This window comes from Arthrobacter sp. 10T44, from assembly GCF_056393885.1.
Genome location: NZ_JBFTGT010000005.1, coordinates 1 through 57,671 on the forward strand (window position 1 = coordinate 1; position 57,671 = coordinate 57,671).

Sequence of the window (57,671 nt, forward strand, 5' to 3'; positions counted from 1 at the left end):
TCCCGGTTCACCCGGAACACATACGACGGCGACGCGGACGCCTTCGGCACATCCACGCTCCTGTCATCGGCATCACTGCCGCAGTCCCGCACATACTTATTCGCCCCCGACCACGCCGCATGCACACAACCACCCAACTGCACCGGCGCCGCCGGAACCCCCTGCCCGCCAAAGGYCACCGTCTTCGCCGCCGAACCATCCAACGGCACCTCAAAAAGCGCCTTCGGCGTCGCCACCGCCACAGCACCCGCCCCGGGACCGGGCTGCTGCAGCTTCGCATCCTTCGCATCCGCCAACGCCAACTCACGCCCGCCCGGCAACAACAACTTCCCGCCGCCCGCGTCCAGCACCACCGGCTGATCCCCCACCACGCTCAACTGGATGCTGCCCGCACCCTTCAACCCCTCCCACGAACTCACCTGCGAATCCGTGACCCGRCCATCAGCATCCACCGCCGTCACCGTCACCTGACCCGACGTCGGATCCGCACTATAAATCCGGTCATCAGCCCCCACCGCCGACACCGTCCCCCGCGCCCCCGACAGCACCGGCTCCGAATTCTCCTCATCAAAACCATTCACCGTCGACGGCGACAACGCCCACACCCGGCCCCGCGCCGCATCCGTCACCGCAATCACCCGCGACCCGAAACTCACCTCCGCCGACCCCGGCAACTTCTTATCCCCGCCCAAACGCATCTGCGCCGCCGACACCTGGTTCAACGTCGAACCCGACGCATCATCAACAAACACCGTCCCGGCATCCTGCAACACATCAAACGTCGTCGACGCCGGCGTCACCGCACCATCCAACACCCGCGACGGATAATTCAACCGCCCCACCGCATTCTTCGCCTTCGACACCACCCACACACCACCATCGTTCAACTCCACCTCAGCAGTCTTAAACCCCGGATAGATGATGGCCCCCGTCACCAACACCGCAGCAGCAGCCACAATCCCCCAGTGTCACGCCCGCTGGACGCAGTGAAGTGCCTTGGCGTGGTCGGATATCCACGACTATGACATATTGACCATCGAATAGAGAAACCTGCGCGCCGCTATTGCGGGCGTTCAGGGTCTTTGCCTGGCCGCCTAATCCAGGACCAGGCCCCTCCCGCTGCCCCGTTGCAGCTCCACGGGGTGGATTTCGCCGAAGCCGCGCACGTTCTCGGCGTCGCGGGGAAGCAGTACGAAGCGTTCGTCGTGTTCCAGCGCCGCCGCGGTCATGGAGTCCACCAGCACGGTGCCCGGATCGGCCAGCGCCGTGAGGCGGGCGGCCAGGTTCACGGTGGGCCCGTAGATGTCACCCAGCCGGGAGAGGATGCGGCCCCACACCATGGCCACGCGCGCCTGCGGCAGGATCTCGTCCTCGTTGAAGGCCTGCGAGAGGGCCAGCGAGATCTCGGCCCCGGCAGCAGGGGTTTCGGCAATGTAGAGGACTTCATCGCCGACCGTCTTCACGAGGCGTCCGCCGCCGACGGAAATGATTTCCGCGCACTTGTTCTCAAAGCGCTGCACCAGCTGGGCAAGGGTCTTTTCGTTCATCCGGCGGGACAGGCTGGTATAGGAGACCAGGTCCGCGAAGCCGACGGCGCGGGCGAGCGGCAGCGGGGCGTCGTCCTCGTCCCCTTCGCGGCCTTCCTCGCTTGAGGCCAGGCCGGCCTCGGCGCGCACGGCCAGGCGCTGCACCCCGGCGTTGAGCTGGCGGCGCCAGGAGTAGACCAGCATTTCCTCGAGTGCGTCCACGAGCGAGGGCAGTTCGCTGACCAACCGCTTGCGGGCCACGGCGTCGGTGACCCCCTGCTGGTGGACCATGTCCTCCACCAGGGCCTCGATCTGCCAGACCACCATGCGGTCCGTCATCTGGCCGATGGCGCGGGTGACGGAGATGGCCGCTTCCTCGGTGAGCTTGCCGGCGCGGACCAGGTCCACAATTGTGCTCAGCGCGGACTGGTCCCGTTCCGTGAACGCCACGTCGTCGTCGCCGAGGTTGGGGAACCCGAGGGCACGCCAGAGTTTCCGGGCGGACAGCAGGGACAGCCCTGCACCCGCAGCCACCTCGCGGCGGCGCAGCTTGCGTTCGCCGCCCAGCAGCCGCTGCTCGAGGGCCTTGGTGGCGAGGCGTTCGGCGGACATGGTGCCGGTGGGAGGGGTGGCAGGCGGCTCTTCGGCGGCAGCCGGGCCGGAGGCGGCGTCGTCGTTGTCGTCGTCGGTATCAGCGTTGTCGTCGGTGGCGGCGTCAGCAGCACCGTCGGCGGGGTCAGCAGCACCGTCGGCGGGGTCAGTGGCGTCGGAGCTGGCGTCGGTGTCGAAGTCGGCCGGGTCATCGGAGTCGGAAGCTGCGAGGGAGTCCAGCACGGCGGCTTCGAGGGAGGACGCTTCGAGTACCGCTTCGGGCACGTCCGAGGGTTCGGCGGCCAGGAGTCCGGTGTCGGGGTGCACGTTCTCAGCGTTCATCTCTTCCACCTTCTCTCAAGTCCATGGGCCATTCGCCGGGATCGTGCATCGTGTCGTCGGCCTCAAGCAGTTCGTCCTCCGGAAGTTCGTCTAACGCGTCGAGAATGAAGTTCCGGAACGTCATGACTTCGGGGACGTCCGGAATCACCGTGCTGGAGGGGTACCCGGTATCCAAGGATATATTCCCCGAGCGCAGGGTCCGTTGGAGCAGCGTCTGTTCGATGAACACATTACGGACCGCGGCCAGCGGAACCTGCTGGTCGCGCCGCCGCAACATGCCGTATCGGGCAACCAGGCGCCGGCTGGTCAGGGTGTAGCGGCTGGCGTGCCAGGTCACCACCCTGGGGAGGCAGTAGCCCACCAGCACCCAGGCCACCAGCGCCAGGCAGCCGCCGATCAGCCACGGCGTCCAGTCGGGAGTGACGAGCGGGACGAGTTTGGCCGGCCCGCCCTTCACAATCCAGGCGCAGGCATAGGCGGTGAGGGCGGAGACCAGGATGAACAGCAGGCCCGGGACGATCAGTGTCCGCGGCTGGGGGCGGGTAACGACAATCACTTGCTCGCCCGGGAGGAGCTCCTTACGCATAGCCGCTTTCGCCGCCGGCCTCGCCGGGAGGGGTCCAGGGACGCAGGTGCACGACGTCGCCGGCGGTCACCACGTGCTCGTGCCCGGCCGCATCGACCACCAGCAGGGATCCGTAGTCGTCCAGCCTGGTGGCGTGGCCGATGATCTCGTGGTCGCCGGGAAGCTGGGCCCGGACCTGCTTGCCGAGGGTGGTCAGCACGTGCTCCACCCGCTTGTGCAGCGAAGGACCGCCAGCCATTCCCGCGGCGGGGTCGCCGTCGGCGTTGCAGAAGCTGCGGTAGAGCGTGGCGAAGCGGGAGAGGTAGCTTTTCAGCAGTGCCGTCCGGTCCACCGTCGTCGGGTGTTCCAACAGCACCGAGGTGGCCGTGGGCACCGGAAGTTCGGCCTCGGTGAGAGTGACGTTCAGCCCGGTCCCGAGCACCACGGGGGGAACGGCGCCGTCGCCCATGGGGCCCAGCTGTGCGAGGATGCCGGCGATCTTCTGGCCGCGGACCAGGACGTCGTTGGGCCATTTGAGTTGGGCCGGGATGCCGGCGGTTTCCAGCAGGGCCTCCCGCAGCGCGAGCGCGGCAAGCAGCGAAAGCCAGGAGTAGCTCTGGGTGGGCAGCGGGCGGCCCTCGGCGTTGACCGGCCGGAGCACGATCGAGACCGAAACGGAGCTGCGGGCCGGGGCTTCCCAGTGCCGGTCCAGGCGGCCGCGGGCGGCGCTCTGGTATTCAGCAGTGAGCACGGACAGGTCCGGCCAGGCACCGGGATCCACGCTCACGCCGCGCAGCAGGTCCGCGTTGGTGGAGCCGGTGGACTCCACTACGGTCAGTTGCGGGATGCCGTTGGCCGAGAGGAACGCGGCGTCGCTGAGGGCGCCCTGGTCCAGGGGTGGACGGTCCGGTGTCTCCTGCGCGGCTTGCATGCTTGAATCCTACCGAGTTACCGCTCCGCCGGCTCCGGCCCGGTCACCGCGGAACGTCCCCACGTTTGGACGCCGCCGCCGGCGCGTTGCACTGACACGCCGCGGCATTCCGGCGTCGAACCCGCAAAGGTGGGGAGTTTCGGCGGCCCGCACCGCCCCGGAACGGCGAAAAGCGGCCGGAAACTCAGAGGAAAATGTCAGGAACCAGCCGGTCTTCCGGCGCGCCCAGGCTGTACGGCGCGAAGTCCGTGACGCCGGCTGCGGCCAGCACCTCTTCGTCGGTGTAGAAATTTCCGCTCCAGCTGCCGGATGCCGGGATGGCATTGCTGGCGGTCAGCACGGCGTGGGCGGCGTCGGCCATGATCTGCGGGCCGCGCGCACCGCGGACGATCTGCTCGCCGCCGGGCATGTTGCGGATCGCGGCGGTGTCGATCAGGGTGCAGGGCCAGAGCGAGTTCACGCTGATGCCGTCCACCTTGAGTTCTTCGGCCAGGCCCAGCGTGGTCAGGCTCATGCCGTACTTGGCCATGGTGTAGGCAAGGTGCATGCCGGCCCACTTGGGGTCCAGGTTCAGCGGGGGCGAGAGCGTGAGGATCTGCCCGGCCGTGGATTCGCGGAGCGCCGGCAGGGCGAGCTTGCTGAGCAGGAAGGTGCCGCGGACGTTGATGTCCTGCATGAGGTCATAGCGCTTCATGTCCACGGCGTCGGTCTTGGAGAGGTCGATCGCCGAGGCATTGTTGACCACAATGTCGATCCCGCCGAAGCGTTCGACGGCGGCGGCAACCGCGCCGGCGACGTCGGCGTCGTTGCGCACATCGCCGACCAGCGGCAGCGCCTGTCCCCCGGCCTCCTCGATCTGCTCGGCGGCCGAGTAGACGGTGCCCTCGAGTTTGGCGTGCGGCTGGCCGGTCTTGGCCAGCAGCACGATATTGGCGCCGTCCCGGGCGGCACGGAGGGCGATCGCCAGGCCGATGCCGCGGCTGCCGCCGGACATCAGGATGGTGCGGCCCGCCAGGGTACCCGAGGCCTGGTACGGCTCCGGCTGGCGGGGTTCCGGGGAGACGGCCGAAGCGTCGTTGCTTGAAGTCATAGCCCCACCTTAGCCGATGTTACTCACCAGTAACATACCTTTTCGCGGGACGGTCAGGACGATCCCGCCCGGTTATTGCCCGCGCGGACGCGGAAATATGGCCCGCACCCGCGGAATTCCGGGGTCCAGCCCCGGTGCGGCCGCGGGCAACTGGGCTGGAGCGCAGCAGCCGGCGGTGAAGCTTGGGGTGAAAATTGTAGGTTTTCTACAGCGGCGCGGACGAATACCGTCACTAGACTTGCCAGCACGGCCATGTTTTTGTGTGGAATCCACTTAAGCGCCACCGCACAGGCCTGCGACAGCCGTAACGATGAACAGCAGCGAACAACAGAGCCGGAGACACTTGATGAGCCACGATCTGACCACGACCGCGGGAAAGATTGCCGATTTCCGCGACCGCCAGGCCCGTGCCGAGCAGCCCTCCGGCCCGGAAGCGATCGAGAAACAGCACGCGCGCGGCAAGAACACCGCCCGCGAGCGCATCGACCTGCTGCTCGACGCCGGGTCCTTCGTCGAGTTCGACGCCCTCGCCGTGCACCGCTCCACGGCGTTTGGCATGGAGAAGAAGAAGCCGCTGGGCGACGGCCTGGTCTCCGGCTACGGCACCGTGGACGGCCGTCCCGTGGCCGTGTACAGCCAGGACTTCTCCGTCTACGGCGGTTCACTGAGCCAGGTCAACGGCGAGAAGATCGTCAAGGTCCAGGAGTTCGCGCTGCGCAACGGCTGCCCCGTGGTCGGCATCCTCGACGGCGGCGGCGCCCGCATCCAGGAAGGCGTCGCCTCGCTGGCCATGTTCGCGGACATATTCCGCAACAACGTCCACGCCTCCGGCGTCGTGCCGCAGATTTCGCTCATCATGGGCCCCTCCGCCGGCGGCGCGGCCTACTCCCCCGCCCTGACCGACTACGTCGTCATGGTGGACAAGACCTCGCACATGTTCATCACCGGCCCGGACGTGATCAAGACCGTCACCGGCGAAGACGTCGACATGGAGACCCTCGGCGGGGCCCGGCAGCACAACGCCAACACCGGCACCTCCACCTACCTCGCCGCCGACGAGGCGGACGCCGTCGAGTTCGTCCGCGAACTCCTGGACTTCCTGCCCTCCAACAACCTCGCCGAAGCCCCGGTGCTGGAGCACAGCCAGCAGCCGGAGCTCGACGACGACGACCTGGCCCTCGATGTGCTCATCCCGGACTCGGCCAACCAGCCGTACGACATGCGCAAGGTGATCGAACAGATCGTCGACGACGCGCATTTCCTGGAGATGCAGTCGCTCTACGCGCCGAACGTGATCATCGGCTACGGCCGGGTCGAGGGCCACACCGTGGGCATCGTGGCCAACCAGCCGATGCAGTTCGCCGGCACCCTGGACATCGCAGCCTCGGAGAAGGCCGCCCGCTTTGTCCGGCACTGCGACGCCTTCAACATCCCCATCATCACGCTGGTGGACGTGCCGGGCTTCCTGCCGGGCAAGGACCAGGAGTTCCAGGGCATCATCCGCCGCGGCGCGAAACTGCTCTACGCCTACGCCGAGGCCACCGTGCCGAAGCTGACCGTGATCACCCGCAAGGCCTACGGCGGCGCGTACATCGTGATGGGCTCCAAGAAGCTCGGCGCCGACCTCAACCTGGCCTGGCCCACCGCGCAGATCGGCGTGATGGGCGCCCAGGGCGCGGTCAACATCCTGTACCGCCGCGAGCTCGCCGCGGTTGCGGAGGCCGGCGGCGACGTCGAGGCCAAGCGCGCCGAGGTCATCCGGCAGTACGAGGAGGAGCTGCTCAACCCGTACCAGGCCGCCCAGCTGGGCTACGTGGACGCGGTGATCGCCCCGTCCGAGACGCGGCTGCAGATCATCAAGGGCCTGCGCGCGCTGCGGGACAAGCGTGCCAGCCTGCCCGCCAAGAAGCACGGGAACATCCCGCTGTGACGCCCTCGATCGAACCGGGGACCGAGCCGGAAGCCACCCCGCCGGCGGCACAGCCGGCGCTCGCCGTCGTGAAGGGCGAGCCGACGGCCGAAGAACTCGCGGCACTGACCGCAGTCGTCCTTTCCCTGGGCAGCGGCGAGACGGCCGCTGCGGAGAAGCCGGGCGTGCGGCACTGGATCCGGCGGCAGCAGCTGCAACTGGCGCCGAAGCCGGGCCCGGGCTCGTGGAAGCGCAGCCGCGGCTAAGAAAAGTTCAGTAACCCTTTCATAACTGGCGCGGCCCGGCTAGTCTCGTTCGGGTGACTACCCAAACAACTCAGAACACCACGCCCGACAATCCGGTTCCGGCACGCCCGCAGACCGCGATCGACGTCGTCGCTGACGCCTTCACGGACACCCTGATCCGGCTCAACCCGAGCTTCGCCACCGAGCTGGGCCTGCCCGGCCACGAAACCGAGTACCCGGACTTCTCCCCCGCCGGCCATAAGGAGTTCGCTGCCGCGGCCCGCGAGGCCCTCGCCGCGCTGGACGGGCTGGAGCCCGCTGACGACGTCGACGCCGTCACCCTGGACGCGATGCGCGAGCGCCTCGGCCTGCAGCTTGAGATCCACGACTCCGGCTGGGACCTGGCCGAGCTGAACAACATCGCCTCCCCGGCCCAGGAGATCCGCGCGATCTTCGACCTGATGCCGATGGACACCGCCGCGCAGTGGGAGCACATCGCCGGCCGCGCGCACAATGTCCCCGCTGCCCTGGACGGTTACATCGTGTCGCTGCGCACGGCCCGGGACGCCGGCCGGGTCTCCGCCGCCCGCCAGGTCCGGATCGTGATCGAACAGACCACCAAGCACGCCGCGGACGACGGCTTCTTCGCCAAGCTGGCCGCCGAGGCAAAGACCGCCGAGGGTCCGCTGCCCGAAGACGTGCAGTCCAAGCTCGACGCCGGAGCTGCCGCCGCCCGCGCGGCCTATGCCCGGCTGGCCGGCTTCCTGGAATCCGAACTGCTGCCGGCCGCCCCGGAAAAGGACGCCGTGGGCCGCGAACGCTATGCCCTGGCCTCCCGCTCCTTCCTCGGCGCCACGGTGGACCTTGAGGAGACCTACGCCTGGGGTGTCCAGGAACTCGACCGCCTGATCGCCGAACAGGAGCGCGTGGCCAACGAGATCCGGCCCGGCGCCACGGTCGAAGAGGCCAAGGAAATCCTGAACAACGATCCGGCCCGCGAGCTCAAAGGCACCGAAGCCCTCCGGGCCTGGATGCAGGAGCTCTCCGACAAGGCTGTGGCCGACCTCGCTGGCGTGCACTTCGACATCCCGGACGCCATGAAGACGCTCGAGTGCAAGATTGCCGCCACCCAGGAAGGCGGCATCTACTACACCGGCCCCTCGGACGACTTCAGCCGGCCGGGCCGGATGTGGTGGTCTGTGCCGCCGGGCGAGGACACCTTCACCACCTGGGCCGAGACCACCACGGTCTACCACGAGGGCGTTCCGGGCCACCACCTGCAGGTCGCCACGGCCACTTACCGGCGGGAGCTGCTGAACAAGTGGCGCCGCAACGTCTGCTGGACCTCCGGGCACGGGGAAGGCTGGGCACTGTACGCCGAGAAGCTGATGCAGGAGCTCGGCTATTTGAAGGATCCGGGCGACCACATGGGCATGCTGGACATGCAGCGCATGCGGGCGGCCCGGGTGGTGTTCGACATTGGCGTGCACCTGGAGTTGGAGGTGCCCGAGCGTTGGGGGTCGGGCACCTGGACTCCGGACACGGGGTACGAGTTCCTGAAGCAGAACCTTGCGATCAGCGAGGGCCAGCTGAAGTTCGAGTTCACCCGTTACCTCGGCTGGCCGGGGCAGGCGCCGTCATACAAGGTGGGCCAGCGGCTCTGGGAGCAGATCCGCGCCGAGCTCGAATCCCGGCCGGGCTTCGACCTCAAGGCCTTCCACACCAAGGCGCTCAACATGGGCTCCGTGGGGTTGGACACGCTGAAGCGGGCGCTGCTGGGGTAGGCCGGGACTGTTGCAGGCACCCTGCCTGGTGTCCCGGGGGAGCAGCCATCCTCTGCGTGCTCGCTCGTTCCTCGCTTAGACGCACGCTGCCGGATGCCTGCTCCCCCGGGCCTATGGCGAGACAATCGCCACACTCTGGGGTGGAATAACTTCATAAACGGGTGGTCTTTCGGCGTCTTTGCGGGGATCTTGTGGGCGGGGGAATATCTGGGGCGCGTAACATTTCTCAACGTTTGTTCGCCGTGTTATGCAGCCCGGTCCTAGCGTATTCAGGTGACCACTCAGACAAGCACCCCCGCAACCGCAGGCAAGCCCGGTTTCCAGCTGCACAAATGGGCCGGCTCATTCGGCTTCCAAATCATCGCCGCCCTGATCGTGGGCCTGGGCCTTGGCCTGCTCGCGAAATACACAGGCAGCACCAAGGCCAACCCCAACGCCCTCGGCGCCACCCTGCAGACCATCGGCTCGAGCTACGTCTCGCTGCTGCAGACCGCCGTCGTGCCGCTCATCTTTACCGCGGTCGTCAGCTCCATCTCCAACCTGCGCGCCGTCTCCAACGCGGCCCGGCTGGCCTGGAACACGCTGCTCTGGTTCGCGATCACCTCGCTGATCGCGGTGCTGATCGGCATCGGCCTGGGCGTGCTGCTGCAGCCCGGCGCTGGCACCGGCATCACCAAGCAGGCCGAGTACGCCGGCAAGTCCGGTGACTGGTGGGCGTTCCTGACCGGGCTGTTCCCGAAGAACTTCCTGGGCCTCGGCGCGAGCACCACCGTCACGGACGGCGTCGCGACCACCGCCGTGAGCTTCAATGTCCTGCAGATCCTCGTGATCGCGATCGCCGTCGGCATCGCGGCCCTGAAGGTGGGCAAGGCCGCCGAGCCGTTCCTGAACCTCAACGCCTCCGCACTCGCCGTGATCCAGAAGGTCCTCTGGTGGATCATCCGGATCGCCCCGCTCGGCACCGTCGGCCTGATCGGCAACGCCGTGGCCGTCTACGGCTGGGACACCATCGGCTCGCTCGGCAAGTTCACCTTTGCCATCTACGTTGGCCTCGCCCTGGTGCTGTTCGTGGTGTACCCGGTCCTGGTCCGCAGCCACGGCCTGTCCATCAAGCAGTACTTCTCCGGTGTCTGGCCCGCGGTGCAGCTGGCCTTCGTTTCCCGCTCCTCCGTAGGGACCCTGCCGCTGACCCAGCGCGTGACCGAACGCTCCCTGGGCGTGCCCCGCGCCTATGCCTCCTTCGCCGTGCCGCTGGGCGCCACTACCAAGATGGACGGCTGCGCCGCGATCTACCCGGCTGTATCCGCGATCTTCGTGGCCCAGTTCTTCGGCATCCAGCTGGACTTCACCCAGTACCTGCTGATCGCCCTCGTCTCCGTGCTGGGCTCCGCCGCGACCGCCGGCACCACCGGCGCCGTCGTCATGCTGACCCTGACACTCTCCACGCTGGGACTGCCGCTGGCCGGCGTCGGCCTCCTGCTGGCGATCGACCCGATCCTGGACATGGGCCGCACCGCGGTCAACGTGGCAGGCCAGGCCCTGGTCCCCACCATCGTGGCCAAGCGCCAGGGCATCCTGGACGAGTCGCTCTACAACGCCCCGCGCAACGGTGACCCGTTCAGCGACGACGTCGTGGACGCCGATGTTGTGGACGCCTCCCGTGTGGACGCCGACGGCGGTGTCCCGGCTGCCGAGGGACGCGAACTGGCCGGCGCCAAGGCCTAAGCCCAGCGCCTGACGAAAGTAGTCCCCGGGGTTCTCCTCCCGGGGACTACTTTTTATGGTCCTGGTGCTGCTGCGCCCTAGTGGCCGCCTCCGCCGATAACGCCCTTCTCGACGGCCTTGGTGACCGCGTCGGCCTCGGCCTGGGTCAGGGTGCCGTCGCTGACAGCCTTGTCCAGCCTGGTCTTCAGCGCCGCGGCGCGTTCCGCCTGTTCGGCGGTGCGGAGCTCCGTCAGGGCCGCCGTCACCTTGGCCTCGTCAATGCCCAACGAGGACGAGAGGGACTTGGCCAGCTCCGCCTCCATGGCCGCCCTGTCCGGCCGGGTACCTTCAGCCGGCCGGGCGGTCGGTTTGTGGGCGTCGCGGAAGGCTTTCAGCGCGTCGGTGACCTTGGCTTCGTCCACGCCGAGCTTGGCCGCGAGTTCGGATGCCCGCGCACCGCCGAAGCCTCCGCGTTCGCCGCGTTCACCGCCAGGGCCGTGCCCGCCGCGCATTCCCATGCCGTCACCCTTTGTGCTGCTGCCGTCCGGGGAAGCGGTGGAGCTGGGGGTTGGGGTCGGCGTCGTGGTGGCGGAGGCCATCCCAGCGACTCCGACGCCGGCGCCCAGCGCCAGGGCGGCGGCCGAAATGCCGAGCGTGATTCTCTTGGTACGTGACATGTGCGCTCTCCTGGATCTGCCGTACAGCGACGGCTCTGCGGTCAGTGGTCTTTCGCAAGACGTGACTCCAGTGTGTGCCGCGGGCTTCGGCGGGAGCTGTCCAGAACCTTTCATCTTCCTGTGAATGCTTCCAGGCCGTGCCGTTCCCCGAAACCTTCCCTTGTCCCGGGGCGCAAAGTGGCTAGGCTCAGCTCATGCTGATCGTCACCTCAAACGACATCCCCGGCCACCGGATTGACGCCGTCTTCGGCGAAGTCATGGGACTGACCGTGCGGTCGCGGGACGTCGGCGCCCAGGTCGTGGCGGGATTACGTTCGCTGGCCGGCGGCGAGCTGCGCGAACTGACCCAGGTGCTTTACGAGAGCCGGCAGGAGGTCATGGCGCGGATGGTCGCGGAGGCCGCGCAGCGCGGTGCCAACGCGATCGTGGCGATGCGGTTCGACACGGCCCACATGGCCAACAACTGGACGGAGATCTGCGCCTACGGCACGGCGGTGTTTGCCATCCCGCTGGGCGCCGGCGAGCCCGGCGCAACGGGCCAGTCCGTCCAGCTGACGAGCTGAGCCCAGAAACTTGCCCTGAGTGCAAACATGCACATAGTGTAAGTGCATGCCCACTCCGCCCCTTTCCGACCCCGACGGCGGGGCGGCGCCGCCGTCGCGACGCGAACTCAACAAGGCCGCCACCCGGCAGGCCATTACGGATGCCGCGCTCGGCCTGCTCCGTTCCAGGGGCCCGGGCAACTTCACGGTGGAGGACATCGCCGAAACCGCCGGCATCTCCCGCCGGACCTTCTTCAACTACTTCAGCAGCACCGAAGTGGTCATCGCCTCCGTAACCCACGGGTTCCTGGACACCGCGCTCCAGCAGTTCCGGCTGCGCCCGGCCGACGAACCGATCCTGGAATCAGCGCAGGCGGCCCTGGTTGAACTCGCCGACCCGATGACCATTGCTCCGCTGGCTGAGCTCTACAGCCTGGGCCAGTCCAACCCGCAGCTCAACCGGTCCGAGCTCGAGGCCTGGGACCACTGCACCGCCGAGATCATCGACGCCGCCCGCGAACGCTTCGCCCGGGGCTCCGGCGTCGAAATCGACGAGCTGTACCTGCGCGCCCTCGCCGGCTCGGTCATCTACTGCGGCAAAGCCGCCATGGATGTTTGGTTCGCACGCTGCGGCGGCTCACTCACCCCCGAATCGCTCTCCACCCTGCGCCAACTCCTGATCGACTCCATGGGCCTGCTGGGCTCCGGATTTGCCTCCCCCGCAGCCGTCCCGGCCGCCACCCCACCCGCCGCCCCTTCCCCAGATCGGTCCTGACATGGCTCTTTTGCTCTATCGACTCGGCAAGTTCTCCTACCGCCACCGCTGGCTCGTCATCTCCCTCTGGCTTGCCGTCATGGTTGCCGTCGGCGGCGCCGCGGCGGCGCTTCACGGCACGCTGTCCAACAACTTCCAGATCCCGGGTACCGAAACCCAGCAGATGGCGGACAAGCTCAAAAAGGAACTCCCGTCCTCCTCGGGCGGCTCCGCGAGCATCGTTTTTGAAGCCAACGACGCGCAGTTCGGCCAGGCCGGCAAGGACGCGGTCTCCGCCGCGCTGACCAAGCTGAAGACCCTCCCCGACGTCCAGGGGACCGTGGATCCGTTCGCCACCCAGGCCCAGCTGGACAAGGCCGTCACGGACCTTGCTGCCGGAGAGCAGAAGGCCGCGGCGGGCAAGGCCCAGCTGGACAAGGCCGCTGCGGAGCTCGCCGCCGGCAAGGCCCAGCTGGCCGACGCCGAGCAGCAGATGGCCGCCGCCGGGCTGCCGCCCGCGGCCGTCGAGGCCCAGCTCGGCCAGCAGAAGGCCGCCCTCGCCGCCGGGCAGGCCAAGCTCGACGCCGGCACCAAGGAACTCGAGGCCGGCAACGCCAAGCTGGCGCTCGGCAAGCGCCAGCTTGAGGCCTCCAACGGCCTGCGCTTTGTCTCCGAGGACGGCAAGGCCGCCATCGCCCAGGTGCAGTTCAAGACCTCGATCAACGGCCTCAAGCCGGAGGTGCGGCAGGAAGTCCAGGACATCGTCAAGGAGGTCTCCGCCGCCAACGTGACCGCCCTGCCCAGCAAGGAAATCAGCGAGGACATCTCCGAGATCTTCGGCACCGCGGAGATCATCGGCATCGCCGTCGCCGCCTTGGTGCTCATCATCATGCTCGGCACCCTCGTCGCCGCCGGCCTCCCGCTGCTGATGGCAATCGTCGGCGTGGCCGTCGGCGTCGGCGGTACCTTCGCGCTCAGCGGCGCCGTCGACATGAGCTCCATTTCCCCGATGCTGGCGCTCATGCTCGGCCTGGCCGTCGGCATCGACTACTCCCTGTTCATCGTCAACCGGCACCGCGGCCAGCTGCTCAAGGGCATGGATCCCGAAGAGTCCGTGGCCCTGGCCACCGGTACCTCCGGCAACGCGGTGCTCTTCGCCGGCCTCACGGTGATCATTGCCCTCGCTGCCCTCGTGGTGCCGGGGCTGCCGTTCCTCGCCGTCATGGGTCTCTCCGCCGCCGCCACGGTGGCCGTCGCCGTCGTCGTCGCCCTGACTTTGACGCCGGCCGTCCTGTCCCTGGTGGGCCGCAAACTGATTTCCAAGCGGGCCTGGGCCAAGGCGGAGCGGCACAACGCCGCCCCGGGCCACGAGACCGAGGACCGTGCCAGGGATGAATACCGCAGCAGCCACGGCTGGGGCGGCGTCGTCACCAGGCACCCCTGGCTGGCCCTGGTGGCCGGCGTGCTCCTGCTGGGCGTGGTGGCCCTGCCCGCCAGCCAGCTCCGGCTCGCCCTGCCGGATGCCAGTTCGGAGCCGGTCGCCTCGCAGGCGTTCAAGGCCTATGACGTCACCAAGCGGAGCTTTGGCGAGGGCATGACCGGGCCGATCATCGTCGTCGGCGACTTCCCCGCGGGCCTCAGTGCCGCCGAGGCGCAGGCCAAGCAGTTCGACGTCGCAGACATCCTGCGCAAGACGGACAACGTTGCCGCCGCGGTGCCGCTGGCGCTGAGCGAGGACCGCCGCACCGCCGTCTTCCAGATCCTGCCAAAGGAGGGTCCGGCCAGCGCCAGCACCGTCGAGGTGGTCTCGGATCTGCGCGCCGAAAAGGGCCGGATCCAGGACGCCACCGGCGTCGGCATCGGCCTCACCGGCCAGACCGCCGGCAACGTCGACGTCTCCAGCAAGCTCGGCGCCGCGCTGCCGCCCTACCTGGCGATCGTCGTCGGGCTCTCGCTGATCCTGTTGCTGCTGGTGTTCCGTTCCATCGTGGTGCCGCTGCTGGCCACCGGCGGATTCCTGCTCTCGCTCGCGGCCGCGTTCGGCGGCGTCGTCGCGGTGTACCAGTGGGGCTGGCTGGGAACCGTGTTCGGCGTCGAGAACCCGGGCGCGGTGCTGAGCTTCCTGCCCATCATCCTGATCGGCGTGCTGTTCGGCCTGGCCATGGACTACCAGGTGTTCATCGCCTCCGGCATGCGCGAGTCCTACATGCACGGCGAAACGGCCAAGCACGCGGTCCGTTCCGGCTTCAGCCACGCGGCCGCCGTGGTTACCGCGGCCGCGATCATCATGGTCAGTGTGTTCTCCGGCTTCATCTTCTCGCACCTGAACATGGTGCGGCCGCTGGGCTTCGCGATGGCCTTCGGCGTGCTGGTGGACGCGTTCGTGGTGCGCATGACGATCGTCCCGGCCGTGATGTACCTGCTCGGCCGCAAGGCCTGGTGGCTCCCCCGTTGGCTGGACCGCATCCTGCCGGACGTCGACGTCGAGGGCGCCAAGCTGCACAAGCCGACGTCCGACGCCGATGCCGACGCCGACGCTGCCGGCGCCGGCGAGCCCGAGGAAGTCGCCGCACGCTAGCCGGCACCGACCAAAGCAACGCGGGGTCACTTCGCGCCCATAAATCCCCTTCGGATGGGCGCGAAGTGACCCCGCGTTGCTGTACCGCCCGTGAACTAGGCTGGAGCCGTGACCCGCCTCATTCTTGCCTCCCAGTCCCCCGCCCGCACCAAGCTGCTCAGCAACGCCGGCATCGCCCACGACGTCCTCGTCTCGGACGTCGACGAGGACGCCGTGCAGGCCCGCTACGGTGTGACCGACCCGCACGACACCGCCCTGCTGCTGGCGCGCGCCAAGGCCGAGGCCGTCGCCTCGCTGCCCGAGGCCGACGGCGCCCTGGTGATCGGCTGCGACTCGGTCTTCGAGTTCGAGGGCGAGGCCCACGGCAAGCCGTACACCGCCGACGTCGCCAGGGAGCGGATGCTCCGGATGAGCGGCAGCATGGGCGTGCTGCACACCGGCCACTGGCTGGTCGACTGCCGCGACACGGACCCGAAATCCTCGGACGACGACGACGACGACGCCGGCACCGGCACCGGCGCGACGCTGGGCGCTGTCTCCTCCGCGGAGGTGCACTTCATGGAGATGAGCGAGGACGAGATCGACACTTACATCGCCACCGGCGAGCCGCTGCAGTGCGCCGGGTCCTTCACGATCGACGGCTACGGCGGGGCCTTTATCCGCAAGGTCGACGGCGACCCGCACACCGTCGTCGGGCTCTCCATCTCCACCCTGCGCAGCCTGCTGGGCCAGGCCAAAGTGAATGTCACCGAACTCTGGACCGGCGGGGCCGCCGACCCCGCCGACATCCGCGCCGAGTGAACTCCGGGGCACCTCCGCGGTCCGTGCCGAGTGAGCCATTTCGCACCACCTTGTAGGAACCCCACAAAGGATCGGCCGTTTACGCGCGGGATCCGCAAGTAATATCGGCGGAACCCACAAAACCGCGCTAGGCTCCCTGAAGGAAAGAAGGAGACGCCTTGTCAGCAAATTCGGAGCAGTCCGCAACGCCAGTGCCCGCAGCCACCACGCCGGGCACCCACCGCCTGAGCAAGGTGCTGATCGCCAACCGCGGCGAAATCGCCGTGCGCATCATCCGCGCCGCACGCGATGAAGGCATCGCCTCCGTGGCCGTCTACGCGGATCCGGACCGCGATGCCCTGCACGTCAAGCTCGCCGACGAGGCTTACGCCCTGGGCGGCAACACCGCCGCCGAGTCCTACCTTGTGATGGACAAGCTGATCGAGGTGGCCCAGCGCTCCGGCGCCGACGCCATCCACCCCGGCTACGGCTTCCTCGCCGAGAACGCCGAGTTTGCCTCGAAGGTGATCGCCGCCGGCATCACCTGGATCGGGCCCTCCCCCGAGGCCATCTCCGCCCTCGGCGACAAGGTCCAAGCCCGCCACATCGCCGAGAAGGTCGGCGCCCCGCAGGTCCCCGGCACCGCCGATCCGGTGAATTCCGCCGAGGAAATCCTCGAATTCGTCGACAAGTTCGGCCTGCCGGTCGCCATCAAGGCAGCCTTCGGCGGCGGCGGACGCGGCATCAAGGTCGCCCGCACCCGCGAGGAGATCCCCGAGCTTTTCGAATCCGCCGTCCGCGAAGCCACCGCAGCGTTCGGCCGCGGCGAGTGCTTCATCGAGCGCTTCCTGGACGCCCCGCGCCACGTCGAGACCCAGTGCCTCGCCGACGCCCACGGCAACGTCGTCGTCGTGTCCACCCGCGACTGCTCTCTGCAGCGCCGCAACCAGAAACTGGTGGAAGAGGCACCCGCCCCGTTCCTCACCGAGGAGCAGAACCAGCGGCTCTACGACTCCTCCAAGGCCATCCTCAAGGAAGCCGGCTACCTCGGCGCCGGCACCTGCGAGTTCCTCGTCGGCCAGGACGGCACCATCTCCTTCCTCGAGGTCAACACCCGCCTCCAGGTGGAGCACTGCGTCTCCGAGGAGGTCACCGGGATCGACCTGGTCCGCGAGCAGTTCCGGCTGGCCCGCGGCGAGGAGCTCGGCTACGGTGACCCCGAGGTCCGCGGCCACTCGATCGAATTCCGCATCACCGGCGAGGACCCGGGCCGGAACTTCATGCCCGCCCCCGGCACCATCACCAAGCTGTTGAATCCCACCGGTCCCGGCGTTCGGATCGACTCCGGCGTGGAGCAGGGCGACGTCATCAGCGGCAACTTCGACTCGATGCTCTCCAAGCTGATCGTCACCGGTGCCACCCGTGCCCAGGCCCTGCAGCGCTCCCGCCGCGCCCTCGAGGAAATGGTGGTCGAGGGCATCCCCACCGTCATCCCGTTCGACCTCGCCGTCGTCAGCGACCCCGACTTCGCCCCCGCCGAAGGCCCGTTCAAGGTCCACACCCGCTGGATCGAGACCGCCTTCGTCAACGACATCCCCGCCTGGACTCCCACCGGCACCGCAGCTGAAGCAGCCGACGCCGGCGAACGCCAGCGCGTCGTCGTCGAGGTCGGCGGCAAGCGCCTCGAAGTGGTGCTCCCGGCGTCCCTCGGCTCCATCTCCGGCGGCGGTGGCGGCAAGCCGGCGAAAGCCAAGAAGCGCTCCCGGAGCGCCGGCACGGCGGCGCCGGCCGGCGGCAACGCCCTGACCTCCCCGATGCAGGGCACCATCGTGAAGGTGGCCGTCGCCGAGGGCGAGCGGGTTTCCGAAGGCGACCTCGTCGTCGTGCTCGAAGCCATGAAGATGGAACAGCCGCTTACCGCACACCGCGCCGGCATCGTGATCGGGCTCTCCGCATCGGCCGGCGAGACCGTCTCCGCGGGCGCCGTGATCGCCATGATCGAGGACGGCGAGCCGGCCGAATAGCGGCATCGCCGGCGGCGGGGGCAGACTTAGTTACGTGAAGCCATTTCTGCTCCTCGCCTCCCGCGCCGAGGACGCCGCCGCCGACGACGAATACCTCGCCTACCTGCGCTACACCGGGCTCGCCGAGACCGAGCTGCACCGGGTCCGCATGGAGGCAGCCCCGCTGCCCCGGCTGGAGCTCAGCGAGTACTCCGGCGTGATTGTGGGCGGCAGCCCGTTTACCTCCAGCGACCCCGCGGAGCATAAGAGCGACGTCCAGCACCGGGTGGAGCGCGAGCTGTTCGCCTTACTGGACCGGATCGTGGCCGAGGACTTCCCGTTCCTGGGCGCCTGCTACGGCGTCGGCACCCTGGGACTGCACCAGGGCGCCGTGATCGACCGGACCTACGGCGAGGGCCTGGGCGGCGTCACCGTCAGCATCACTTCCGCCGGGCAGCAGGACCCGCTTCTGCGCGGCCTGCCGGAGCGGTTCACGGCGTTCGTGGGCCACAAGGAGGCCTGCACTGTGCTGCCCGGCGGGGCCGTGCTGCTGGCCAGTTCCGAGACCTGCCCGGTGCAGATGTTCCGGATCCGCTCTAACCTTTACGCCACCCAGTTCCACCCCGAGCTCGACGCCGACGGCCTCACCACGCGGATCGACATCTACCGCCACGCCGGCTACTTCCCACCCGACTCCGCCGAGGAGCTGATGGCCCAGGCCCGGCATCACAACGTCACCGAGCCGATGGCCATCCTGCGCAACTTCGTCGAGCGCTACGCCCGGTAAGGGCCCCGCCGCAGGCCCGTCGCGGGGCCCCGTCGTCGCGCTCCTGCCCAGTTATTCAGCCGCCACCGCCCCGGGACACGGAAATGCCCGGCGTGTCCACAGAACACACCGGGCATTTCAGCCAATATCCGGGCTGGAGCGTCAGGCTACGTTGTTCTCGTAATCCAGGTCGCGGGTTTCCTTGCTCACAAACAGGGCGATCAGCGTCAGCACGGCCATGGCGGTAAGGTACACGCCCACCAGCACGGGGCTGCCCTTCGCCAGTTCCCAGAGCCAGACGGCGATGAACGGTGCCACAGCCGCGCCCAGGATGCTGGAGACGTTGTAGCTGATGGCCGAGCCGGTGTACCGGACGTTGGTCGGGAACAGCTCCGGCAGCAGCGCGCCCATCGGCCCGAACGTGAGGCCCATCAGGGAGAAGCCGATGATCAGCAGGGCCATGGTGCCGACGAAGCCGCCGCTGAAGAGCGGAACGAACAGCAGGCCGAAGACGAAGATGCCCGCGGTCACGGCAATCAGCATCTTGCGGCGGCCGTACTTTTCGGCCAGCGGACCGGAGACCAGGGTGAAGATGCCGAAGAACACGACGCCGGCAATGAGCATCCAGAGGAAGTCGTTGCGGGTGAAGCCCAGGCCCGGGACAAAGGCAGCGGCTGCCGCCTCGGTCATCGGCTTGCCGGCCTTCTCGGCGGCGGCCTTGGCGGCGTCCAGGCTGGATGCGCGGGTGCCGTAGGTCAGCGTGAATGTGGTCATCAGGTAGAAAAGCACGTAGGTGGCGAGCATGATGAACGTGCCCAGGATCAGCTGGCGCCAGCTGCTCTTGAAGACCCGGCCCAGCGGCAGCTTGGCGACCTCGTTGGATTCGATGACCTTGGTGAAGGCCGGGGTTTCGATCAGCTTGAGCCGGACGTACAGGCCGATGATGACCATGACGGCGCTGAGCAGGAACGGCACGCGCCAGCCCCACGCTTCGAAGGCCGCCGGGCTCAGGGTGTAGCTGAAGACCAGGAAGATCACGTTGGCGATGATGAAGCCGATCGGCGCGCCCAGCTGCGGGAACGTGCCGTAGATGGCGCGTTTGTTGGCCGGGGCGTTCTCGGTGGCCAGCAGGGCCGCGCCGCTCCATTCGCCGCCGAGGGCGAGGCCCTGGGCGAAGCGCATCACGACGAGCAGGGCCGGGGCCCAGAAGGTCCAGCCGGGAACGGTGGCCGTCGGAAGGCAGCCGATCAGGAACGTCGCGATGCCCATGGTGAGCAGCGAGGCGACCAGGGTGCCCTTGCGGCCGAACTTGTCACCGAAGTGGCCGAAGACGATCGAGCCGAGCGGGCGGGCGATAAAGGCAACGCCGAAGACGGCGAAAGAGCTCAGCAGCTGGGTGGTCTCGTTCTGGCCCGGGAAGAAGAGCTTCGGGAAGACCAGGACGGCGGCCGTGGCGTAGACGTAGAAGTCGTAGAACTCAACGGTGGTGCCGATCAAGCTGGCGACGATCACGCGGCCGCGCGAGTTCACCTGCTTGGCGGACCCATGCTCCGTCGAAGTGGCAGTGGATGACATGTAGTGACGCTTTCATGAAGACCGGATCGCCCTGCGGAGAGGCGTCCGGCTAAGGAATGGATATATGTCTGATATTAGTTCCTCGTGTCCACGCAATGGACAAATGTTCCACTATTTGGACAATTCGTGTCGTCCCACCTGTTGGTCGCCCCCGCTGCGGCGCCCACGCCGCCTCACGCCGTCACAAAGGAGCCGATAGGCAAACGTCACAGCACGTTAACAAAGCGCGAGCGTCCCGGAAATGCGGCGTCCCTAGTTTTGAGGGACAACCCCGAAGGAGGTCCCCGTGACTGCTGAACGCATTGCCGACGCCGCAACCGGCGTTTCCCCGAACCACGACGCCGATGCCGCCCACGCTGCCGAGCGCACCGCCGTCGGCGGCCCCGCGCTCGAGTACCGCCCGGGCCGCTGGATCGCCAACTGGGACGCCGAGAACAAGACCCAGTGGGAGTCCCTGGGCCGCGGCATCGCCCGGCGGAACCTGAACTGGTCCATCTTCGCCGAGTTCCTGGGCTTTGTGGTCTGGCAGCTCTGGTCGATAGTGGTGGTCCAGCTCCCCGCGGCCGGCTTCCGCTTCTCCACCAACGAAATCTTCTGGCTGATCTCGATGCCCAGCCTGGTGGGTGCGACGCTCCGGATCCCCTACACCTTCATGGTTCCCCGCTTCGGCGGCCGGAACTGGACCATCGTCTCGGCCATGCTGCTGCTGATCCCCTCGACCGGGCTGGCCCTGTGCGTCGGAAACCCCGGCACCCCGTTCGGCGTCATGCTGCTCGTGGCCGCCCTGGCCGGATTCGGCGGCGGCAACTTCGCCAGCTCGATGGCCAACATCACCTTCTTCTACCCGGCCCGCGAAAAGGGCTGGGCGCTGGGGCTGAACGCCGCCGGCGGGAACCTGGGCGCCGCCGTCGCCCAGCTCGCCGTGCCGGTCGCCATTACCGTGCTGGCCGCCGGGACCGTGAACCTGCCGGTGGCCGGGCTGATGTGGATCCCGTTGATCCTGCTCGCCGCCTTCGGCGCCTGGAAGTACATGGACAACCTGACCAGCGCCAAGGGCGACGTCGCCGGCTCGCTCGCCGCGGTCAAGGAACCGCACCTGTGGATCATGGCGCTGCTCTACATTGGCACCTTCGGCTCCTTCATCGGCTTCGCCGGCGTGTTCCCCAAACTCATCAAGGACTACTTCCCGGCCTTCTCCTCGATCGCCGTCGGGACCGTGGCCTTGTCCCTGGCGTTCCTCGGGCCGCTGGTCGGCTCGCTGGCCCGGCCCTACGGCGGCAGGATGGCGGACAGGCTGGGCGGCGCGCGGATGACCGTGACCGCGTTCGCCGCGATGGCCGTCATCACCCTGACCATGGTCTGGACCCTGCCGCTGGGCAACTTCTGGCTCTTCCTGGCCCTGTTCCTGGCGCTGTTCACCGCCAGCGGCTTCGGCAACGGGGCCACCTACCGGATGATCCCGGTGATCTTCGCCCTGCACAGCCGGGCAGCCCTGTCCGGGGCCAGCACCGTGGCCACCCAGCGGCTGGCGTCCTCCGCGCTGGGCCTGATCTCCGCGATCGGCGCCTACGGCGGCTTCGTCATCCCGCAGGTCCTGAACGCCTCCAACACCGCCAGCGGCTCCTACACCCCGGCCTTTTACGGCTTCGTCGCGGCCTACCTGGTGATGCTGGCCGTCTGCTGGACCTGCTACCTGCGCCCCGCCACCCGCCACGGAAAAGGACACGTCTAAATGAGCGACGGTGCCGCCACGCACTGCCCGTACTGTGCGCTCCAGTGCGCCATGACACTGACCGTTCCGGAGGTGCAACCGGCGTCGGCAGTTCCGGCGGCTGCAGCTCCGGCACGGCCCGAGACTCCGCTGGAGGTGGCCGGCCGGGACTTCCCCACCAACCGCGGCGGCCTGTGCCGCAAGGGCTGGACCTCGGCGTCGCTGCTTGAGCACCCGGGGCGCGTCACCGAGCCGCTGCTCCGGGGCCCCGACGGCGTGCACCGACCGGCCAGCTGGGACACGGCCCTGGAGCTCACCGCCGCCGCGGTCAAGAACACCCGCGCCGCGTACGGGCCGGACGCCGTCGGGGTGTTCGGCGGTGGCGGCCTGACCAACGAGAAGGCCTACCAGCTGGGCAAATTCGCCCGGCTGGCCCTGGGCACCTCGCGGATCGACTATAACGGCAGGTTCTGCATGTCCTCGGCCGCCGCGGCCGGGATGCGGGCCTTCGGCCTGGACCGGGGCCTGCCGTTCCCGCTGGCGGACCTGGGTTCCGCCAGCACCGTCCTGCTGCTGGGCTCCAATGTCGCCGAGACCATGCCGCCGTTCGTCCAGCACCTGCAAGGGGCCCGCGACGCCGGCGGGCTGATCGTCGTCGACCCCCGGCGCTCCGCCACCGCGGCATTCACTGCCGACGGCGGCGGCCTGCACCTGCAGCCCCTGCCGGGCACCGACCTGGCCCTGCTGCTGGGCCTGGCCCACGTGGTCATCCACGAGGACCTGACGGACGGCGCCTACATCGCGGAGCGGACCACCGGCTACCCGGCCCTGCTCCGCAGCGTCGGCCCCTACTGGCCGGAGCGCGTGCAGTCCCTCACCGGGGTCCCGGCCGGACTGGTCCGCGACACCGCCCGGCGGCTGGCCGAAGGTGCGCGGCAGGGCGGCAGTTACATCCTCACCGGCCGCGGCGTGGAGCAGCACGTGGACGGCACGGACACGGCCACCGCCGCCATCAACCTCGCCCTGCTGCTGGGCCTGCCGGGCTCGGCGCGCAGCGGCTACGGCACCCTCACCGGCCAGGGCAACGGCCAGGGCGGCCGCGAGCACGGCCAGAAGGCGGACCAGCTTCCCGGCTACCGCAAGATCACCGACCCCGCCGCCCGCGCCCACGTCGCCGGCGTATGGGGTGTCCCGGAATCCTCGATCCCCGGTCCCGGCGTCCCCGCCGTCGAACTGCTCCAGTCGCTGGGGCGGCCCGACGGCGTCCGCTGCCTCTTCGTTCACGGCGCCAACGTGGCGGTCTCCGCCCCGGATGCGAACGCCGTGATCGCCGGGCTGCGCAGCCTGGACTTCCTGGTGGTCTGCGACTTCTTTATGTCCGAGACCGCGGCCGAGGCGGACCTGGTCCTGCCGGTGACCCAGTGGGCGGAGGAGGAAGGCACCCTGACCAACCTCGAGGGCCGGGTGCTGCGCCGCCGGCGGGCCATCACTCCCCCGCCCGGGGTGCGCAGCGAACTCTGGATCATGACCCGGCTGGCCGCGCTGTTGGACGCGCCCTCGACCTTCAGCGAGGATCCGGAGACCGTGTTCGAGGAGCTCCGGCTCGCCTCCGCGGGCGGCCTGGCCGACTACTCCGGGATCGACTACGCCTTGCTGGACCGCGGCGAGGAAGCCTACTGGCCCTACCCGGCCGGGAGCTCCGGGACGCCGCGGCTGTTCCTGGACTCCTTCGCCCATCCGGACGGCCGGGCGGTGTTCACTCCAGTGGCGCCGCGCCGTCGAACGCTTCCGGTCGCGGCGGGCGGCGCTGACCCGGCGGGCACCCCGATGACCCTGATCACCGGGCGTCTGCTGGAGCACTACCAGTCCGGCGTCCAGACCCGCCGGGTGGCCGCCCTCGCCGCCGCACAGCCCGAGGCGCGGCTGCAGATCCACCCGGCCGCCGCCGCGGCGCAGGGCATCGCCGAGGGCGACGTCGTAGCTGTCGCCAACGGGCGCGGCGAGGTCCTCTGCCGGGCGGAGCTGAGCGCGGGGATCCGGCCGGAGACGGTGTTCCTGCCGTTCCACTTCCCAGGATGGGAGAGCGCGAACCGGCTCACCGAGGCCGCCACGGACCCGGTCTCCGGGATGCCGGAATTCAAGACCAGCAAGGTGTGGCTGCGGCCTGCTGCGGCAGGCTCCCGGGTCGAAGGAGTGCAGGCCGAAGTCCTCCAGATGGAAGGTGCATCATGACGGAACGGATTGTGGTGGTGGGCTTCGGCCCGGTGGCGGCGCGGCTGATCGACGAGTTGCTGCCCGCGGTGCGGGGAGGCCTGGTGGAACTGACGGTGGTCGGCGAGGAGGCGGAGGCGGCCTACAACCGGGTGCTGGTGGCCGACCTCGGCGTCGGCCGGACCACGGCAGGCGCCATGGCGCTGGCCGATGCTGCGGCGCTGGTCTCCGACGGCGTGGATGTCCGGCTGGGCACCCGGGTCCGCCGGGTCGACCGCGCCCGGCAGCAGGTCCTCCTCAGCGACGGCAGCTCCCCCGGCTACGACCGGCTTGTCTTCGCCACCGGTTCCCGTCCGGTAATCCCCAACCTCACCGGGCTGAACCCGGATCCGGCCGCCCCGGTGCTGCCCGCCGGCGTGACGGCGCTGCGGGACCTGGCGGATGCCTCGGCGCTGCAGGCGGCGGTAGCCGGCGGAAAGCGCGTGGTGGTCCTCGGCGGCGGCGTTCTGGGACTCGAGACGGCGCTGGCCGCAGCCGAGGAGGGCGCCGCCGTGACCGTCGTGCACAACGGCCCGCACCCGCTGGGGCGCAACATGGACCGCGGCGGCGGCGCCGTGCTGGCAGCTTCGCTGCGGAACTGCGGCGTGAAGGTGGCCGGCAACGCGCGCTCGGTCGCCGTTGAACACAACGCGCCCGACGGCGGCTTCTCCGCGCTGCTGCTGGAGGACGGTGCCGCGATCGACGGCGAGCTGCTGGTCCTCTCCTGCGGCGTCCGGCCGCGGACCGAACTCGCCGAGGGCTGCGGACTGTCGACGGCGGCCGGCATCCTGGTGGACCACCGGCTGCGGGCGCACCACGAACCCCACATCTTCGCGATCGGCGACTGCGCCGAGGTCCGCTGCCCCGACCCGGACTGCCTGGACTGCCGGAGCGCCCGGGGCCCGTCCGGGCTGGTGGGACCGGGCTGGCGGCAGGCCGAATGGCTCGCCGAATACCTGACACTGCTGGCCTCCGGCTCCCCGGCCGGGGCGGAAACCCTGCCGCCGCTGCCGGCGGAACAGCCGGGCGTGCTGGTGCTCAAGGCCCGCGGGCTGACCATGGCCGTGGCCGGGGATGTTTCCGCGGATCCGTGGGACGAGGAAGCCCTGACCGCGGGCGCCGTTGGCGGCCGGGCCCGGCTGCAGGTGGCCCAGTGGGCCGACCCGGAGCACGGGCGCTACGTCAAGATCAGCACGCGCGCCGGTGTGCTTGAGGGCCTCGTGGCGGTGGGGATGCCGCGCACGGGGGCGGAGCTGGTGCAGCTCTTCGAGCGCGGCGCGGAGCTCCCCGCGGACCGGTCGCTGCTGCTGCGCCTGGACGGCCCGGACCAAGCTGCTCCTACTGCTACTGATCCGGACCGCACGGTGTGCCGGTGCGCCGGGGTGAGCGGGACTTCCATTGCCGCCGCGGTTTCCTCCGGTTGCGGGACGGTGGCCGAGGTCTCAGCCTCCACCCGCGCCGGCACCGGCTGCGGCGGCTGCCACGAGGACATCAAGGGGCTCATCGAGAAGCACTTCCAAGGCGCGGTGGCCTAGGGACCTGCCTTAGAACGGGTTCAGCAGCCGGTCCACGAACTGCCGGGTGCGCTCCTCGCGCGGGGCGCGCAGCACCGTGTCCGGGTGCCCACGTTCCACGACCACCCCGCCGTCCATGAAGATGACTTCGTCGGCAACCTCGCGGGCGAAGGCGAGCTCGTGGGTGACCACGACCATGGTCCAGCCCTCGTCCGCCAACTCCTTGATGACGGTCAGGACGTCACCCACCAGCTCGGGGTCAAGCGCCGACGTCGGCTCGTCAAAAAGCAGCAGCTGCGGCCGCAGGGCCAGGGCGCGCACGATGCCGACCCGCTGCTGCTGGCCGCCGGAGAGCTCGAAGGGATAGCTGTTTTCCTTGTCGGCAAGCCCGACCCGGGCGAGCAGTTCCCGGGCCTCCTTGACGGCCTCGGCCTTGGGCCGCTTCTGCACCTGGACCGGGCCCTCGATGACGTTTTCCAGGGTGGTCTTGTGCGGGAACAGGTTGTAGTGCTGGAACACCATCGCGCTGCGGTCCCGCATGGCCGCCAGCTGCTTCTTGGACACCTGCGCCGAAAAGTCGACCGTGAGGTCGCCGTCGAACTCCACGACGCCGGCGTCGGGAACTTCGAGGCCGTTGAGGCACCGTAGGACCGTCGTTTTGCCGGACCCGGAGGGCCCGATCAGGGTGACCACTTCACCCCGGCGGACGTTCACGTCAATGGATTTGAGCACTTCGTGCTGCCCAAACGCCTTGCGGAGTCCGCGGACGGACAGGAGCGGGGTGGCGTCCGGTGCTGCGTCCGGGAGGCCGGCGTCCGGGAGATCGGATTCAGTGGGCGACATAGCGGTCCAATCTCTTCTCGAGGGCTGACTGGCCGCCGGCGAGGACCAGGCAGATGATCCAGTAGATGACGGCTGCTTCCAGGTACAGCAGCATGAATTCCTGGCTGAAGGCCGCCACCTGTTGCGCCTGGCGGAACAGCTCGGTCACGAGGATCAGCGAGGCCAGCGAGGTGTCCTTGACCAGGCTGATGAAGGTGTTGGACAACGGCGGGACCGAGACCCTCGCGGCCTGCGGCAGGATGATCCGCACCAGTGACTGGCGCCGCGACATGCCGATGGTGTGGCCGGCCTCCCACTGGCCCTTGGGAACGGACAGGATGGCCGCCCGAATGACTTCGGCGGCGTAGCCGCCCACGTTCAGGGAGAAGGCGATGATCGCGCTGGGCCATGGACTGATGGTGATGCCGATGGACGGCAGCCCGTAGAAGATGACAAACAGCTGAACCAACAGCGGCGTGCCTCGGATTACGGAGATATAGATCCGTGCGATCGCCGAGAGGACGGGATTGCGGCTGAGCCGCATCAGGGCGACCACCAGGGCAAGCAGCAGCCCCAGGGCAAACGAGGCCAACGCCACGGGAATGGTTCCGGTGATCGCCCCCATCAGGATCGGTCCCAGCGACCCCCAGACGAGATCCCAGTTGATCGTCATGATCGGGAGCCGCGTTCTTCGACGGTTTCCATCCGGCTACTTGGTGACGTCGGCGTTGAAGTACTTCTGCGAAATCTTCTTGAGGGTACCGTCGGCCTGCAGTTCGGTGAGGGCCTTGTCGACGGCGGCGGTCAGGCTGGTCGAGCCCTTGCGGAACGCGAAGGCGCTGAGTGACTTGTCCGTGGTCTCGGCGGCAATCTTGATGCTGTCATCGCGGGCCGTCTTCTGCTGGTCAAGGTACGTGAGCTTGTCGTTGATGGTGGCATCGACGCGGCCCTGCTTGAGCAGCGTGATGGCCTGTGCCCAGCCCTCGACCGCCTGCACGTTGGCTCCGCTCTGCTGTGCCAGCTTGTACCAGTTGCTCGTCAGCGACTGCGCCGTGGTCTTGCCCTTCAGGCTGTCGAAGGAGGTGATGTCCCCGTTGTCGGACTTGGTGACAATGACGCCGGTGCTGACGGTGTACGGGGTGGAGAAGTCGTATTTCGCCTTGCGTTCGTCCGTGATCGAGACCTGGTTGGCGACGACGTCGAACCGCTTGGCTTCGAGTCCGGCAAAGATGGCGTCGAACTGCGTCTCCTGGAAGGCCGGCTTGACGCCGAGCTTGCCGGCGACGGCGGTAATGATCTCGACGTCGTAGCCGGTCAGTTCGCCGCTGCCGTTGGCGTGGAAGGAGAAGGGCTTGTAGGTGCCTTCGGTTCCGACCCTGAGCACCCCGGCGCTTTTGACGTCGCTCAACGAGGTGTCCGGGCCGCCTGCCGGTGCGGAGCTGGCAGGCGTTGTGGACGCCGAACCGCATCCGGCCAGGGCGAGTCCTGCGGCTGCGATGAGGCCGATAACGGAAAGTCGTGTGCGCTTCATGGTGGTCCTTCGTCGAGGAGCCGGCAAGGGCTCGCCAGCTTGGCCGCGTGGCGGCATTCTTACTTGCGACGATAGCAAGACCGCTCCTCGATGGAAGACCCCAAATGACGGCGTATGACGGCCCGGCCTGAGACAGGTTTGACGATTGCACTCGTTCGCCCCATCAGGCCTTTCTCCCCTTGGCCGCGCTTCCCCGCTGGGCTTCAATAAGCACAGGATCCCACCGCCCCTGGGAGGCACCCATGTCGGTCCCCATCATCGTGGCCGTGGCCGCCGTCGTCGTGGTCGCCGTGGTGCTCGGAGTTGTGCTCAACCGGCAGAAGGATCCGCAGCGGCGCGCGACCGCGCTGACCCGGACGGGCGCGGTGCTGATGACGGTCTTCACCGTGTTCGGCGCGGCATTCATCGGCGGCTACGCCCTGGAGGAACCGGGCGGGTCGTCCGGTCTGACGGTGCTCCTGGCCTGGGCGATTCCGATGCTGGTCCTAGCGGCCCTCGCCTGGTTCTGGCCGGCGGGGGCAGCTCCCCTGCTGGTGGCACTGACGGCGGCCTTCGTGGCGCTTTGCGGGTGGTTTGCCGTCGACTCGACCATGGCGCGCAGCTTCCAGGAAGTGAACGGACCGGTGCTGGCTGTCGGCGTCGTCGCCCTGGCGTTCCCGGCCGCCATCCTCGGGTTGAAGCGGACCGCCCTGGCGGGTTGGCTGCTGCTGGCCCTGGGTGCGCTGCCGCTGCTGATCACGGTGCTCGGCCGGTCGGGCCCGATCGCCTCGCTCGCGGCGGCAAGCGCGGTCCCGCTGATCACCGGTGCCGTCTACCTGCTGGCGGCCCGGATGGCCAGGGGCAGTTCGGCGTCGGGAAGCGTTCGGGCCGCGGTCGTCTAGGCGCTGGCGGTGGGCAAGCCGGCCAGGAAGTCCTCCGCAAAGCGCCGGACGCCGTCCCACTCGGTATAGACGTAGTCGCGGGACATGTCCGTGTCCGGGGAACCCTGTCCGCTGACGATCCTCTTCATCATGTGCCGCTTGAGGAAGCCGTACTCGCTGTACAGCAGGGCCCCGCCGAACAAGCCGACGTGCGCCGGCCGCCACCCCGTTTCCTCCTCGAACTTCTCCACATAGCTTTCCGCCCGTTCCTCGTCCCCGACCACGGCGAGGCTGACCGAGAACAACGCCGAAGGCAAACGTTCCAGCGCGGCCTTGTTCGCGCGGACGAAGTCGGTGACGACCCCCTCGTGCTTGCCCATGTGGACCGAGGCGCCGACGATGACGGCGTCGTACTCATCCGGGAGGGCGTCGCCGGCGGTCTGCAGGTCGGCGGTCCGTGCCTCGTGGCCGTGCTCACGGATGACGTAGGCGATGTACTCGGCGATCCGGGCCGTCTGGCCCTCGACGGTCCCGAACGGAAGGTAAATGTTGGCCATGGTCCACTGTGCGAGCACCGTTTAGCGCCGGGCTAGGGCCGAATGTCACCGAGGGTCTTGACGGCGGCGCCGGCACAGCATGTGATGGACGGGATCGGCCCGTACGCTTTCGGCCCGGCGTACGGCCGCACCAGACTGCCTCAGGCAGCCCCACGATGAAAGGACAGACATGTCCCTGCTCGACTCAGCCCTCTGGGAGGGCAAGATCTACCTCAACGGCTGGCGCACCGGCGGCGGTGGGACCGCCGACGCCGTCGAACCAGCCACCGGCGACACCCTGGGCAGCTACGGTGTCGCCTCCGTTGCGGATGTCCGGGAGGCCGCCACGGCCGCTGCCAAGGCACAGAAGGAATGGGCCGCCCGCAATCCCGAGGACCGCGCGGCCGTACTGCGCCGTGCCGGGCAGCTCTGGGAGGAGCACGGCGCGGAAATCCAGGACTGGATCGTGCGCGAATCCGGCGGCATCCCGCCCAAGGCCGGACTGGAAACGCACATCGCCGCCAACGAATGCTATGACGCCTCTGCACTGCCCTCACTCCCGGCCGGCGACGTGCTCACCTCCAACGAAAACCGTTGGTCCTTCGCCCGACGCCGGCCGGTGGGCGTGGTCTCGGTGATCGCACCGTTCAACTTCCCGCTGATCCTCTCGATCCGCGCCGTCGCCCCAGCCCTCGCCCTCGGCAACGCGGTGCTGCTCAAGCCGGACCCCCGCACCGCGGTCTGCGGCGGGGTGACGCTGATGCGGATCTTCGAGGAGGCCGGACTCCCGCAGGGACTGCTCTCGCTGCTGCCCGGCGGCGCGGACATCGGCGCCGCCGTCGTCGAAGCCCCCGAAGTCCGGGTGATCGCCTTTACCGGCTCGACGGCGGCCGGCCGCAAGATCGGCGAAACCGCCGGCCGGCTGCTCAAGCGTGCCCACCTCGAACTGGGCGGCAACAACGCGCTGATCGTGCTGCCCGGCGCCGACCTGGCGAAGGCGGCTTCCGCGGCGGCGTTCGGATCGTTCATGCACCAGGGCCAGATCTGCATGGCGGCCGGCCGGCACATAGTGCACGAGGACATTTACGAGGACTACGTCGCCGCCCTCGCCGAGAAGGCCGGCCACCTGCCGGTGGGGGATCCGAAGAGCGGCACCGTGGCACTGGGCCCGGTGATCGACGAACGCCAGCTGCACCGGGTGGACGGAATTGTCCAGGACGCGGTGCAGGCCGGCGCCCGGCTGGCTGCCGGCGGCACCCACGACGGCCGGTTCTACCAGCCCACCGTGCTGGTGGACCTGAAGGAGGACAGCCCGGCGTGGAAGGACGAGATCTTCGGTCCGGTGGCGCCGGTGATGAAGTTCTCCACCCTTGACGAGGCCGTGGCGCTGGCCAACGACAACGAATACGGCCTGTCGATCGGCATCCTGGGCGACGTCGGCATGGCCATGACCATCGCGGACCGGCTCGACTCCGGCAAGGTCCATATCAATGAGCAGACGGTCTCCGACGAGGCGAACTCCCCGTTCGGCGGAACGAAGAACTCCGGCAACGGTTCCCGGATCGGCGGCCACCACGCCAATATGGAGTCCTTCACGGAGATCCAGTGGCTCACGATGCGCCCGGACATCGCGCCGTACCCGTTCTAAGCGGCCGCCTGAGCGGAACAAAAAGGGAGGGAGCGGCGGAAACTTCCGCCGGTCCCTCCCTTTTCCGCCAGTGCGAGTCGGTAAGGTGCACCGTCCCTGGTGTCGACGTGGCCTACGGCCTGAGCGTTGCGGCTTCCGCCGTCTCGACCAGGGCCTCGAGCCAGTGTTGGTGCTGCCGTTCGATGCTCCGCTTTACTACCGGTCCCAGAAGCCGCGCGATGATTCCGCTTTGGACCTCTTCGGTCACAATGAGTGTGCCGCCGTCGGGGGTGGGTTGCAGATCCCAGCGGTGGTATCCGGAGGACCCGCGCCCGGCACCCTCCCAGGCCAGCCGGCTGGGCGGGGCGAACTCCCGGACTGTGCTGGCCACGCGGAGGCCGAAGGTGGTCCAGGTGAAGGTCGATGCGCTGGTCAGCTGTTGCCCTCCGCCATCAATGCTTACGTCGCGGGCATTGCGGTACCACCGGGGCCACGCGGCCGCTTCGATGAGCACCTGCCAAAGCAGTTCGGCAGGCAGGTGGGTGCGGATCTCGTTGTAGGCGTAAACCCGCGCCGTCGAGGGGTCGAAGGGTGCGGGCCAACTGTCGGTGGGCTTCATTTCTTGCTCTTGAACTGCAGGCGGAGGTAGGCATCGAAAAGTCCCGAGCCCAGGAACCGCCGGGACTGGACGATGGCTTTGGCGGCCGGGGTGACGGTATAGCGGGGCCGGGGCCGGGGGGACGTCACTGCGTGCTCAACCGCGCTGGCGACGGCGTCGGGTTCGGCAGCGAGGACCGGCGAGGCGTAGGAGGTGGCCATTTGCTCGTCCGCGGCAGCCCGCAGGGCCGCGTACGGTCCTGCCGCTTTGCCGGAGGCGGCCAGGGTCCGGGAGGCGGTGGCACCAAAGCCGGTGCGGATCAGGCCCGGGGCGATCAGGGAGGTGTGGATGCCGAAGGGCGCGGTCTCGAAGCGGAGCGCGTCAGTGATGGCCTCCACGGCGTACTTAGTGGCGTGATAGTAGCCGCCGACGGGGAACGTGACCCGGCCTCCCATCGAACCGATGTTGACGATCCGCCCGGCCCCGGCGGCCCGCATCCCCGGCAGCACCAGCTGGATCATCCGGGAAAAGCCGAAAACGTTGGTCTCGAACTGACGCCTGACCGCATCCAGCTCGGCTTCCTCGATCGTCCCGTACTCGCCGTAACCGGCATTGTTGATGAGGACTCCGACGCTGCCGTGCTGTTCCTCGACGGCGCCAACGGCCGCGACCATCGATGCTTCGTCGGTGACGTCGAGCGCCAGGACTTTGGCTCCGGCACGCCCAAGATCGGCAATCGCCTCAGGCTGTCGCGCGGTGGCGTAGACGGTGAACCCGGGTTGGGCGAGCAGCCGTTCGGCTGTCGCGCGGCCAATGCCGGAGGAGGCTCCGGTGATCAGTACTGCTGTGGTCATGGTTGTTCCTTCGTAGGAGTGAGGCTGTTGAGACCGGTGACGAAGACTTCGACGCCCCGACGCAGGCGCTCGGGCAGGGCGGCTGGATTGGAAACGCCCGCCTCCAGGCCGCGGGTGAAGGCCAGCAGGATCTCGGCCGCTTCCGGGGCGTCCGCCGCCGGGTAAGAATCGTGAACTGTCCGCGTCAGCAGACCGAGCATTGCCTCGTCGTAGCGTCCAAGCACGTCCGAACTCAGGCGTGTGTCGACGCCAAGGAGTTCTGCCGCATGTGCCGGGCTGTCCCGCCAGATCTGCATCACCAGACCGAGCTTGGCCGACAGGATCCCTGCCAGCCGCGCCTCGGGGAGCCCTTCCATTTCCGCCGCATGTTCGGAGGCGGCGAGGGCACCGGCCAGCAGGCGCTCGACCAGCGCCCGGAACACGTCTTCCTTGTTGCGGAAGTACTGGTACAGGGCCGCCCGGGACATGCCGGCTTCCTCCGCCAGGTCGTGCATTGTGGTCCGGCGGGCACCGTGGCGGGTGAAGCACACGTAGGCCGCGTCGATGATGGCGTCTGGACGGCTATTCATTCTGACAATATATGCATGAAATGTCAGATTGTAAACCGGCACGGAAGATGGCTCCCCTGCTCAAAGCGACGCACCGGGCTTAAAGCCAAGCACCGGCGCCCTGGGGGCGCCGGTGCTGACTTTTCGCGGCCGAAAGGAACTCTCGGCCAGCTACATGTGGACGTGCAACCGCCGTGCCGCTTCGGAGATGGAGCCGCTGAGCGACGGGTACACCGTGAAGGTGCTGGCGACGTCGTCGACGTGCAGTTTCTGCGTCACCGCGAGGGAGATCGCGAAGATCAGCTCGGAGGCGTTCGGCCCCACCACGACGCCGCCGATCACAGTGCCGGAGCCCTTGCGGGCGAAAATCTTGATGAAGCCGTCCTTGTGGTTGCGCATCTTGGCGCGCGCGTTGCTGCGCAGCGAGAGCTTGACGACGTCGCCCTGGTATTTGCCGGAGTCGATCTCCGCCTCGGAGACGCCGACGTTGGCGATCTCCGGGGAGGTGAAGATGTTCGAGGCCACTTGGTGCAGCTTGAGCGGGGTGACGCTGTCGCCGAGGAAGTGCGCGATCGCGATGCGTCCCTGCATGGCCGCGACCGAAGCGAGGGCCAGCACGCCGGTGCAGTCGCCCGCGGCGTAGATGTTCGGCGCGGTGGTGCGCGAAACGCCGTCGACCTTGATGTGGCCGCTCTCGGTCAGCGCGACGCCGGCCTCCTCCAGGCCGATCCCGGCGGTGTTCGGAATGGAGCCGACGGCCACCAGGCAGTGGCTGCCGGTGACCTTGGAACCGTCGCCGAGGGTGACCACGACGCCGCCCTCCGTGCGCTCCACGGTCTCGGCGCGGGCCCGGGACAACACCTTCACGCCGCGGCGTTCGAAGACGCCTTCCAGCACCTCGGCCGCGTCCGTGTCCGAGCCGGGCAGCACCCTGTCGCGGGAAGAAATCAGGGTGACCTGGGAGCCAAGGCCGTTGTACGCGGAGGCGAATTCGGCGCCGGTGACACCCGAGCCCACCACGATCAGTTCCTCGGGCAGCTCATCCATGTTGTATATCTGTGCCCAGTTCAGGATGCGCTCGCCGTCCGGCCGGGCCGTGGGCAGTTCGCGCGGGTGGGCGCCGACGGCGAGCAGGATGGCGTCGGCCTCAATGGTCTCGGTGCCCTCGGAAGTGAGGACCTCGATCGTGTGGTTGTCCAGCATCTTGCCGGAGCCGAGCAGGATGCGGACGCCCTGGCCCTCCAGGCCCTTCTGGATGTCGGCGGACTGCTGCCGGGCGAGGCCCAGCAGGCGGTCGTTGATGTGCTTGAGGTCCGCACGCATCGTCGGGCTGCAGTCGCCGCCGTCGAGGTCGAACTTCACACCCAGCTCGCCGGCCTCCCCCACGCGGGTCATCAGGTCCGCCGTCGCGATCAAGGTCTTGGACGGCACGACGTCGGTCAGCACCGCCGATCCGCCGAGTCCGGCGCGCTCAATAATGGTGACCTGCGCTCCCAGCGATGCGGCGACCATGGCGGCTTCGTAGCCACCGGGCCCTCCGCCAAGAATTGCGATCCGGGGGGCACTGAAATCGGGATGCGTAGTCACAATCATCCATTGTCCATCATCCGGACCGGCGCCACCAATAAAGATGCTGTGCGGTGCGGCACGGGCACGGTAGCTTGTACCAGTGAGTAATACAGAATTCCTGAACACGGACCCCTTCGACGCCGCCCGCGCCGCCGCCGACTACATTGCCGAAGAGACCGGCGTCGACAGCCACGATGTCGCGCTGGTGCTTGGCTCGGGCTGGGGCGACGCTGCCGAACTGATCGGCGAGACCACCGCCACGCTCTCCGCGGACGAGGTCCCCGGCTTTTCCTCCCCCTCCGTGGTGGGCCACGTGGGCACCATCCGCTCGGTGCTGACCCGGGAAGGCAAGCGCGCCCTGGTCCTGGGCGCCCGCACGCACTACTACGAGGGCAAGGGCGTCCGCGCCGTCGTGCATGGCGTTCGCACCGCGGCCGCCGCCGGCTGCAAGACGCTGGTCCTCACCAACGGCTGCGGCGGCTTGAACGAGGACTGGGCGCCGGGCACCCCCGTGCTGATCAGCGACCACATCAACCTCACCGCCACGTCCCCCCTCGAGGGCGCTACCTTCGTGGACCTCACCGACCTGTACTCCTCGCGGATCCGCGGCCTGGCCCGTGAGGTAGATCCCAGCCTGGACGAAGGCGTCTACGCGCAGTTCACCGGCCCGCACTACGAGACCCCGGCCGAGGTGCAGTACGCCAAGCGGATCGGCGCGTCCCTGGTGGGCATGTCCACCGCGCTGGAGGCCATCGCCGGCCGCCATGCGGGCATGGAGGTCTTCGGCATCTCGCTGGTCACCAACCTTGCCGCCGGCATCAGCCCGGTGCCGCTGAGCCATGAGGAGGTCCTTGAGGCCGGCCAGGCCGCGGGTCCGCGCATCTCCAAGCTGCTCGCGGAGATCATCGCCAAGCTCTAAGCCGGCCCCTGCAGGCCGGGGCCCCTAAAGCCCCTAGCGCCCCCAGCGCCCCTAGCCCAGGCCTGCGGTGAGACGGCGGACGGCCTTGTCGCGGCCGCCGGGAAGCCGACGCTCCATCGAGTCGGCGATCCCGGCGATGGTCTGCCGTGCCAGCGCCTGCCGCCAGGCCAGCTCCGCCTGCCGCATGGTCTGGGAGATCAGGCAGGTCCGGACGAAGTTCTCCTGCCGGTCAGCCTCCGGCATGTCGCCGAGGATGGCTTCACAGCGGAAGGCCGGCTCCTGCCCTTCCAGGGCCAGGACCACATCCAGCACGGTGATGTTCTCCGGCCTGCGCGCGAGGTGGAAGCCGCCGCGCGGGCCCGAGACCGAGGTCAGGATCCCGGCGCGGACCAGGGCCTGGAGCTGCTTGTTCAGGTACGCCGCGGGGAGCTTGTACAAGGCCGCGAGCCTGGCGCTGTTCACGGCCTCCCCCGGCGGCGTCCAGGCCATGTTGACGCACGAGTGCACGGCCCATTCCACTCCACGCCCCATTTTCATATTCCAGACGTTACGTGTCCGGAAAAATGGGTGTCAATGACCCGCCACTGCCTTCGCCGCGGTCTTGAGCCGATCCTTCGGAAGACCTGCGCCGAGCCGACCCTTCGCGGCAGCACCGGCCGGAAACACTGCCGTGATGTGCCAGCCCGCGCGCCCCTGGCCGCCCGGGTGTGATGGAACTGTAAGCCCCGCCCGCGCTTGTCGGGGCGCGCCCGGCCCAGCTTTGACGCTAGTTTGGTACCCATGACGTCTTCCGATGCCGCACTGACCCGACTGTTGAGCGACGCCCGCACCTGGGCGGCCCAGGACCCGGATCCCGCGACCGCCGCCGCCCTGACCGAGCTGGTCCGCCTTACCGACGAGGGAGCAGCGGGAGCACGGCAGGAACTGGCGGACAGCTTCAGCGGCACGCTCCAGTTCGGCACCGCGGGCCTGCGGGCGGCCCTCGGCGCCGGGCCGAACCGGATGAACCGCGTCGTGGTGCGCCGCGCCGCCGCGGGCCTGGCGGCCTTCCTCGGCAGCGCTGTTGCGCAGGCCGCGCCGGGGACCCGGCCGCGCGCCGTCGTCGGCTACGACGCCCGCTACAACTCCGACATCTTCGCCGAAGAAACCGCCGCGATCTTCACCGCCGCCGGCATCGAGACGTTCCTGATGCCGGCGGCGCTGCCCACGCCGCTGCTCGCCTACGCGGTCCGCGCCCTGGACTGCGACGGCGGCGTGATGGTCACGGCAAGCCACAACCCGCCGCAGGACAACGGCTACAAGGTCTACCTTGGCCGCCACGCCGTCGAGGAGAGCGGACGCGGCGCCCAGATCGTGGCGCCCTACGATGCGCTGATCGCCGCGGAGATCGACGCCGTCGGCGCACTGGATTCGATTGCCCTGGCCGCCGGGGGCTGGACGGTGCTGGATCCCTCCATCGCCAGCGACTACGAGGCCGCCGTCGCCGCCCTCGCCGTGCCGGAGCGCTTCCCGGCCCGCGAGCTGAAGATCGTCCTGACCCCCATGCACGGTGTGGGCGGCGAGACGGCCGTGGCGGTACTCAAGGCCGCGGGATTCACCGACGTCACGCTGGTGGCCGAGCAGGCGGAACCGGACCCCGATTTCCCCACCGTGAACTTCCCCAACCCCGAGGAGCCCGGCGCGCTGGACCTCGCGCTGGAAACCGCGGCCCGGGTGGACGCCGACATTGTGATCGCCAACGACCCCGACGCCGACCGCGCCGCGGTTGCCGCGAAGGACCCGGACACCGGCGCCTGGCGGATGCTGCGCGGGGACGAGGTGGGCGCCCTGCTGGGGGCACACGTCGTGGCCCGGCTGGCCGCCGACGGGGCCGCAGGGGGTGCCGCTGCCGGCGTCTTCGCCAATTCGATCGTGTCATCCCGGCTGCTGGCCCGCATCGCCGCCGCCGCGGGCTACGCCCACGAGGAAACCCTCACCGGATTCAAGTGGATCGCCCGTGTGCCCGGCCTGCTCTACGGCTACGAGGAGGCGCTGGGCTACTGCGTCGCGCCGTCGCTGGTGCGGGACAAGGACGGCATTTCGGCCGCGGTGCTGATCGCCGAACTCGCCGCGGCCGCGAAGGCCGAGAGCAAGACGATCTTCGACACCCTGGACGAGCTGTACCTGGTGCACGGGCTGCACGCGAGCGACCAGCTCAGCATCCGGGTTGCGGACCTGGGCCTGCTGGACGCCATGATGAACCGGCTGCGGGTCAGCCCGCCGGACTCCTTCGGGGGCTCCGCCGTCGAGACCGCGGCGGACCTGGCCGAGGGCAGCGAACAGCTCCCGCCCACCGACGGACTGCTCTACCTGACGAAGGACGGCAGCCGCGTCATCATCCGCCCCAGCGGCACGGAACCGAAGCTCAAGTGCTACCTCGAGGTGATCCGCAGCGTCGGATCCGCCGCCGAATTGCCGCAGGCGCGCCTCGAAGCCCGTGCGGCCCTGGACGGCGTCCTGGCCGACGTGCGCGAGGCGCTCGGGCTCTAGAGCGCCACCTCGACGAAGCCGTCCGTCACCCGGACGGCGTACGTGCCCAGGCGCAGCTCGGGGGTGCCTAGGCACTCCCCTGTCCCGAGGTCGTAGACCTCCTTGTGCAGCGGCGAGGCCAGCGTGGGGCGCGCACCGCGGGAGCCGGTGATGCCGCGGGCCATGACATGGGCGCCGGTGGCAGGATCGGCGTGCTCGACGGCGAACACCTCACCGGCCGCGGTACGGATCAAGGCCACCTGGTGTCCGGCGATCAGCGCGGCCTCGCCCCAGCCGGGCTCCAGGTCTTCCACGGCGCACACCCGGTGCCAGCCGCTTTCGTCGGCGGTTCGCTCCACAAAGCTGCGGGCTGCGCTTTCCAGTACGGCAGTCATGTCGGCCCCTCTCAAAGTTTCCTGGCCACAGCTGCGGCCATGGCTCCACGCTAGGAGCGGGGTGTTTCAACGGCGTGCTGCCAATGTGTCCGGCCGGTAAAAGAGACCTCACGCAGCCCGAAACGCAGCCGTGATGCAGAAGTTAAGATCACGAAACAAAAGGGAAACTGAAGCGAAACTGCCGGTCCCTAGGCTGAACGGACCAGCCGATCGATGCCGCCGACAGCACGGGCCGATCGAAGCAGCTGGATCTAACCGTTGCAGAGCACCGCCTGCGGCCCAACGAAAGGCCACCCGTGACCGGACAGACCGCCAGCCCCGAAAACGAACGCTCCCGGACGGAATCCCGGCAGGTCCCCCGACGCGTCGTCGTCGCCGGCGGCGGACCCGCCGCGCACCGCTTCGCCGACGCCATGCACGCCCGCGGCCTCGACGGCTGGCAGGTCACCGTCCTCACCGAGGAAGCGCACCTCCCCTACGACCGCGTCGCGCTCAGCAAGGCGCTCACCGATGCGGACGTGGACCTCACCCTGGGCAGCGCCTCAATGTGGGACCACGACGCCCTCACGCTCAGGACCGGCGAGCGCGTCACCGGCATCGACACCGCCGCGAAAACCGTGGAAACCGCCGCGGGCACCGTCTACCCGTACGACGAACTGGTCGTCGCGACCGGCTCCGACGCCGCCCGCCTGCCCATCCCCGGCGCCGAACTCACCCACGTCTACCGCACCCTCGAGGACGTCCGGGCCATCAACCAGGCGATCGCGGAACTCACCGCCAAGCTGGGCCGGAAGGTCAACGCCGTCACGATCGGCGGCGGCCTGCTCGGCCTCGAGTCCGCGGCCGGCACCGAACAGCTCGGCGCCGTGCCGATCGTCATCAACGGCTCCCCCTGGCTGATGAACACCCAGCTGGACGAGGGCGCCGGGCAGGCGCTCGGCCGGCTGATCGAGGCCAAGGGCTTCACCGTCCACGGCGGCGTCTTCCCCGCCGAGGTCCTCTCCGACGACGACGGCCAGGTCACCGGCGTGCTGATGGCCGACGGCCGCACCGTTGAGGCCGACATTGTGATCGTCGCAATCGGCGTACGCCCCCGCGACGAACTGTTCCGGGCCGACGAGGGCGCACAGCAGCAGTTCGAACTCGGCCCGCGCGGCGGCGTCGTGATCTCCGACGGCTGCCAGACCCAGGTGCCCGGCGTCTGGGCGATCGGCGAGGTCGCCAACTTCGGCGGCATGTGCCTGGGCCTGGTAGCCCCGGCCAACACCATGGCGGAGATCGTCGCGGACCGGCTGCACGGCGGCGGCGCGACCTTCCCGGGCTTCGACACCGCCACCAAGCTCAAGCTCTCCGGCGTCGACGTCGCCAGCTTCGGCGACGCCTTCGCCCGCACGGACCACGCCCTTGAAATCGTCTACGCGGACCCGGCCCGCGGCGTGTACCAGAAGATCGTCACCACCGACGACGCCAAGACCCTGCTGGGCGGCATCTTCGTCGGCGACGCGACCCCGTACACCTCGCTGCGCCCCATGCTCGGCCGCGAACTGGCCGCCGAACCCGGCGCCTACCTCACCGCGGCCGGCGGCGGCGAAGCCCTGGAGGCCAGCCTCCCGGACGACGCCATCCTGTGCTCCTGCAACAACGTGGCCGCCGGAGCCATCCGCGACGCCGTCAATGGCTGCGGCGCCTGCGAGGGCAACCCCCCGGTCCAGGACCTCGGCGACCTCAAGGGCTGCACCCGTGCCGGCACCCAGTGCGGCTCCTGCGTGCCGATGCTGAAGAAGCTGCTCGAAGGCGAACTGGCCAAGTCCGGCGTCGCCGTCTCCAAGGCCCTCTGCGAACACTTCGAACTCTCCCGGCAGGAACTCTTCGACGCCATCAAGGTCCTGGAACTGGCCTCCTTCGAGGACATCCTGGCCCGCTACGGCACCGGCGCCGGCTGCGACATCTGCAAGCCCACCATCGCCAACATCCTCGCCAGCCAGCACAGCGCCTACGTGCTCGACGCCGGCCGCGGGACCCTGCAGGACACCAACGACCGCGCCCTGGCCAACATGCAAAAGGATGGCAGCTACTCGGTGGTTCCCCGGATCGCGGGCGGCGAGATCACCCCGAAGAAGCTCGGCGTGATCGCCGCCGTCGCCGAGAAGTACGGCCTCTACACCAAGATCACCGGCGGCCAGCGGATCGACATGTTCGGCGCCCGGCTGGAACAGCTCCCGGACATCTGGAAGGAACTCGTGGACGCGGGTTTCGAGTCCGGCCAGGCCTACGGCAAGTCGCTGCGCACCGTGAAGTCCTGCGTCGGGTCCACTTGGTGCCGCTTCGGCGTCCAGGACGCCGTCGCCCTCGCGATCACGCTGGAGCTGCGCTACCGCGGACTGCGCAGCCCGCACAAGCTGAAGATGGGCGTCTCCGGCTGCGCCCGCGAATGCGCCGAGGCCCGCGGCAAGGACGTCGGCGTGATCGCCACGGACAAGGGCTGGAACCTCTACGTGGGCGGCAACGGCGGCTTCCAGCCGGCGCACGCCCAGCTCCTCGCGCAGGACCTGGACGAGGAGACCCTGCTGAAGTACATCGACCGCTACCTGATGTACTACATCCGCACCGCGGACCGGCTGCAGCGCACCGCGCGCTGGCAGGAAGAGCTCGACGGCGGCCTGAAGCACGTCGAGGACGTGGTGGTGCGCGACTCGCTCGGCATCGCCGCGGACCTTGAGGCAGCCATGGCCAAGCACGTGGACACCTACCAGGACGAGTGGGCCGAGACGCTCAAGGACCCTGAACGGCTGCGCCGCTTCCGCTCCTTCGTCAACGCCCCGGACCAAAAGGACGACTCGATCTCCTTCGTCCCGGAGCGCGGCCAGATGCGCCCCGCCACCGCGGAGGAGAAGGCGCAGGCCGGGCAGCAGCCGGTGCTGATCGCCGCCAGCATCCCGGTCCGTCCCGCCGACGCCGACAGCGGCCCCGCAACTGCCGGCCCCGCCGTCTCGTCTGCCCCTACCGAAAGCCAGGCCTAACATGCAGCTCAGCATCGATCTCAGCGGCCGCGAAGTCCTCGTCACCGGCGCGGACACCGCCGCCCGCCAGGCCGTCCGGCGCTACCAGGCGGCCGGGGCCGTGGTGTCCCGGCTCAGCCGCCCGGACGGCGGGGCGCACGACGGCGCGCTGCCGGAGCGGCCCTTCCTGGTCGCCGCGGTCGACGACGGCCAGCCGGGCTGGGCGGCCCTGCTGGAGCGCTGCCACGAGACCGGCATCCCGGTCGCGACAGAGCCCGCCGCCGGCCCCGCCGGCCATGTCACCCTGGTGGGCGGCGGACCCGGGACCACTGAATTGCTGACCGTGGCGGCCGTCCAGGCGCTGCGGGACGCCGACGTCGTGTTCTATGACCGGCTCGCCCCCTACCAGGAACTGCCCGCACTGACGACGGCGGAGCTCGTGGATGTGGGCAAGCGGCCCGGCCACCACCCCGTCAGCCAGTCCGGCATTGAGGAACTCATGGTCGACGCAGCCCTGGCCGGGAAGAACGTGGTCCGGCTCAAGGGCGGGGACCCGTACGTCTTCGGCCGGGGCGGCGAGGAAGTGGCCGCCTGCGTGAAGGCGGGCGTGCCCGTGCGGGTGGTCTCCGGGGTCACCAGCGCCATCTCCGTCCCCGCCGCGGCCGGGATCCCGGTCACGCACCGCGAGGTCAGCCACATGTTCACCGTGGTTTCCGGACACGCCCCGCTGACCGACAAGGAACACACGCACTTGGCCGGGCTGGGCGGCACCATCGTGGTGCTGATGGGCATTGGCACCCTGCACCAGCTGGCCGCGGGACTGCGGCGCGCCGGGATGCGCGCGGACATGCCGATGGCCGTCGTCGAACGCGGCTACCGCCCGGGCCAGCGGACCACCATCGCCGAACTGGGCAGCATTACGACGGCGGCCGCGGACTGCAGCAACCCCGCCGTGCTGGTGATCGGCGAGGTGGTGAGGGTGGCCGAGGCCAACCGCGGCTGTGCCGAAGCCGAAGCCGAACTGGACCGCCTCGCCGCGTCCCTGATGGGAGCGTGAGCGCCGTGAGCGCGCTGGAGGCCATTGCCGCCGCCGGCCCGGGAGCGCAGGCCGCCGGAGCACCCTCGCCCGGGGCACCCGCCGCGGAGGAAGCGCAGGAGAAGGCTGAGCTGCCGCTGGAGGGCTTCAGGATCGGGGTCACCTCGCACCGCCGTTCCCAGGACCTGATCGAGGCCCTGGAACGGCGCGGCGCGGAGGTGCTGCACGCCCCGGCGCTGAAGATCGCCCCGGTCCAGGAGGACCTGCGGCTGATCGAGGACACCCGCGCCATCATCGAGGCCCGGCCGGAGCTCTGCATCGCCACCACCGCCTACGGCATGCGCCGCTGGTGCGAGGCGGCGGACACCTTCGGCATCGGCGAACAGCTGTTGGAAACCCTCGGCGCCACCCGGATGTTCGTCCGCGGCCCCAAGGCCCGCGGCGCCGTCCGCGCGGCCGGCCTGGCCGACGTCGGGATCAGCAGCGACGAGACCACCTCCACCCTGGTGGACATGCTGCTGGCCGAGGGGGTGCGGGGCAAGACCGTCGCCGTGCAGCTGCACGGCTACACCGATGTCCGGCAGCTGGAGCGGCTGCGGATGTCCGGCGCCAACGTCATGACCGTCACTCCGTACCGCTGGGTCAAGCCCGACGGCGCGGACCGGCTGCCGAAACTGATCGAGGCGGCGTGCGGCGGCAACCTGGACGTGCTGACCTTCACAAGCGCCCCCGCCGTCGATGCGCTGTGGAGCACGGCGCACGAGATGGGCCTCTACAAACAGCTTGTGGAGAGCCTGAAGACCACGGTGGCCACCGCCGTCGTCGGGCCCATCACCGCCCAGCCGCTGCTCGACGCCGGGGTGCAGCCGCTGATCCCGGAACGGTTTCGGATGGGCGCCCTGATCCGGCTGGTCGTGGAACACCTGGCCCTGAACCATGTACGGCGGCTGGCTACCGCCTCGGGCGCGGTGGAGCTGCGCGGCAGGTCGCTGCGGATCGACGGCGAGGCCGTGGAGCTGGCCCCGGCGCCGCTCTTGTTGCTGCGGGCGCTGCTGGGTGCCGGTGGGGCCGTGCTGTCCCGCGACGCGCTCTCCGAACTGCTGGAGCTGCGCGGATCGGTCCACGCCCTGGACATGACCGTCAGCAGGCTCCGCTCCGCGCTGCCGGACGGCAGCCTGGTGGAGACGGTGGTCAAGCGCGGCTACCGGATCCGGGTGTGACCCACGGCATTACCAGCTGGTAACAACTGGCGAACGAACCGCGAGAATACTGCAACACCGCGGAAACCTCCGCGAAAAGCCGGCCCCCTACGCTGGGGAACATCAAGAACACGGGCCACATCCGGCCCACCAGCGAAAGGGCCAGCACATGTCCGTTACGGAAGCGTCCGCCATCTCCACCGTGTCCGCCACCGCCCAGACCCGGCCGCGGATCGTCGTCGCCGGGGCCGGCCCGGCCGCCCAGGCGCTGGTCCGCCAGCTCACGCGCACCCCTTTCGCCGGCGGCATCACCGTGCTCAGCAACCGCGACGATGCCCCGGAGGAGCTGCTGGAACTCGCCGCCCTGCCCCAGGTCTCGGTCCGCTTCGGGCAGCCTGCCAGCTTCATCGACGCGGCGGAGCGGCGGGTCACCACCGCGGACGGCCTCGAGTTCAGCTACGACCAGCTGGTAATCGCCACCGGTTCGACGCCGGCCCTCGCGCCGATCGAGGGTGCGGGCCGCTGCCTCAGCTACTCCACGATTGATGACGCCACCCGCCTGGGCGACGCCGTCAAGGACGTCACCCGGGTCCTGGGCCGCAGGCCGCTGGGCATCCTGGTGGGCACCGGCACCGCCGCGGGCCAGGCCGAGGCGGTGCTCCGGGCGCGCGGCGTCCGGCCCGTCCGCACCACGCTGCGCCCGTCCGCCGTCGTCCCCACCCTCGCCGGCTCCGCGCTGCCCGCCGCCGGGATCGTGTTCGACGACGGCTCCAGCATGAGCGGGGACCTCGTAGTCCTCGCCGAAGAGCGCGTTTCCCGCGACAGCCTCGCCCGCACCGCCGGCCTGGCCACCGCGCCGCAGGGCGGCATCGTGGTGGGCACGGACTACCGCACCTCCGTGCCGGGGATCTGGGCCATCGGCGACGCGGCGGCGTACGACGGCGTACGGCTGGGCCTGCTGGTCGCCGCCGGTTCCGCCGCCGGCGTCTGCGCCGCGGCGCTGCTTCAGGCGTCCCTCTCAGAGCCCCTCGCGCAGGCGGCGTAGGCCCGACGCCGGCCAGGTGGCGTTATGGCAAGATGGTGCACTGAGAAGCCACGACACACGCCGTGTCAGCACGCCGGACCGGGCATGAACCAGGTCCGCCAGGAAAGGGACCATCATGAGCAACGAAGCCAACACGGCCACCGACGCCGCCGGCACCGACAACCAGGGCGCTGCGGGCAACATTGCCTCGTACATCGACCACACCCTGCTCAAGCCGGAGGCCAGTGAGGCCGAGGTCCTGAAGGTCTGCGCCGAGGCGGCCGAGTACCACTTCAAGTCCGTCTGCGTGAACCCCATCTGGGTCAAGACCGTCAAGACCGCGCTCAGGGGTTCCGGCGTGCTGAGCTGCTCCGTGATCGGCTTCCCGCTGGGCGCCACCCCCAGCGACGTCAAGGCCTTCGAAGCCCGCGGCGCGGTGCTCGACGGCGCCGACGAGATCGACATGGTGATCAACATCGCCGCGGCACGGGCAAACGACAAAGGCGCCCTGGTGGATGACATCCGCGCCGTCGCCGAGGCCGTCCACTCCGGCGGCGCCATCCTGAAGGTCATCATCGAGACCGCACTGCTCGACGACGCCCAGAAGGTCCTCGCCTGCGAGGCCGCCGTCGAGGCCGGCGCGGACTTCGTGAAGACCTCCACCGGATTCAACGGCGGCGGAGCCACGGCCGAGGACGTCGCCCTGATGCGCCGCACCGTGGGTCCGGGGCTCGGTGTCAAGGCCTCGGGCGGCGTGCGTTCGCTCGCCGACGCGCAGGCTATGATTGCTGCAGGTGCAACACGTATTGGCGCCAGCTCCGGCATCGCGATCGTCAAGGGCGAACAGGGTTCGTCCGCGTACTGACCGTGCACCGGTCACAGCCGCTGCCGCCACAGTTTTTGAGCCCCGCGGGGCCGAGGAGGAACGAATGTCCAGCAACACCACCAAGACCCAGCGCGGCGAAAACAGCCTGGCATCCAGCGTCGTGCTGTTTGTCCTGATGATGGCCCTGTTCTTCGGCGCCCTGTATTCGCTGTCCTTCCTCAGCCTGGGCAACCCCTGGCCGATGGCCGCCTGCCTCATCCTGTTCGCCCTGGCGTTCTGGATCCCGCAGACCATCACGGGCCGCTCCGACTCCGCAGGCGAGAGCTAACCACGTTTCGAACTGAAGCCCCGGTTTTCCGGGGCTTCAGTTGTTTAAGCGGCGGGTCCGGACAAGCGCGGCGGATGCGGGCTAAGGCACCCGGGATCCGGGCCGCGCACGTCCGGAACCGCAGCGGAAAAGCGCGGCGGCCCTAGCCGCCGACGACGGCCAGCAGGCGGCTGACCAGCGCGGTCCCCAGCGCGAGGGCGGCCGGGAAGTGCCCCTTGGCCAGGGCAAGCACGGCGGAGAACATCCCGACCATGGCGTACGCGCTGACCGGGATCAGCACGAACCATTCGCGCCGCGAGCCGGCCCGGCCCAGCAGCGGGATGGAAAATGCCCCGTTGGCCTTCCAGACGTCCTTGACCAGCGGCAGCCTGCGCAGGAACTTCGGCGGCTTGACCACCAGCGGCCAGAGCAGCGGCACTCCCCCGGTGGTGATCATGTCGCCCACGATGTGCACCAGGACGCCGGTGAGCATCGACACCGGCAGCCAGGACCACTGGTGCGGCGCGAACCAGGTCACCAGGCCCGCCATGGTCAGGGCGAAGATCCAGTTGCTGATCCAGCCGTACTTGGGAAACAGCTTCAGCGCCTTTGCGGCAATGTTGATCATGAACATGCACAGCAGCCCTGCGCCCACGGAGAGCAGCCCCCAGTCCGTCTGCAGCTGGGCCTGCCCGGCCATGGCCGCGAGCAGCACGAAGAACGCGGCGCCGAGGACCGAGTGGGTGCCCTGGCGGTGGCCGCCGGAGGCATTCTCGATCCCCACGGCGATCATGTTCGAGAGCGGCGGCAGGGCATGCGCCACCGTGCTGGAGCGGTGGTCCCAGTCGCAGACCAGCGCAGTCCCGGCCGTTGCCATCCCGCCGATCACGATGCCGGTTGCATCCAGCGGATACCAGCCCAGCGCGTAGGGCCCGGTCGAGGCAATAGCCACCCACGCCGCGGCCCCGGACGCGGCGTGGTGTCCTCCCATCACGGTTTAGCCCACCGAGAGCGGGACGTCGGAGAAGATCGCCTCGATCACGCCGTTGGCCCAGGCCAGGATCTCGGCATCCTGCAGGTCGCGGCCGCCGATCCGGGCCGTCTTGGGCTTGGGGATCAGCACCGCGTCCAAAGCCGGTTTCGCCTGCGAGCCGGGGTACATCCGGGCCAGCCGCATCAGCTTGGACTCCGGCAGCTGGGCGGGCGAGAACTTGATGAAGTTGCCCTGTAGGGCGACGTCAGTGAGGCCGGCCTCGCGCGCCCCGACCCGGAAACGGGCCACCGCGACGAGGTTCTTCGCCGGCAGCGGCAGCTCCCCGTAGCGGTCCACGAGCTCGGCCTCGACCTCCTCGATCGCCTCGTTGCTCAGTGCCGAGGCCAGCTTCCGGTAGGCCTCGAGGCGCAACCGCTCACCGGGTACGTAGTCGTGCGGCAGGTGCGCGTTGACCGGCAGCTCGATCTTCATCTCCGCGGCCTTCTCCTCGGCCTCGCCCCGGTAGTCCGCCACGGCCTCGCCGACCAGCCGGATGTAGAGGTCGAAGCCGACGCCCTGGATGTGGCCGGACTGTTCGCCGCCGAGCAGGTTGCCGGCGCCGCGGATCTCGAGGTCCTTCATGGCCAGCTGCATGCCGGCGCCGAGTTCGTTGTGCGTCGCTACGGCCTTGAGCCGTTCCAGCGCCACCTCGCCCAGCGGCTTTTCGGAGGGATAGAGGAAGTAGGCGTAGGCCCGTTCCCGGCCGCGGCCCACGCGCCCGCGCAGCTGGTGCAGCTGGGAGAGCCCGTACTTGTCCGCGCCGTCGACAATCAGGGTGTTGGCGTTGGAGATGTCCAGCCCGGTCTCGATGATGGTGGTGCAGACCAGGACGTCGAAGCGCTTCTCCCAGAAGTCCACGATGATCTGTTCCAGCCGGCTTTCGGACATCTTGCCGTGCGCCACCTCGACGCGGGCTTCCGGGACCAGTTCGCGGATCTTCGCGGCGGTGCGTTCGATCGTGGAAACCCGGTTATGCACGAAGAAGACCTGTCCTTCGCGCATCAGCTCGCGGCGGATCGCGGCCGACGTCTGCTTATCCGTGTACGGGCCGACGTAGGTGAGCACGGGGTGCCGCTCCTCCGGCGGGGTCGCCAGCGTAGACGTTTCGCGGATGCCGGTCAGCGACATCTCCAGGGTGCGCGGGATGGGGGTGGCGCTCATGGCCAGGACGTCCACGTTGGTGCGCATCTTCTTCAGCGCTTCCTTGTGTTCGACGCCGAAGCGCTGCTCCTCGTCCACGATCACGAGGCCAAGGTCCTTGAACGCGAAGTCCTTGGACAGCAGCCGGTGCGTGCCAATCACGACGTCCACCGAGCCGTTCTTCACTCCCTCGGCCGTTTCCTTGGCCTCCTTGGCGCCCTGGAAGCGGGACAGCGGCTTGACCCGCAGCGGGAAGCCGGAGAAGCGCTCGGTGAAGGTCTCGTAGTGCTGCTGCGCCAGCAGCGTGGTGGGCACCAGCACGGCCACCTGCTTGCCGTCCTGGACCGCCTTGAACGCCGCCCGGACGGCAATCTCGGTCTTGCCGTAGCCGACGTCGCCGGAGACCAGGCGGTCCATCGGGATCTCCCGTTCCATGTCCGCCTTGACCTCGTTGATGGTGGTCAGCTGATCCGGGGTCTCCACGTAGGGGAAGGCTTCCTCGAGTTCGCGCTGCCACGGGGTGTCGGGGCCGAAGGCGTGGCCGCGGGAGGCCATCCGGGCCGAGTACAGCCGGATCAGTTCGCCGGCGATCTCCTTGACGGCCTTGCGCGCCTTGGACTTGGTGCTGGCCCAGTCCGAGCCGCCCATCTTGCTCAGCACCGGGGTGTCGCCGCCGACGTAGCGGGTGACCTGGTCCAGCTGGTCGGTGGGGACGAAGAGCCGGTCACCCGGGGCACCGCGCTTGGAAGGCGCGTATTCGAGCACCAGGTATTCGCGCACGCCGTCTCCCCCGCCCGCGACCTTGCGCTGGATCAGCTCCACGAACCGGCCGATGCCGTGCTGTTCGTGCACCACGAAGTCGCCGGCCAGCAGTTGCAGCGGGTCCACGGCGTTGCGCCGCTTGGACGGCATCCGGCGCATGTCCTTGGTGGACCCGGCGGAGGTGCGGCCCAGCAGGTCGGCCTCGGTCAGCAGGGCCACCTTGAGCCGGTCAAGGACGAAACCGCGGCCGACGGCGGCGGTGGTCACCTCGATCAGGCCGGGCTGCGGGTCGGCGTCGAGGGTTTCCACCCGGGCGCACGGGATGTCGTTGTCGTGGAACAGTTCGGCGAGGCGCTGCGCCGGGCCGGGGCCCTCGGTGGCGACGACGATCCGCCACTGGTCCCGCACGTGCGAACCGATGAAGTCCATCATCTCGGCCACGTCGCCCTGGTAGCCGCGGGGTTCGCGGGCGTGCAGGTTCAGCACGTCGATCTCCGGCAGCAGTTCCTCGTCGCTGGCGAGCGAGGTGATGGACCACCAGGAGACTCCGTGCGCGAGGGCTGTGCTGCGGGTCTCGCCCAGCGAGCGGAAGCTCGCCGAGTGCAGGGCCTCCGAGGCCGCGGAGCTCAAATCCAGCGGGGCGGTCCCGCCGTCGGAGGCCGTGGACCAGGCTGCCTCGAGGAACTCCTCGTTGGTGGCGGCGAGGTCGTGGGCGCGGGTGCGGACCTTTTCGGGTTCAATCACCACCGAGATGGAGCCCTCCGGGAACTGGTCCAGGAAGGGCACCATGGAATCGACCAGCACCGGGGCCAAGGATTCCATTCCCTCGACGGCGATGCCGCCGGCGATCTTTTCCAGCATGTCCGCCGCGGCCGGCAGCTGGGACTTCAGCGTCGCGGCCCGGGACATCACCGAGGGCGTGATCAGGATTTCGCGGCAGGGCGGGGCGTGCAGTTCGGTGGGGTGGTGCACGCCCGGCGCGGTTAGCGAGCGCTGGTCGGCGACGGCGAACCAGCGCATCTGCTCGACCTCGTCGCCGAAGAATTCCACCCGGATCGGGTGGTCCTCGGTGGGCGGGAAAACGTCCAGCATGCCGCCGCGGACCGCGAATTCGCCGCGCCGGGTGACCATGTCCACCCGGGCGTAGGCGGCGTCGGCGAGGTTCTTCACGACGTCGCCGAACGGGACCTCCTGGCCGAGCTTGAGGGTCACCGGGACCAGCTCGCCGAGCCCGGCCACGATCGGCTGCACCACGGCCCGGACCGGGGCGACGACGACGCGCAGGGCGCCCCCGGCCTCGGGGTGCGCGAGGCGGCGGAGCACGGAGAGCCGGCGGCCGACGGTGTCCGAGCGCGGCGAGAGCCGCTCGTGCGGCAGGGTCTCCCAGCTGGGGAATTCCGCGACCGTGCCGGCCGGCAGGAACGCGCCCAGCGCGGCGGCAAGGTCTTCGGCCTCGCGGCCGGTGGCGGTGACGGCCAGCACCACCGGGGCGGCGGCGCCGTCGGCAGCCCCGCCGTCGGACGCGAGGCCGTCGGCCATCTCCGCGAGCAGCGCAGCGCGCAGCCCGGCGGGGGCGCTGATCTGGTAGTCCTCGCTGCGGGCCGTGAACGGCCGGGACGCTTCGGCCTGCACCCGGGCAAAGGACGTGTCCTCGGCGAGGACACGCCGCAGACCGGTGAGAGAAGGGCCGTTGAGGCTCATGGCGGGAACTCCTGGAGTGATCACGGGCATGCAGGCAACACGAATACCCGAAATTCGCAAGAATCCCGGGTACTTCCAGCCTACCGCGACCCGGAGGCGGGCCGGCACCCGGGACTAAGCTGGCAGGACGGGGATCCGGCCGTCCAGGCTGCAGTCCAGCGCGGCCGGCGCTCCGAATGGCTTATATCCGCAATGATGAAGGAGCCACCCATGAACGGCACCCCCAACGCCACGAACCCGAAGACCGTGCTCGTGACCGGCGCCACCGGTTACATCGGCGGCCGGCTGGTCCCCCGGCTGCTTGAGGCCGGCCACCGGGTGAAGGTCCTGGTCCGCACCCCGGCCAAAATCGCCGGCGTCCCCTGGCTGGAGCAGGTCGAGGTGGTCCAGAGCAGCCTCGACGACGGCGCGGCGCTGCAGGAGGCGCTGGACGGCGTCGACGTGCTCTACTACCTGGTCCACTCGATGGCCGGCGGCGCCGGGTTCGAGGCCAAGGAAAAGGCGATGGCCGAGACGGCGGCGCAGGCGGCGGCGGGGGCCGGCGTGGACCGGATCGTCTACCTCGGCGGGCTGCACCCCTCCGGCGCCGAGCTCTCCACCCACATGCGCTCCCGCGAGGCCGTGGGCAAGGTCTTCCTCGACGGCCCGGTGGACGCGGTCGTGTTCCAGGCCGGCGTGGTGATCGGCTCCGGCTCGGCCTCCTTCGAAATGATCCGGCACCTGTCCGAGACCCTGCCGGTGATGCCCGCCCCCAGCTGGGTACGGAACAAGATCGAGGCCATCGCGGTGCGGGACGTGCTGTACTACCTTGTCGGTGCGGCGTCGCTGGAGGGCAAGATCAACCGCACCTTCGACATCGGCTCACGGCAGGTGCTCAGCTACGCCGGGATGATGCAGGAGTACGCGGCGGAGGCCGGACTCCCGCACCGGGTGGTGCTTGCCCTTCCCATCCCCGCGCCCAAGCTCGCGGGCATGTGGGTCGCGCTGACCACGCCGATCCCGCTGTCCATGTCGCTGCCCCTGGTGGAGTCGCTGCAGCACGACGCCGTCTCCCGGGAGCATGACATCGACTCCTACATCCCGCTGCCCGAGGGCGGCCTCACCCCCTACCGGCGGGCCGTCGCCCTGGCGCTGGGCAAGGAACGGGACGGCCAGGTGGAGACCACCTGGGCCAGCGCCGGAGCCGACGCCGATCCGCTGCCGAGCGATCCGGAGTGGGCCGGCCACCGCGTCTACCTCGACGAGCGCAGCTACTCCAGTGCGGTGGACCCGAAACACGTCTGGACCATCATCGAAGGCATCGGCGGCCGCAACGGCTGGTACTCGTTGCCGCTGGCCTGGAGCGTACGCGGATGGCTGGACAAGCTCACCGGCGGCGCGGGCCTGGCGCGCGGCCGGCGGCACCCGCACCTGCTGGCCGAAGGCGAGGTGGTGGACTGGTGGCGGGTCGAGCGGATCGACCGCGGCCGGCTGCTCCGGCTGCGGGCCGAGATGCGGGCACCCGGCCGGGCCTGGCTGGAACTTTCGGTCGAACCCGAGGGCACCGGCAGCCGCTACCGGCAACGGGCCATCTTCTTCCCGAAGGGCCTCAGCGGCAAGCTCTACTGGCTCGCGGTCCTGCCGTTCCACAGCCTCATTTTCCCCGCGATGTCGCGGAATATAGCGGCAGCGGCGCAGCGCCTCGCAGAGACGGAGCCAGCCGCCGAATCGGAACCGGCGGGGCCCACCGCGTAGGATGTTGGGAGCCCGAAACGTCCAGCCCCACCCCATGGAGGACCCCCAATGGCCCTGAGTGCATCCACCACCCTTCCGCACAGCGTTGAGAGCGTCACGGCAGTTTTCGTCAACGAGGACTTCCTGCGCCACACCAGCGAACTCGTCGGCGGAACCCTTGAATCGTTTACCGTCGACGGCGACCCCGCCGGCGCCTTCAACACCACGACGGTCCGCACCATCCCCACGACCCGGATGCCGGACCTGGCCCGTAAGTTCGTCGGTGAGAGCCTGAAGGTGACGCAGCTGGAGAGCTGGGGCGCCCCGGAGGCCGACGGTTCGCGGCAGAGCAACATCTCGCTGAAGGTCGCCGGCGCCCCGCTGGACGTCAACGCCGTGCAGCGCCTCGTGGCCGACGGCGGCAGCACCCGGATCGAGCTGGAGGGAACGGTCACCTCGTCCGTGCCGCTGCTGGGCGGGAAGATCGCCGACGCGGCCGAGCCGATGGTCGGCAAGGCCCTCAACATCCAGTCCACGCAGGCCCAGGCCTGGCTCGAAAGCCACTAGGCGATGGAGCTGCCCGGTGCCCTGGCCGCCGTCCTGATCGTGGCCGGCGTCTGGTCCCTGGCCGTCTGGCCCCAGTTCCTGCGCCGGGTCATAAAGGACCCGCGGGCGCGCGACGCCGGCGGCAAGGCCACCCGCTTCCTCACCGTCCACGTCGTGCTGGTCAGCATTTCGATGCTGCTCGGCGCGGCGACGGCGGCGATCGGGATCACGGGCCTGCTGAACTGACCGGCTCTCCCCCGGCCAACTGGCTCGCAGTTGTTGACGTTATGACTCTTCAAAACGACAACAACTGCGAGCCAGTTGGGTTAACCCCGCGGCGGCGGCGGGGCTAGACTCAGGAAAATGCCTGTCCACTGCCGAAGGGGGATGCCTTGCGGCCCCAGCGCGTGGCCACGTGGGGACTCATCGCCTACGTCGCGGTGCTGGCTGCCGTCGCCCTGTGGCCGCAGCCGGTGGACCGCCCGGTCGCCGGGCTGCTGCGCGCGGCGTTGAGGTGGCTGCACGGCCGAGGCATTCCCGGCTGGGTCGACTACGGCTTTGTGGAGTCCGCCGCCAATGTGCTGCTCTTCGTTCCGCTGGGCGCCCTCGTGGCCTTGATCATCGGTCGTGGCTACTGGTGGGTCGGCGCGGCCGCCGGGCTCCTGATCTCGTGCGCCATCGAACTTGCACAGTTGCTCTTCCTGCCCGGACGCTATCCCACGATGGCCGATGTCCTGGCCAACACCCTGGGGGCCGTCCTCGGCGCCCTGCTCACATTGCTGGTCCGGCGGCGCCGCTGGGCCCCTTGAGGCCCCTGCGGTCCTGGCCCCTGCGGTCCTGGCCCCTGCGGTCCTGGCCGCCTGGGTCCTGGCCGCCTGGGTCCTAAGAGGTACGGACCTAGGAGGTACGGTTCTGGGCCGCGACCGCCTGGCCGAGGGCGTCCTCGGCAGCGACCCAGGAGAGCATCGCGCACTTGACCCGAGCGGCGTAGCGGGACACACCTTCAAAGGCCGCTGCGTCGCCCAGGATCTCCGGGTCGGCGGGCACCTTGCCGCGGGAGCGCAGCACCTCGCGGAAGCTGTCGATCACGCTGCGCAGCTCGTCCGGATCCAGTCCCTCGGCGAGGTCGGTCAGCACGGAGGCCGACGCCATCGAGATCGAACAGCCCTCGCCGTCCCAGCGCAGCTCGCTGACCTTTCCGCCTGCCACCGCCACCCGCAGCGTGATTTCGTCGCCGCAGACCGGGTTGAGCTGGTGCGACTGGCCGCTGCTGGCCCCTTCGGGCACTCCGGCGCCGGCCAGGCCGCTGCCGTGGCGTGCTTTGGAGTGCTCCAGGATGATCTGTTGGTACAGCTGGTCAAGACTCATGCAGTGCCGTCCTCAGGCTTGAAAGTATCCGCGGACCCCGGCGACGGCGTCGAGGAACGCGTCGACGTCGTCCGTGGTGTTGTACAGGTAGGTGCTGGCCCTCGTGCTCGCGGTGAGTCCGAGCCGGCGGTGCAGCGGCTGGGCGCAGTGGTGGCCCACGCGGACGGCGATCCCGCGGCTGTCCAGGAACTGCCCGACGTCGTGCGCGTGCACTCCGGCGACGTCGAACGCGGCCAGGCCGATCCGTTCCTCCCCCGCCGCCGGGCCCAGCACGCGGATCCCGGGGATGGCCGCGAGGCCTGCCACGAGCCGCTGGCCCAGTTCCGTTTCCCAGGCGTGGATCCGGGCCAGGCCGGTTTCGCTGAGGTAGTTGGCGGCGGCGGCGAGCGCCACGGCCTGGGAGATCTTCTGGGTGCCGGCCTCGAAGCGCTGCGGGCTGGGCAGGAAACCGGCGCGCTCCATCGTGACAGTGGTGATCATGGAGCCGCCGGTCAGGAAGGGAGGCATGGCATTGAGCAGTTCCGAGCGCCCGTAGAGTCCGCCGATTCCGGTGGGGCCGAGCATCTTGTGCCCCGAGAAAACGGCGAAGTCCACGTCGAGGGCCTTGACGTCGAGGGGCAGGTGCGGGGCGGACTGGCAGGCGTCCAGCACGACGAGGGCACCGACGGCGCGGGCCCGCGGGACCAGCGTGGACACCGGGTTGATGGTCCCCAGGACGTTGGAGGCGTGGGTGAAGGCCAGCACGCGGGTTCGGCCGCCGATCAGGCGCGCGGCGGCGTCGAGGTCCAGGGCGCCGGCATCGTCGACGGGGATGAACTTCAGTACGGCGCCGGTCCGGTCCGCCAGCTGCTGCCAGGGAATCAGGTTGGCGTGGTGCTCCATCTCGGTGACCACGATCTCGTCGCCGGCGGCCAGCGCGAAGCGGGCAGCTTCCGCCGGGGCGCCGGGCAGGGAGGCGTTCAGGAAGGAGTAGCTGAGCAGGTTCAGGCCCTCGGTGGCGTTGGACGTCCAGATCAGTTCGTCCGGGTCCGCGCCGATGAAGGCCGCCACGGTCTCCCGGGCGTCCTCGAAGGCCTCGGTGGCCTCCACCGCGAGGTAGTGCGCGCCGCGGTGCACCGCGGAGTTCCGCCGTTCGTAGAACTCCTGCTCCGCTTCCAGCACGCTGAGCGGATTCTGTGACGTGGCACCGGAATCCAGGTAGACGAGCGGGTGCCCGTTGACGGACCGGTGCAGGATCGGGAAGTCGTTGCGGATCCGCAGGACCTCCTCGTTGCCCAGCGCCGTGGCTGAGCGGAGGAGATGGGCTGGTGTGGCAACCATGGGCAGTAACTCCTGGATCGGCTTTCGCTGGGGCGTAGCGGGGGCGCCCGGCCGGGCTGGTCCTATTACGTCACGCGGATTAGACCTAATTATCCCACGTTCCGGCGGCGCCCGGTTTCGGCCCGGCCGTTGAGTCGGGCCAAGCGGGCCACAGGGACATCCGTACCGCTGGCGGCCCGCCGGATTGTGCTCCGCGGTGAAGCCGGCACATGTCCCGAAACGGTTCCGGAACGTCAAATGCCCCGCCGGGTGCCGTGGCACCCTGGCGGGGCTTTGATCCGAACCGTTGCCTCGCCTACTAGGGCGGGCGCGGTGTCCGTTGCCGCGTCTACGGCACTTCCCCCGACTTTCCGTGCTGCAGACCGTAAAAAGGGAGCCGGCGGCGGCTGGGGGGAGAGCCTCGGTCTCAGAAGGCTCTGACGCCGCCGGCTCCGTCTTTGGGGTACGGCTGCCGCCTGCGGCACCGTACCGTTCCAATGAAGGAGTTCGGGTGTGGGAGGTGTCTACGCAGCCAGCGTTTCCGGTGGCTGCTGCGGTTGCCCGCGTTCCAATACCGCCCTCTAAATACTAATTTTAGGACTTTTTGAGTCGTTCCCGGGACTGACTTAAGTCAATCGCGGGGGCCGGATCTGCACACGAGTAGGATTTACCCGACTTCTCCCTCTTTCCTGGCTGCGGAACTACTTGGCCATACTCGTCCGGCGTTGGTGTCACTCGCTCGATACGCAGGCCACCGGGGGACGAATGTAACTGCGGGACTGGGCGCCCTCGATGCCTTGGTTACTGTCGGTCTGGAGGCTAGGGCAAATCAAGATCCTTTTGGATTTCCACGAGTTCGCCGCGGCGACTGACGCCGAGCTTCCCGAAGATCCGGTACAGGTGCCCCTCGACGGTCCGCTGGGAAACGGTGAGTTTGGCGGCAATTTCCGCGTTCGTGTCCCCGGCCGTCACCAGCTTCAGGATCTCGGATTCGCGGGCGGTCAACTCGGCACGGTGTTCACCTTGGGCGTTGTTCAATGGACCGGACATGCCGGCCGCGACCATCCGGCGGTGCACCTTGCGCTGCACGGCTGTGAGCTTCCATTTTTCCGGGTCGTTCTCCAGCAGTCGTGCGGCCTGCTGCGCGGCTTCGAGCGCCAGCAGCAGGTGCCCCGCGTTCATGGCCTGGTCGCTGAGCGCCGTGAGCGCCGTCGAATCCGCGGCCGTGACGGCGAGCGCGTAGGCGCGCAGCAGGCGCGCCTCCGGCACGTCGACGGCGCCGCTGCTGGCCGCCAGCGCCGCGGCGGCTGCAGTGTCCCCGCCACGGAGGGCCAACCGGCGGATGTCGGTCTCGACGGCTCTGAGCCCCTGCTGCTGCGCCTCGTCCGCGAGCCGGCCCAGCTCGCGGCGCGCGTCGTTCGCGTCCCCGCCGGAGGCCTGTTCGGCGGCGGTACAGTAAGCCTCCGCGAGCAGCCGCAGTGTCTCCGGCGCCCGGTAGGCGGCGCTGCGGAAGGCTTGCGCCTGCTCTGCCGCCTCGCCTGGATGCCCGACGGCGGAGGCGGCGTAGGCTGTCACCGCACGGGCGAAGGCGGACAGTTCCCAGGGGTCGGCGATCAGGAGTTCTTCGACGCCGAGCAGCAGCTCCGCCAGGCTTTCCGGGACCCGCCCCTGCCGCAGCCGGGAGTAGCCGCGCATCACGTGCAGCAGTCCGCCGCTGTACACCAGCCGCGGGGCCAGGTTCGAGGAATAGTCGTCCAGGACCGAAGCGAGTTCCTCCCACTCCCCGGCCCGGATCAGGCTCAGGCAGTACCGCGCCAGGACGTCCTCGTGGACGAGGGGAAGCACCAGGCCGTCCTCCTGCACGTCGCGCCAGGCCTCCCGGCCGAGACCCAGTCCCTCCAGCACCCGGCCTTGCGCGGTCCAGACCTCGGCCAGGCGCGACATTGCCGGGATACGGATTTCCGCGTTGGCGTCGGCGGCGGTGATCAGCTCCCGAAGCCTCTCCTGAAGCTCCGTGGTCCTGCCCTCCCAGTCCTCCAGCAAGAGTGCGGTGGCGAGGCCCACGCTTGCCTCCGCCCACGCCGGCTCATCCCGGATGCCGGGAATCGGTTCCC

49 protein-coding genes (1 of these 49 running past the window's edge) are annotated in these 57,671 nt (G+C 69.2%); 27 read left to right on the forward strand and 22 right to left on the reverse strand.

The annotated features are described in order from the left end of the window. From AC1DBL_RS10400 to AC1DBL_RS10420, 5 genes are all read right to left on the reverse strand, one after another. Positions 1-956, reverse strand: a 956-nt coding sequence (locus tag AC1DBL_RS10400; protein WP_476926061.1) for an NHL repeat-containing protein, incomplete at its 3' end; no start/stop codon positions are given. Positions 957-1,094: 138 nt separating this feature from the next. Next, complete coding sequence (locus tag AC1DBL_RS10405) at positions 1,095-2,459, reverse strand: adenylate/guanylate cyclase domain-containing protein (protein WP_476926062.1); 1,365 nt, start codon at positions 2,457-2,459, stop codon at positions 1,095-1,097. After that, entirely contained in the window at positions 2,449-3,045 is a 597-nt protein-coding gene (locus AC1DBL_RS10410; protein ID WP_476926063.1) for a PH domain-containing protein, read from the reverse strand. Before AC1DBL_RS10410 ends, AC1DBL_RS10405 begins: the two co-directional genes overlap by 11 nt. Next, positions 3,038-3,955, reverse strand: coding sequence for a biotin--[acetyl-CoA-carboxylase] ligase (locus AC1DBL_RS10415; protein ID WP_476926064.1), 918 nt, complete (start codon positions 3,953-3,955; stop codon positions 3,038-3,040). Before AC1DBL_RS10415 ends, AC1DBL_RS10410 begins: the two co-directional genes overlap by 8 nt. A gap of 184 nt (positions 3,956-4,139) precedes the next feature. Next, the gene (locus AC1DBL_RS10420; protein WP_441418403.1) at positions 4,140-5,045 is read right to left on the reverse strand and encodes an SDR family oxidoreductase; all 906 of its coding nucleotides are present in this window, start codon (positions 5,043-5,045) and stop codon (positions 4,140-4,142) included. 346 nt (positions 5,046-5,391) lie between these two features. On the opposite strand from AC1DBL_RS10420, the gene AC1DBL_RS10425 reads away from it, so the two are divergent. The 4 genes from AC1DBL_RS10425 to AC1DBL_RS10440 all read left to right on the forward strand — a co-directional run bounded on the left by AC1DBL_RS10425 (position 5,392) and on the right by AC1DBL_RS10440 (position 10,708). Then, on the forward strand, positions 5,392-6,975 hold the full coding sequence (locus tag AC1DBL_RS10425) for an acyl-CoA carboxylase subunit beta (protein WP_441418404.1): 1,584 nt from the start codon (positions 5,392-5,394) through the stop codon (positions 6,973-6,975). Continuing rightward, complete coding sequence (locus AC1DBL_RS10430) at positions 6,972-7,220, forward strand: acyl-CoA carboxylase subunit epsilon (protein WP_476909311.1); 249 nt, start codon at positions 6,972-6,974, stop codon at positions 7,218-7,220. Before AC1DBL_RS10425 ends, AC1DBL_RS10430 begins: the two co-directional genes overlap by 4 nt. Before the next feature lie 53 nt (positions 7,221-7,273). Then, on the forward strand, positions 7,274-8,983 hold the full coding sequence (locus AC1DBL_RS10435; protein ID WP_476926065.1) for a DUF885 domain-containing protein: 1,710 nt from the start codon (positions 7,274-7,276) through the stop codon (positions 8,981-8,983). Between the two features lie 273 nt (positions 8,984-9,256). Further along, complete coding sequence (locus tag AC1DBL_RS10440) at positions 9,257-10,708, forward strand: dicarboxylate/amino acid:cation symporter (protein WP_476926066.1); 1,452 nt, start codon at positions 9,257-9,259, stop codon at positions 10,706-10,708. 77 nt (positions 10,709-10,785) lie between these two features. Here AC1DBL_RS10440 and AC1DBL_RS10445 read toward each other — a convergent pair whose 3' ends face one another. Then, on the reverse strand, positions 10,786-11,364 hold the full coding sequence (locus tag AC1DBL_RS10445) for a hypothetical protein (protein ID WP_476926067.1): 579 nt from the start codon (positions 11,362-11,364) through the stop codon (positions 10,786-10,788). Between the two features lie 194 nt (positions 11,365-11,558). Here AC1DBL_RS10445 and AC1DBL_RS10450 point away from each other — a divergent pair, with 194 nt between their 5' ends. The 6 genes from AC1DBL_RS10450 to AC1DBL_RS10475 all read left to right on the forward strand — a co-directional run bounded on the left by AC1DBL_RS10450 (position 11,559) and on the right by AC1DBL_RS10475 (position 18,808). Then, the gene (locus tag AC1DBL_RS10450; protein ID WP_476893204.1) at positions 11,559-11,927 is read left to right on the forward strand and encodes a YbjQ family protein; all 369 of its coding nucleotides are present in this window, start codon (positions 11,559-11,561) and stop codon (positions 11,925-11,927) included. Between the two features lie 46 nt (positions 11,928-11,973). After that, a complete protein-coding gene (locus AC1DBL_RS10455; RefSeq protein ID WP_476893205.1) occupies positions 11,974-12,681 on the forward strand; it encodes a TetR/AcrR family transcriptional regulator in 708 nt (235 codons plus the stop codon). A gap of 1 nt (position 12,682) precedes the next feature. Further along, positions 12,683-15,238, forward strand: a complete 2,556-nt coding sequence (locus AC1DBL_RS10460) for an MMPL family transporter (RefSeq protein WP_476926068.1) — start codon at positions 12,683-12,685, stop codon at positions 15,236-15,238. A 108-nt stretch (positions 15,239-15,346) separates the two neighbouring features. Further along, entirely contained in the window at positions 15,347-16,039 is a 693-nt protein-coding gene (locus AC1DBL_RS10465; RefSeq protein ID WP_476926069.1) for a Maf family protein, read from the forward strand. 158 nt (positions 16,040-16,197) lie between these two features. Further along, a complete protein-coding gene (locus AC1DBL_RS10470) occupies positions 16,198-18,042 on the forward strand; it encodes an acetyl/propionyl/methylcrotonyl-CoA carboxylase subunit alpha (RefSeq protein ID WP_476926070.1) in 1,845 nt (614 codons plus the stop codon). 34 nt (positions 18,043-18,076) lie between these two features. Next, positions 18,077-18,808 carry a glutamine amidotransferase gene (locus tag AC1DBL_RS10475; RefSeq protein WP_441418413.1) on the forward strand — a complete coding sequence of 244 codons (732 nt, stop codon included), beginning with the start codon at positions 18,077-18,079 and terminating at the stop codon, positions 18,806-18,808. Between the two features lie 141 nt (positions 18,809-18,949). Here the strand turns inward: AC1DBL_RS10475 and AC1DBL_RS10480 are convergent, their stop codons facing one another. After that, complete coding sequence (locus AC1DBL_RS10480; protein ID WP_441418414.1) at positions 18,950-20,362, reverse strand: MFS transporter; 1,413 nt, start codon at positions 20,360-20,362, stop codon at positions 18,950-18,952. Between the two features lie 286 nt (positions 20,363-20,648). Here AC1DBL_RS10480 and AC1DBL_RS10485 point away from each other — a divergent pair, with 286 nt between their 5' ends. Genes AC1DBL_RS10485 through AC1DBL_RS10495 form a run of 3 tightly spaced genes read left to right on the forward strand, consistent with a single transcriptional unit; the run spans position 20,649 to position 25,858 of the window. Further along, positions 20,649-22,094, forward strand: coding sequence for an MFS transporter (locus AC1DBL_RS10485; protein ID WP_476926071.1), 1,446 nt, complete (start codon positions 20,649-20,651; stop codon positions 22,092-22,094). Further along, complete coding sequence (locus AC1DBL_RS10490; protein WP_476917798.1) at positions 22,095-24,305, forward strand: molybdopterin oxidoreductase family protein; 2,211 nt, start codon at positions 22,095-22,097, stop codon at positions 24,303-24,305. After that, on the forward strand, positions 24,302-25,858 hold the full coding sequence (locus tag AC1DBL_RS10495) for an FAD-dependent oxidoreductase (RefSeq protein ID WP_476926072.1): 1,557 nt from the start codon (positions 24,302-24,304) through the stop codon (positions 25,856-25,858). The genes AC1DBL_RS10490 and AC1DBL_RS10495 overlap by 4 nt, the downstream gene beginning before the upstream one ends. 9 nt (positions 25,859-25,867) lie before the next feature. On the opposite strand, the gene AC1DBL_RS10500 is transcribed toward AC1DBL_RS10495, so the two are convergent. The 3 genes from AC1DBL_RS10500 to AC1DBL_RS10510 are packed head-to-tail and all read right to left on the reverse strand — an operon-like array spanning position 25,868 to position 28,190. Further along, positions 25,868-26,680, reverse strand: coding sequence for an amino acid ABC transporter ATP-binding protein (locus AC1DBL_RS10500; RefSeq protein WP_476926073.1), 813 nt, complete (start codon positions 26,678-26,680; stop codon positions 25,868-25,870). Further along, complete coding sequence (locus tag AC1DBL_RS10505; protein WP_476926074.1) at positions 26,667-27,332, reverse strand: amino acid ABC transporter permease; 666 nt, start codon at positions 27,330-27,332, stop codon at positions 26,667-26,669. Before AC1DBL_RS10505 ends, AC1DBL_RS10500 begins: the two co-directional genes overlap by 14 nt. 36 nt (positions 27,333-27,368) lie before the next feature. Then, on the reverse strand, positions 27,369-28,190 hold the full coding sequence (locus tag AC1DBL_RS10510; RefSeq protein ID WP_441418419.1) for an amino acid ABC transporter substrate-binding protein: 822 nt from the start codon (positions 28,188-28,190) through the stop codon (positions 27,369-27,371). A gap of 242 nt (positions 28,191-28,432) precedes the next feature. On the opposite strand from AC1DBL_RS10510, the gene AC1DBL_RS10515 reads away from it, so the two are divergent. Continuing rightward, a complete protein-coding gene (locus tag AC1DBL_RS10515) occupies positions 28,433-29,071 on the forward strand; it encodes a hypothetical protein (protein ID WP_476926075.1) in 639 nt (212 codons plus the stop codon). Here the strand turns inward: AC1DBL_RS10515 and AC1DBL_RS10520 are convergent. After that, positions 29,068-29,607 (reverse strand): flavodoxin domain-containing protein, encoded by a 540-nt coding sequence (locus AC1DBL_RS10520; RefSeq protein ID WP_476926076.1) that lies wholly within the window; start codon positions 29,605-29,607, stop codon positions 29,068-29,070. The two genes, AC1DBL_RS10515 and AC1DBL_RS10520, sit on opposite strands and share 4 nt — an antisense overlap. A 169-nt stretch (positions 29,608-29,776) precedes the next feature. Between AC1DBL_RS10520 and AC1DBL_RS10525 the strand changes: the two genes are divergently transcribed. Further along, the gene (locus tag AC1DBL_RS10525; RefSeq protein WP_476893214.1) at positions 29,777-31,234 is read left to right on the forward strand and encodes a benzaldehyde dehydrogenase; all 1,458 of its coding nucleotides are present in this window, start codon (positions 29,777-29,779) and stop codon (positions 31,232-31,234) included. Positions 31,235-31,346: 112 nt separating this feature from the next. On the opposite strand, the gene AC1DBL_RS10530 is transcribed toward AC1DBL_RS10525, so the two are convergent. The 4 genes from AC1DBL_RS10530 to AC1DBL_RS10545 form a co-directional block, all read right to left on the reverse strand. Further along, positions 31,347-31,832, reverse strand: coding sequence for an SRPBCC domain-containing protein (locus AC1DBL_RS10530; protein WP_476926077.1), 486 nt, complete (start codon positions 31,830-31,832; stop codon positions 31,347-31,349). After that, positions 31,829-32,665, reverse strand: a complete 837-nt coding sequence (locus AC1DBL_RS10535) for an oxidoreductase (protein ID WP_476926078.1) — start codon at positions 32,663-32,665, stop codon at positions 31,829-31,831. Before AC1DBL_RS10535 ends, AC1DBL_RS10530 begins: the two co-directional genes overlap by 4 nt. Beyond that, positions 32,662-33,234 carry a TetR/AcrR family transcriptional regulator gene (locus tag AC1DBL_RS10540; protein ID WP_441418425.1) on the reverse strand — a complete coding sequence of 191 codons (573 nt, stop codon included), beginning with the start codon at positions 33,232-33,234 and terminating at the stop codon, positions 32,662-32,664. Before AC1DBL_RS10540 ends, AC1DBL_RS10535 begins: the two co-directional genes overlap by 4 nt. A 150-nt stretch (positions 33,235-33,384) precedes the next feature. Further along, entirely contained in the window at positions 33,385-34,800 is a 1,416-nt protein-coding gene (locus AC1DBL_RS10545) for an NAD(P)H-quinone dehydrogenase (RefSeq protein WP_476926079.1), read from the reverse strand. 82 nt (positions 34,801-34,882) lie between these two features. On the opposite strand from AC1DBL_RS10545, the gene AC1DBL_RS10550 reads away from it, so the two are divergent. Further along, the gene (locus AC1DBL_RS10550) at positions 34,883-35,701 is read left to right on the forward strand and encodes a purine-nucleoside phosphorylase (protein ID WP_476893217.1); all 819 of its coding nucleotides are present in this window, start codon (positions 34,883-34,885) and stop codon (positions 35,699-35,701) included. A gap of 51 nt (positions 35,702-35,752) precedes the next feature. Here AC1DBL_RS10550 and AC1DBL_RS10555 read toward each other — a convergent pair whose 3' ends face one another. After that, positions 35,753-36,238 (reverse strand): RrF2 family transcriptional regulator, encoded by a 486-nt coding sequence (locus tag AC1DBL_RS10555; RefSeq protein ID WP_441418428.1) that lies wholly within the window; start codon positions 36,236-36,238, stop codon positions 35,753-35,755. Between the two features lie 243 nt (positions 36,239-36,481). Here AC1DBL_RS10555 and AC1DBL_RS10560 point away from each other — a divergent pair, with 243 nt between their 5' ends. Further along, positions 36,482-38,230, forward strand: coding sequence for a phospho-sugar mutase (locus AC1DBL_RS10560; RefSeq protein WP_476909328.1), 1,749 nt, complete (start codon positions 36,482-36,484; stop codon positions 38,228-38,230). Here AC1DBL_RS10560 and nirD read toward each other — a convergent pair. Next, entirely contained in the window at positions 38,227-38,604 is a 378-nt protein-coding gene (gene nirD / locus AC1DBL_RS10565; RefSeq protein ID WP_441418430.1) for a nitrite reductase small subunit NirD, read from the reverse strand. The genes AC1DBL_RS10560 and nirD overlap by 4 nt on opposite strands. A gap of 296 nt (positions 38,605-38,900) precedes the next feature. On the opposite strand from nirD, the gene nirB reads away from it, so the two are divergent. From nirB to AC1DBL_RS10595, 6 genes are all read left to right on the forward strand, one after another. After that, positions 38,901-41,624 carry a nitrite reductase large subunit NirB gene (gene nirB, locus AC1DBL_RS10570; protein WP_476909329.1) on the forward strand — a complete coding sequence of 908 codons (2,724 nt, stop codon included), beginning with the start codon at positions 38,901-38,903 and terminating at the stop codon, positions 41,622-41,624. 1 nt (position 41,625) lies between these two features. Further along, the gene (cobA, locus tag AC1DBL_RS10575) at positions 41,626-42,660 is read left to right on the forward strand and encodes a uroporphyrinogen-III C-methyltransferase (protein WP_476909330.1); all 1,035 of its coding nucleotides are present in this window, start codon (positions 41,626-41,628) and stop codon (positions 42,658-42,660) included. Positions 42,661-42,683: 23 nt separating this feature from the next. Further along, positions 42,684-43,859, forward strand: coding sequence for a uroporphyrinogen-III synthase (locus AC1DBL_RS10580; RefSeq protein ID WP_476909388.1), 1,176 nt, complete (start codon positions 42,684-42,686; stop codon positions 43,857-43,859). 148 nt (positions 43,860-44,007) lie between these two features. Further along, complete coding sequence (locus AC1DBL_RS10585) at positions 44,008-44,883, forward strand: FAD-dependent oxidoreductase (RefSeq protein ID WP_476926080.1); 876 nt, start codon at positions 44,008-44,010, stop codon at positions 44,881-44,883. A 115-nt stretch (positions 44,884-44,998) separates the two neighbouring features. Then, on the forward strand, positions 44,999-45,727 hold the full coding sequence (gene deoC / locus AC1DBL_RS10590; protein ID WP_441418434.1) for a deoxyribose-phosphate aldolase: 729 nt from the start codon (positions 44,999-45,001) through the stop codon (positions 45,725-45,727). Between the two features lie 64 nt (positions 45,728-45,791). Continuing rightward, positions 45,792-46,016: a hypothetical protein gene (locus AC1DBL_RS10595; protein WP_175322755.1), complete on the forward strand. Its 225-nt coding sequence runs from the start codon at positions 45,792-45,794 to the stop codon at positions 46,014-46,016. Positions 46,017-46,158: 142 nt separating this feature from the next. Here the strand turns inward: AC1DBL_RS10595 and AC1DBL_RS10600 are convergent, their stop codons facing one another. Both AC1DBL_RS10600 and mfd read right to left on the reverse strand, forming a co-directional pair. Further along, a complete protein-coding gene (locus AC1DBL_RS10600; RefSeq protein ID WP_441418563.1) occupies positions 46,159-46,986 on the reverse strand; it encodes a metal-dependent hydrolase in 828 nt (275 codons plus the stop codon). 6 nt (positions 46,987-46,992) lie between these two features. Beyond that, entirely contained in the window at positions 46,993-50,631 is a 3,639-nt protein-coding gene (gene mfd / locus AC1DBL_RS10605) for a transcription-repair coupling factor (protein WP_476917812.1), read from the reverse strand. A 210-nt stretch (positions 50,632-50,841) separates the two neighbouring features. Here mfd and AC1DBL_RS10610 point away from each other — a divergent pair, with 210 nt between their 5' ends. From AC1DBL_RS10610 to AC1DBL_RS10625, 4 genes are all read left to right on the forward strand, one after another. Next, the gene (locus tag AC1DBL_RS10610; RefSeq protein WP_476893222.1) at positions 50,842-52,365 is read left to right on the forward strand and encodes an SDR family oxidoreductase; all 1,524 of its coding nucleotides are present in this window, start codon (positions 50,842-50,844) and stop codon (positions 52,363-52,365) included. A 48-nt stretch (positions 52,366-52,413) separates the two neighbouring features. Next, complete coding sequence (locus AC1DBL_RS10615; protein ID WP_476909336.1) at positions 52,414-52,911, forward strand: DUF2505 domain-containing protein; 498 nt, start codon at positions 52,414-52,416, stop codon at positions 52,909-52,911. A gap of 3 nt (positions 52,912-52,914) precedes the next feature. Then, positions 52,915-53,136, forward strand: a complete 222-nt coding sequence (locus tag AC1DBL_RS10620; RefSeq protein ID WP_476926081.1) for an SCO4848 family membrane protein — start codon at positions 52,915-52,917, stop codon at positions 53,134-53,136. Between the two features lie 146 nt (positions 53,137-53,282). Further along, a complete protein-coding gene (locus AC1DBL_RS10625) occupies positions 53,283-53,699 on the forward strand; it encodes a VanZ family protein (protein ID WP_441418439.1) in 417 nt (138 codons plus the stop codon). 88 nt (positions 53,700-53,787) lie between these two features. On the opposite strand, the gene sufU is transcribed toward AC1DBL_RS10625, so the two are convergent. The 3 genes from sufU to AC1DBL_RS10640 form a co-directional block, all read right to left on the reverse strand. After that, entirely contained in the window at positions 53,788-54,258 is a 471-nt protein-coding gene (gene sufU, locus AC1DBL_RS10630) for a Fe-S cluster assembly sulfur transfer protein SufU (RefSeq protein ID WP_476926082.1), read from the reverse strand. A 12-nt stretch (positions 54,259-54,270) separates the two neighbouring features. Then, positions 54,271-55,584, reverse strand: coding sequence for a SufS family cysteine desulfurase (locus AC1DBL_RS10635; protein WP_476926123.1), 1,314 nt, complete (start codon positions 55,582-55,584; stop codon positions 54,271-54,273). Positions 55,585-56,376: 792 nt separating this feature from the next. After that, positions 56,377-57,671 carry the 3' end of a LuxR C-terminal-related transcriptional regulator gene (locus AC1DBL_RS10640; RefSeq protein ID WP_476926083.1) on the reverse strand. 1,348 nt of this gene lie beyond the right edge of the window, so only the last 1,295 of its 2,643 coding nucleotides appear in the window; its start codon lies beyond the right edge, outside the window; the stop codon is at positions 56,377-56,379.

Coding starts and splice junctions, on each gene's coding strand:
- AC1DBL_RS10410 (WP_476926063.1), bottom strand. CDS start 3,045: ATGCGTAAGGAGCTCCTCCCGGGCGAGCAAGTGATTGTCGTTACCCGC.
- AC1DBL_RS10600 (WP_441418563.1), bottom strand. CDS start 46,986: ATGGGAGGACACCACGCCGCGTCCGGGGCCGCGGCGTGGGTGGCTATT.
- AC1DBL_RS10420 (WP_441418403.1), bottom strand. CDS start 5,045: ATGACTTCAAGCAACGACGCTTCGGCCGTCTCCCCGGAACCCCGCCAG.
- cobA (WP_476909330.1), top strand. CDS start 41,626: ATGCAGCTCAGCATCGATCTCAGCGGCCGCGAAGTCCTCGTCACCGGC.
- AC1DBL_RS10540 (WP_441418425.1), bottom strand. CDS start 33,234: ATGAATAGCCGTCCAGACGCCATCATCGACGCGGCCTACGTGTGCTTC.
- AC1DBL_RS10585 (WP_476926080.1), top strand. CDS start 44,008: ATGTCCGTTACGGAAGCGTCCGCCATCTCCACCGTGTCCGCCACCGCC.
- AC1DBL_RS10530 (WP_476926077.1), bottom strand. CDS start 31,832: ATGAAGCCCACCGACAGTTGGCCCGCACCCTTCGACCCCTCGACGGCG.
- AC1DBL_RS10595 (WP_175322755.1), top strand. CDS start 45,792: ATGTCCAGCAACACCACCAAGACCCAGCGCGGCGAAAACAGCCTGGCA.
- AC1DBL_RS10515 (WP_476926075.1), top strand. CDS start 28,433: ATGTCGGTCCCCATCATCGTGGCCGTGGCCGCCGTCGTCGTGGTCGCC.
- AC1DBL_RS10445 (WP_476926067.1), bottom strand. CDS start 11,364: ATGTCACGTACCAAGAGAATCACGCTCGGCATTTCGGCCGCCGCCCTG.
- AC1DBL_RS10505 (WP_476926074.1), bottom strand. CDS start 27,332: ATGACGATCAACTGGGATCTCGTCTGGGGGTCGCTGGGACCGATCCTG.
- AC1DBL_RS10535 (WP_476926078.1), bottom strand. CDS start 32,665: ATGACCACAGCAGTACTGATCACCGGAGCCTCCTCCGGCATTGGCCGC.
- AC1DBL_RS10460 (WP_476926068.1), top strand. CDS start 12,683: ATGGCTCTTTTGCTCTATCGACTCGGCAAGTTCTCCTACCGCCACCGC.
- AC1DBL_RS10495 (WP_476926072.1), top strand. CDS start 24,302: ATGACGGAACGGATTGTGGTGGTGGGCTTCGGCCCGGTGGCGGCGCGG.
- mfd (WP_476917812.1), bottom strand. CDS start 50,631: ATGAGCCTCAACGGCCCTTCTCTCACCGGTCTGCGGCGTGTCCTCGCC.
- AC1DBL_RS10455 (WP_476893205.1), top strand. CDS start 11,974: ATGCCCACTCCGCCCCTTTCCGACCCCGACGGCGGGGCGGCGCCGCCG.
- AC1DBL_RS10415 (WP_476926064.1), bottom strand. CDS start 3,955: ATGCAAGCCGCGCAGGAGACACCGGACCGTCCACCCCTGGACCAGGGC.
- AC1DBL_RS10615 (WP_476909336.1), top strand. CDS start 52,414: ATGGCCCTGAGTGCATCCACCACCCTTCCGCACAGCGTTGAGAGCGTC.
- AC1DBL_RS10555 (WP_441418428.1), bottom strand. CDS start 36,238: ATGAAAATGGGGCGTGGAGTGGAATGGGCCGTGCACTCGTGCGTCAAC.
- sufU (WP_476926082.1), bottom strand. CDS start 54,258: ATGAGTCTTGACCAGCTGTACCAACAGATCATCCTGGAGCACTCCAAA.
- AC1DBL_RS10520 (WP_476926076.1), bottom strand. CDS start 29,607: ATGGCCAACATTTACCTTCCGTTCGGGACCGTCGAGGGCCAGACGGCC.
- deoC (WP_441418434.1), top strand. CDS start 44,999: ATGAGCAACGAAGCCAACACGGCCACCGACGCCGCCGGCACCGACAAC.
- AC1DBL_RS10610 (WP_476893222.1), top strand. CDS start 50,842: ATGAACGGCACCCCCAACGCCACGAACCCGAAGACCGTGCTCGTGACC.
- AC1DBL_RS10525 (WP_476893214.1), top strand. CDS start 29,777: ATGTCCCTGCTCGACTCAGCCCTCTGGGAGGGCAAGATCTACCTCAAC.
- AC1DBL_RS10480 (WP_441418414.1), bottom strand. CDS start 20,362: ATGTCATCCACTGCCACTTCGACGGAGCATGGGTCCGCCAAGCAGGTG.
- AC1DBL_RS10500 (WP_476926073.1), bottom strand. CDS start 26,680: ATGTCGCCCACTGAATCCGATCTCCCGGACGCCGGCCTCCCGGACGCA.
- AC1DBL_RS10510 (WP_441418419.1), bottom strand. CDS start 28,190: ATGAAGCGCACACGACTTTCCGTTATCGGCCTCATCGCAGCCGCAGGA.
- AC1DBL_RS10620 (WP_476926081.1), top strand. CDS start 52,915: ATGGAGCTGCCCGGTGCCCTGGCCGCCGTCCTGATCGTGGCCGGCGTC.
- AC1DBL_RS10560 (WP_476909328.1), top strand. CDS start 36,482: ATGACGTCTTCCGATGCCGCACTGACCCGACTGTTGAGCGACGCCCGC.
- nirD (WP_441418430.1), bottom strand. CDS start 38,604: ATGACTGCCGTACTGGAAAGCGCAGCCCGCAGCTTTGTGGAGCGAACC.
- AC1DBL_RS10405 (WP_476926062.1), bottom strand. CDS start 2,459: ATGAACGCTGAGAACGTGCACCCCGACACCGGACTCCTGGCCGCCGAA.
- AC1DBL_RS10450 (WP_476893204.1), top strand. CDS start 11,559: ATGCTGATCGTCACCTCAAACGACATCCCCGGCCACCGGATTGACGCC.
- AC1DBL_RS10425 (WP_441418404.1), top strand. CDS start 5,392: ATGAGCCACGATCTGACCACGACCGCGGGAAAGATTGCCGATTTCCGC.
- AC1DBL_RS10490 (WP_476917798.1), top strand. CDS start 22,095: ATGAGCGACGGTGCCGCCACGCACTGCCCGTACTGTGCGCTCCAGTGC.